The 57,671-nt window shown below is 36.4% G+C and carries 48 protein-coding genes (2 of these 48 running past the window's edge); 21 read left to right on the forward strand and 27 right to left on the reverse strand.

Annotated features, from left to right (window positions below; translation table 11 throughout):
- Nucleotides 1–344: the 3' portion of an endonuclease/exonuclease/phosphatase family protein gene (locus tag STA7437_RS17945; protein WP_015194810.1), read on the forward strand. Its footprint begins 616 nt before the window's first position; 344 of the gene's 960 nt are visible here — the last part of the coding sequence; the start codon falls outside the window, past its left edge; its stop codon occupies nt 342–344.
- A gap of 363 nt (nt 345–707) precedes the next feature.
- Nucleotides 708–1,145 carry a L,D-transpeptidase gene (locus tag STA7437_RS17950; protein WP_015194811.1) on the forward strand — a complete coding sequence of 146 codons (438 nt, stop codon included), beginning with the start codon at nt 708–710 and terminating at the stop codon, nt 1,143–1,145.
- Here the strand turns inward: STA7437_RS17950 and hpsL are convergent.
- On the reverse strand, nt 1,132–2,895 hold the full coding sequence (gene hpsL, locus STA7437_RS17955; protein WP_015194812.1) for a hormogonium polysaccharide biosynthesis protein HpsL: 1,764 nt from the start codon (nt 2,893–2,895) through the stop codon (nt 1,132–1,134). The two genes, STA7437_RS17950 and hpsL, sit on opposite strands and share 14 nt — an antisense overlap.
- A gap of 201 nt (nt 2,896–3,096) precedes the next feature.
- Here hpsL and STA7437_RS17960 point away from each other — a divergent pair, with 201 nt between their 5' ends.
- Together STA7437_RS17960 and gatA are read left to right on the forward strand one after the other, a co-directional pair.
- Nucleotides 3,097–4,146: a mevalonate kinase family protein gene (locus STA7437_RS17960; RefSeq protein WP_015194813.1), complete on the forward strand. Its 1,050-nt coding sequence runs from the start codon at nt 3,097–3,099 to the stop codon at nt 4,144–4,146.
- A gap of 155 nt (nt 4,147–4,301) precedes the next feature.
- Nucleotides 4,302–5,756 (forward strand): Asp-tRNA(Asn)/Glu-tRNA(Gln) amidotransferase subunit GatA, encoded by a 1,455-nt coding sequence (gatA, locus tag STA7437_RS17965; RefSeq protein WP_015194814.1) that lies wholly within the window; start codon nt 4,302–4,304, stop codon nt 5,754–5,756.
- A 143-nt stretch (nt 5,757–5,899) separates the two neighbouring features.
- Here the strand turns inward: gatA and STA7437_RS17970 are convergent, their stop codons facing one another.
- Entirely contained in the window at nt 5,900–6,100 is a 201-nt protein-coding gene (locus STA7437_RS17970) for a hypothetical protein (RefSeq protein ID WP_015194815.1), read from the reverse strand.
- A 506-nt stretch (nt 6,101–6,606) separates the two neighbouring features.
- On the opposite strand from STA7437_RS17970, the gene STA7437_RS17975 reads away from it, so the two are divergent.
- The 3 genes from STA7437_RS17975 (at nt 6,607) to STA7437_RS17990 (ending at nt 11,918) form a co-directional block, all read left to right on the forward strand.
- Nucleotides 6,607–7,278, forward strand: a complete 672-nt coding sequence (locus STA7437_RS17975; RefSeq protein ID WP_015194816.1) for a hypothetical protein — start codon at nt 6,607–6,609, stop codon at nt 7,276–7,278.
- Nucleotides 7,279–7,284: 6 nt separating this feature from the next.
- A complete protein-coding gene (locus STA7437_RS25910) occupies nt 7,285–9,486 on the forward strand; it encodes a glycosyltransferase (protein WP_015194817.1) in 2,202 nt (733 codons plus the stop codon).
- Between the two features lie 431 nt (nt 9,487–9,917).
- Nucleotides 9,918–11,918 (forward strand): WcbI family polysaccharide biosynthesis putative acetyltransferase, encoded by a 2,001-nt coding sequence (locus tag STA7437_RS17990; RefSeq protein ID WP_015194818.1) that lies wholly within the window; start codon nt 9,918–9,920, stop codon nt 11,916–11,918.
- A 238-nt stretch (nt 11,919–12,156) separates the two neighbouring features.
- On the opposite strand, the gene STA7437_RS17995 is transcribed toward STA7437_RS17990, so the two are convergent.
- Nucleotides 12,157–12,420: a WGxxGxxG family protein gene (locus STA7437_RS17995; protein ID WP_015194819.1), complete on the reverse strand. Its 264-nt coding sequence runs from the start codon at nt 12,418–12,420 to the stop codon at nt 12,157–12,159.
- 327 nt (nt 12,421–12,747) lie between these two features.
- Between STA7437_RS17995 and STA7437_RS27150 the strand changes: the two genes are divergently transcribed.
- The 4 genes from STA7437_RS27150 to STA7437_RS25920 all read left to right on the forward strand — a co-directional run bounded on the left by STA7437_RS27150 (nt 12,748) and on the right by STA7437_RS25920 (nt 18,822).
- Entirely contained in the window at nt 12,748–15,843 is a 3,096-nt protein-coding gene (locus tag STA7437_RS27150; protein WP_015194820.1) for a hypothetical protein, read from the forward strand.
- Nucleotides 15,844–16,257: 414 nt separating this feature from the next.
- Nucleotides 16,258–17,079, forward strand: coding sequence for a molybdate ABC transporter substrate-binding protein (modA, locus tag STA7437_RS18005; protein ID WP_015194821.1), 822 nt, complete (start codon nt 16,258–16,260; stop codon nt 17,077–17,079).
- Nucleotides 17,079–17,816, forward strand: a complete 738-nt coding sequence (modB, locus tag STA7437_RS25915) for a molybdate ABC transporter permease subunit (protein WP_083856870.1) — start codon at nt 17,079–17,081, stop codon at nt 17,814–17,816. Before modA ends, modB begins: the two co-directional genes overlap by 1 nt.
- Nucleotides 17,755–18,822, forward strand: a complete 1,068-nt coding sequence (locus tag STA7437_RS25920; protein WP_083856871.1) for a sulfate/molybdate ABC transporter ATP-binding protein — start codon at nt 17,755–17,757, stop codon at nt 18,820–18,822. Before modB ends, STA7437_RS25920 begins: the two co-directional genes overlap by 62 nt.
- 9 nt (nt 18,823–18,831) lie before the next feature.
- Here the strand turns inward: STA7437_RS25920 and STA7437_RS18015 are convergent, their stop codons facing one another.
- Complete coding sequence (locus STA7437_RS18015; protein WP_015194822.1) at nt 18,832–19,779, reverse strand: arsenic resistance protein; 948 nt, start codon at nt 19,777–19,779, stop codon at nt 18,832–18,834.
- Nucleotides 19,780–19,878: 99 nt separating this feature from the next.
- Here STA7437_RS18015 and STA7437_RS18020 point away from each other — a divergent pair, with 99 nt between their 5' ends.
- The gene (locus STA7437_RS18020; RefSeq protein ID WP_015194823.1) at nt 19,879–21,051 is read left to right on the forward strand and encodes an MFS transporter; all 1,173 of its coding nucleotides are present in this window, start codon (nt 19,879–19,881) and stop codon (nt 21,049–21,051) included.
- A gap of 228 nt (nt 21,052–21,279) precedes the next feature.
- The gene (locus tag STA7437_RS18025; RefSeq protein WP_015194824.1) at nt 21,280–22,434 is read left to right on the forward strand and encodes a substrate-binding domain-containing protein; all 1,155 of its coding nucleotides are present in this window, start codon (nt 21,280–21,282) and stop codon (nt 22,432–22,434) included.
- Nucleotides 22,435–22,473: 39 nt separating this feature from the next.
- Here STA7437_RS18025 and STA7437_RS18030 read toward each other — a convergent pair whose 3' ends face one another.
- Both STA7437_RS18030 and STA7437_RS18035 read right to left on the reverse strand, forming a co-directional pair.
- Nucleotides 22,474–23,598, reverse strand: a complete 1,125-nt coding sequence (locus STA7437_RS18030) for a tocopherol cyclase family protein (RefSeq protein WP_015194825.1) — start codon at nt 23,596–23,598, stop codon at nt 22,474–22,476.
- 27 nt (nt 23,599–23,625) lie between these two features.
- Nucleotides 23,626–24,525 carry a homogentisate phytyltransferase gene (locus tag STA7437_RS18035; RefSeq protein ID WP_015194826.1) on the reverse strand — a complete coding sequence of 300 codons (900 nt, stop codon included), beginning with the start codon at nt 24,523–24,525 and terminating at the stop codon, nt 23,626–23,628.
- A gap of 626 nt (nt 24,526–25,151) precedes the next feature.
- Between STA7437_RS18035 and sigC the strand changes: the two genes are divergently transcribed.
- Both sigC and STA7437_RS18045 read left to right on the forward strand, forming a co-directional pair.
- On the forward strand, nt 25,152–26,402 hold the full coding sequence (gene sigC, locus STA7437_RS18040; RefSeq protein ID WP_015194827.1) for an RNA polymerase sigma factor SigC: 1,251 nt from the start codon (nt 25,152–25,154) through the stop codon (nt 26,400–26,402).
- 231 nt (nt 26,403–26,633) lie between these two features.
- Nucleotides 26,634–27,488, forward strand: coding sequence for an amino acid ABC transporter substrate-binding protein (locus STA7437_RS18045; protein WP_015194828.1), 855 nt, complete (start codon nt 26,634–26,636; stop codon nt 27,486–27,488).
- Nucleotide 27,489: 1 nt separating this feature from the next.
- Here STA7437_RS18045 and STA7437_RS18050 read toward each other — a convergent pair whose 3' ends face one another.
- A complete protein-coding gene (locus tag STA7437_RS18050; RefSeq protein WP_015194829.1) occupies nt 27,490–28,032 on the reverse strand; it encodes an NADPH-dependent FMN reductase in 543 nt (180 codons plus the stop codon).
- A 631-nt stretch (nt 28,033–28,663) separates the two neighbouring features.
- Between STA7437_RS18050 and STA7437_RS18055 the strand changes: the two genes are divergently transcribed.
- Nucleotides 28,664–30,895, forward strand: a complete 2,232-nt coding sequence (locus STA7437_RS18055; protein WP_015194830.1) for an iron uptake porin — start codon at nt 28,664–28,666, stop codon at nt 30,893–30,895.
- A gap of 42 nt (nt 30,896–30,937) precedes the next feature.
- Here the strand turns inward: STA7437_RS18055 and STA7437_RS18060 are convergent, their stop codons facing one another.
- The 9 genes from STA7437_RS18060 to pilM form a co-directional block, all read right to left on the reverse strand.
- Nucleotides 30,938–31,732 (reverse strand): biotin--[acetyl-CoA-carboxylase] ligase, encoded by a 795-nt coding sequence (locus STA7437_RS18060; protein WP_015194831.1) that lies wholly within the window; start codon nt 31,730–31,732, stop codon nt 30,938–30,940.
- A 436-nt stretch (nt 31,733–32,168) separates the two neighbouring features.
- Nucleotides 32,169–32,813 carry a dTMP kinase gene (gene tmk / locus STA7437_RS18065; RefSeq protein WP_015194832.1) on the reverse strand — a complete coding sequence of 215 codons (645 nt, stop codon included), beginning with the start codon at nt 32,811–32,813 and terminating at the stop codon, nt 32,169–32,171.
- 16 nt (nt 32,814–32,829) lie between these two features.
- Nucleotides 32,830–34,290: an FAD-dependent oxidoreductase gene (locus STA7437_RS18070; RefSeq protein WP_015194833.1), complete on the reverse strand. Its 1,461-nt coding sequence runs from the start codon at nt 34,288–34,290 to the stop codon at nt 32,830–32,832.
- Between the two features lie 35 nt (nt 34,291–34,325).
- The gene (gene cobD, locus STA7437_RS18075) at nt 34,326–35,441 is read right to left on the reverse strand and encodes a threonine-phosphate decarboxylase CobD (protein WP_015194834.1); all 1,116 of its coding nucleotides are present in this window, start codon (nt 35,439–35,441) and stop codon (nt 34,326–34,328) included.
- A gap of 19 nt (nt 35,442–35,460) precedes the next feature.
- On the reverse strand, nt 35,461–35,739 hold the full coding sequence (locus STA7437_RS18080) for an HU family DNA-binding protein (RefSeq protein WP_015194835.1): 279 nt from the start codon (nt 35,737–35,739) through the stop codon (nt 35,461–35,463).
- A gap of 403 nt (nt 35,740–36,142) precedes the next feature.
- Complete coding sequence (locus tag STA7437_RS18085; protein WP_015194836.1) at nt 36,143–38,572, reverse strand: secretin N-terminal domain-containing protein; 2,430 nt, start codon at nt 38,570–38,572, stop codon at nt 36,143–36,145.
- A 148-nt stretch (nt 38,573–38,720) separates the two neighbouring features.
- Nucleotides 38,721–39,470 carry a hypothetical protein gene (locus STA7437_RS18090; RefSeq protein WP_015194837.1) on the reverse strand — a complete coding sequence of 250 codons (750 nt, stop codon included), beginning with the start codon at nt 39,468–39,470 and terminating at the stop codon, nt 38,721–38,723.
- Nucleotides 39,467–40,216 (reverse strand): PilN domain-containing protein, encoded by a 750-nt coding sequence (locus STA7437_RS18095; RefSeq protein ID WP_015194838.1) that lies wholly within the window; start codon nt 40,214–40,216, stop codon nt 39,467–39,469. Before STA7437_RS18095 ends, STA7437_RS18090 begins: the two co-directional genes overlap by 4 nt.
- Nucleotides 40,217–40,298: 82 nt before the next feature.
- Nucleotides 40,299–41,405: a type IV pilus assembly protein PilM gene (gene pilM, locus STA7437_RS18100; RefSeq protein WP_015194839.1), complete on the reverse strand. Its 1,107-nt coding sequence runs from the start codon at nt 41,403–41,405 to the stop codon at nt 40,299–40,301.
- 298 nt (nt 41,406–41,703) lie between these two features.
- Here pilM and STA7437_RS18105 point away from each other — a divergent pair, with 298 nt between their 5' ends.
- Nucleotides 41,704–43,011 (forward strand): ABC transporter substrate-binding protein, encoded by a 1,308-nt coding sequence (locus STA7437_RS18105; RefSeq protein WP_015194840.1) that lies wholly within the window; start codon nt 41,704–41,706, stop codon nt 43,009–43,011.
- A 92-nt stretch (nt 43,012–43,103) separates the two neighbouring features.
- Entirely contained in the window at nt 43,104–43,637 is a 534-nt protein-coding gene (locus STA7437_RS18110) for a TM2 domain-containing protein (RefSeq protein ID WP_015194841.1), read from the forward strand.
- A gap of 41 nt (nt 43,638–43,678) precedes the next feature.
- Here the strand turns inward: STA7437_RS18110 and STA7437_RS18115 are convergent, their stop codons facing one another.
- Both STA7437_RS18115 and STA7437_RS18120 read right to left on the reverse strand, forming a co-directional pair.
- The gene (locus STA7437_RS18115; protein ID WP_015194842.1) at nt 43,679–43,903 is read right to left on the reverse strand and encodes a hypothetical protein; all 225 of its coding nucleotides are present in this window, start codon (nt 43,901–43,903) and stop codon (nt 43,679–43,681) included.
- Complete coding sequence (locus tag STA7437_RS18120; protein WP_015194843.1) at nt 43,893–45,464, reverse strand: M48 family metallopeptidase; 1,572 nt, start codon at nt 45,462–45,464, stop codon at nt 43,893–43,895. Before STA7437_RS18120 ends, STA7437_RS18115 begins: the two co-directional genes overlap by 11 nt.
- A gap of 225 nt (nt 45,465–45,689) precedes the next feature.
- Here STA7437_RS18120 and STA7437_RS18125 point away from each other — a divergent pair, with 225 nt between their 5' ends.
- Genes STA7437_RS18125 through STA7437_RS18135 form a run of 3 tightly spaced genes read left to right on the forward strand, consistent with a single transcriptional unit; the run spans nt 45,690 to nt 47,546 of the window.
- Nucleotides 45,690–45,869, forward strand: coding sequence for a hypothetical protein (locus STA7437_RS18125; protein ID WP_041619539.1), 180 nt, complete (start codon nt 45,690–45,692; stop codon nt 45,867–45,869).
- Nucleotides 45,869–46,951, forward strand: a complete 1,083-nt coding sequence (locus STA7437_RS18130; protein ID WP_015194845.1) for a DUF3326 domain-containing protein — start codon at nt 45,869–45,871, stop codon at nt 46,949–46,951. Before STA7437_RS18125 ends, STA7437_RS18130 begins: the two co-directional genes overlap by 1 nt.
- A 4-nt stretch (nt 46,952–46,955) precedes the next feature.
- Nucleotides 46,956–47,546, forward strand: coding sequence for a CPBP family intramembrane glutamic endopeptidase (locus tag STA7437_RS18135; RefSeq protein WP_015194846.1), 591 nt, complete (start codon nt 46,956–46,958; stop codon nt 47,544–47,546).
- 22 nt (nt 47,547–47,568) lie between these two features.
- On the opposite strand, the gene STA7437_RS18140 is transcribed toward STA7437_RS18135, so the two are convergent.
- From STA7437_RS18140 to STA7437_RS18180, 9 genes are all read right to left on the reverse strand, one after another.
- The gene (locus STA7437_RS18140) at nt 47,569–48,918 is read right to left on the reverse strand and encodes a S1 family peptidase (RefSeq protein WP_015194847.1); all 1,350 of its coding nucleotides are present in this window, start codon (nt 48,916–48,918) and stop codon (nt 47,569–47,571) included.
- Nucleotides 48,919–49,065: 147 nt separating this feature from the next.
- Nucleotides 49,066–49,668: a metal-binding protein gene (locus STA7437_RS18145; RefSeq protein ID WP_015194848.1), complete on the reverse strand. Its 603-nt coding sequence runs from the start codon at nt 49,666–49,668 to the stop codon at nt 49,066–49,068.
- A 264-nt stretch (nt 49,669–49,932) separates the two neighbouring features.
- A complete protein-coding gene (locus STA7437_RS18150) occupies nt 49,933–50,127 on the reverse strand; it encodes a hypothetical protein (protein ID WP_015194849.1) in 195 nt (64 codons plus the stop codon).
- Between the two features lie 99 nt (nt 50,128–50,226).
- On the reverse strand, nt 50,227–50,823 hold the full coding sequence (locus STA7437_RS18155; RefSeq protein ID WP_015194850.1) for a low-complexity tail membrane protein: 597 nt from the start codon (nt 50,821–50,823) through the stop codon (nt 50,227–50,229).
- Between the two features lie 96 nt (nt 50,824–50,919).
- Nucleotides 50,920–53,877 (reverse strand): translation initiation factor IF-2, encoded by a 2,958-nt coding sequence (infB, locus tag STA7437_RS18160; protein ID WP_015194851.1) that lies wholly within the window; start codon nt 53,875–53,877, stop codon nt 50,920–50,922.
- Between the two features lie 364 nt (nt 53,878–54,241).
- Entirely contained in the window at nt 54,242–54,505 is a 264-nt protein-coding gene (locus STA7437_RS18165; RefSeq protein ID WP_015194852.1) for a YlxR family protein, read from the reverse strand.
- Nucleotides 54,506–54,596: 91 nt separating this feature from the next.
- Nucleotides 54,597–55,916, reverse strand: coding sequence for a transcription termination factor NusA (gene nusA, locus STA7437_RS18170; protein ID WP_015194853.1), 1,320 nt, complete (start codon nt 55,914–55,916; stop codon nt 54,597–54,599).
- 176 nt (nt 55,917–56,092) lie between these two features.
- The gene (rimP, locus tag STA7437_RS18175) at nt 56,093–56,554 is read right to left on the reverse strand and encodes a ribosome maturation factor RimP (RefSeq protein WP_015194854.1); all 462 of its coding nucleotides are present in this window, start codon (nt 56,552–56,554) and stop codon (nt 56,093–56,095) included.
- 366 nt (nt 56,555–56,920) lie between these two features.
- Nucleotides 56,921–57,671 carry the 3' end of a hypothetical protein gene (locus tag STA7437_RS18180; protein ID WP_015194855.1) on the reverse strand. 764 nt of this gene lie beyond the right edge of the window, so the window shows 751 of its 1,515 coding nt (coding positions 765–1,515); its start codon lies off the right edge, out of view — the gene reads right to left on this strand; the stop codon is at nt 56,921–56,923.

Here is a 57,671-nt window from a genome sequence, read left to right on the forward strand (position 1 = left end):
TTCATTCTCGTAACTTGCAACTTAGTAAAATAAGTCAATACATAAAAAATCTACATAATCCAGTTATCGTGCTTGGGGATTTAAATACTACTATGTGGTCGCCTTATTATAAAAAGTTTATTAGAGATACAAAATTAATTAATGCTCGTAAAGGTTTTGGTATCTTACCTTCATGGCCGACAAGGACTACTTATAAAAATATTATTCCCGATTGGATGCAGCTAATGTTATCTATACCTATAGACCATTGTTTGGTAAGTCCAAAAATTAAAGTGGTTGATATTTATACTGGTTCTGCTATCGGCTCAGACCATTTACCTTTGATAGTTAAACTAACTATCTAGCGATCGCGTCTCCAATAAAAAAACCCAGTTATAGTTGTTTCAAATAAGAATGAAACATTTTTTCGGCTGAAAGCCTTTCATAGCGAGAAGAGGTTGTCTCACTCTAAATTGAAATGACTATACTATTTGTAGCAACAAATAAATAACTCAATCTAATTGAACCAAGTCAAAAAAAGTCTTCACAATTGATTCAAATTCTTTTGCTAGTTTAAAGTTAAGAGAAATCATAGATGCCCCTGTCTCAAGGAGGTTTGGGTCACTCCCAGAAAGGTAGGTGTAAGAGTATGAAAAACAGCTTTTTTTAGTCGTGTAATCCCTTATGTAATTAGTACGCTTGCAGCTTTAACCATTGGGGAATATTGGTTGCTTTCTAGTAGAGTATGGGCTAATACTAATACAACTCTAGAAAATATGATTGTCCAAAAAATGGACAACCTCAAGCATTCGGATCAAAATTGGATAGAAATCGATCTTTCCGACCAGCATTTATTTGCTTGGAAAGGTACAAATCAAATCTTTACGGCTATTATTTCTTCAGGTAAAGCGACAACACCAACTCATCCAGGAATTTACACTATTCAAAGAAAATATCCTCACGATAGAATGCGTGGTGTCGACTACGATCTTGCTGACGTTCCCAACGTACTTTACTTTGATCGCGGTTATGCTCTTCATGGTTCATACTGGCACAACAATTTTGGTACGCCTGTTAGCCATGGTTGCATTAATCTTCCCGTTAATAATGCTCAATGGTTATTTGATTGGACGACAGTAGGTACAGTTGTAATTATTCATCAATAGATGTGCTTGGTGAAGGCTCACCTTCACTTTTTTTTCGCTTGATTTTGTGACCTTGTTTAGAGTTTGCCTCGTTATCAATTTTTAATAAGGCTTGTTCTTGTTGATCGATCACAGGTAATTTTAAAAGTATCCCTGCAAACAACCAATAATAAACTGAAACTGGATCAGTATCTAACGGATACCAATAAGGAAAATAACTAATAATTAACAAAAATACCCAAAACCCTGCTGCAAAACTCCGAACACTTGGTGTTTTAACAGAGCGATAACTTTTAAAAGTAACAATAATTAAATGAGTCACAAAAATCATAAAAGTTAATAAACCAACATAGCCTGTTTCATATAAAACTTTGGGATGGTAGGTTTCGATTAAAGAAACAGAACCAAAAGAACGAGCAGAATTAGTTGCTGAACCTAAACCTCTACCCAAAAAACTTTTTTGTTGCCTAACTGCATAGTCAAATTGTTGTTGAATAAAAAGATGAGGAGGAGAAGTATTCCAACGACTGACAAAACTATCAACCCTTTGTTGAACTATGTCTGGATTAGAAGTAGCTACAATTCCTAAAATTAAAGCAAGTCCTATCCCAATCGGAATAAATCTTTTGAAATTGACTATTTGTCCTGTCAAAATCGATAAAATCACCACAGCAACTGGAACAATAGCCAAAGCTATTCTTTGTCCAGAAATAACTGCGTTAATAAATACTAGTGCCAAACCTGCCAAACCAGTAGTTCGCCACAAAAAAGATGTATCAGTAAAAGCAACCGTAAAAGTGATAAAACTATTGCCAATCAAAAACCAAGCCCAGTGCCAAGGTGAAACAAATGTTCCAGGTAAACGAATTTGTCCTTGAGAAGGACTGTATAGCAAAGAGCCACCAACAAAACATTTAGCATCGATACTAGCTTTAAACAAATCCGAAGCTACAGCATTTCTAGTTCCAGCACAGATACCTGTAGCTAACATAGAATACTGAATTAAACCTAAAGTACAGCAGATAATAGCCAAGACAACTAATAATCTGCCCAGGAAAAAAAGTTGTTTTTTAGTGTCAATTAAATAATAGGCACAGAAAATTAAAGGAATGTAACCTAGAAAAACTTTTAACCCTAAAATACCTTGCAAAAAAGGAATTCCTTCTTTACAAGGAGTTCTAATCACAAGACCTGTTTTTGGATTGAGAAGTAAAGAACCATCTGGAGCGCGAAGCAGTTTCTCATATTCACTCAAATCACTACAATAGGGCAAGAATTGTTGACTTCCATTGACTAAAAATAAAGTCATTAAAGCAAAAGCCAACAGAATAGCTAAAGTAATAATTAATTGCTTTTTGACGATAATTGGTTTACGCCTACGTCTACACTCTTGAATTAGAGCAAGCAGAGCAGGAAAATAAAATAAGTCTTTACTCAACTGAAATAAAGCATTTCCACCACCAATCCAATATGTAACTGTGCCACTAAAAGGCATATAAATTAGAAAAAACCAAAGAGATTGTCGAGGATAGCAATAAGAAAGAATTAAACTGGGGATAATTAAAGTAACAATTAAACCAATTTTAAGATCAACTATAAATGCTAAAGGTAAACCAATTACACAGCCAATTAAAATACAAATAACAGATAAATTGATTAATTTTTGTCTTGCTTGTCTTGCTTTACGTTTCTGAATTAATCTTTCTTTAAGACTTAAGCTAGGTTTGATAGTCTGGGATTTTTGTTTTCCTCGACGTTTTGTTTTGACCATGACGGATTTAATTAATTCGGTTCTTGGCAATAAATAACAATAATTGACTTATTTTCTGAACTAGTCTTGCTCTGTTTATTTCAGACAAGGTATGTTTGAGCAAGACAATGAATTAGCTTTTCCTCCAAGCAATAATCTGTATCAATCTTGTCTCATGTTTTTCTTAATGCCAACCGCACTAATCATTTATGAAAAAATATTATGAAGTTGTTTGTTCCAGGTCGTCTTTGTTTATTTGGTGAGCATAGTGATTGGGCCGGTGAATATCGCTTGCAAAATCCTTATTTATTACCAGGAATTGCTTTAGTTGTTGGCACAAATCAAGGCATTTATGGTGAAATTAAACCTCATCCTCAGCAATTAATTGTACGCATACCTGCTGATTTAGAAGTTACTCAGAAGATGCTGCAATTACCAATGAAGCAAGACGTTTTGGAAGCAGAAGCTAGTCGCGGAGGCTGGTTTAGTTATGTGGCAGGAGTGGCTTGTAAAGCTTTAACTAAATATCAAGTTGGAGGGCTAGAAATTGACAATTATTTAATCGATTTGCCCATTAAAAAAGGACTATCTTCTAGTGCAGCTATTTGTGTATTGGTAGCAAGAGCTTTTAATCAATTATATAATCTTAACCTAACGGTTCAAGAGGAAATGGAATTAGCTTATCGAGGAGAAAGAAGTACCCCAAGTCAGTGCGGTAGAATGGATCAAGCTTGTGCCTATGGTCATCAACCAATTTTAATGACTTTTGATGGCAGCTTAGTTACGGTTAAGTCGATTAGTGTTGGTTGTGATTTGTATTTGGTTATAGTTGACTTAGCAGGTAGTAAAAATACTCAGCTAATTCTTCAACAACTTAATCAATGTTACCCAATCGCTCGTAATACTATTCAAGAAAATGTGCAACAATATTTAAGTCAGATCAATACTCAAATTACTCAAGCAGCAGCGATCGCATTAGAACAGGGTGATAGCGCAGAATTGGGTAATTTAATGATACAAGCACAAAAAGCTTTTGACCGCTATGTCATGCCTGCTTGTCCATCTCAATTAACTGCTCCAATTCTTCATCAACTTTTGAATGAGCAATCAATTCAACCTTATATTTTTGGCGGTAAAGGAGTAGGTTCTCAAGGTGATGGCACTGCACAATTTATTGCCAAAGATTACCAAACTCAACAGCAACTAATTGAGCTTATTACTAACAAATTTCCATCGATGAAATGTCTACCACTGACTCTTAAAGCGAGTTGAATAATTAAATTCTCATTCCTAAACCAATGTTTTTCAAAGCTTATCTCTGTGTTTAGGAAGAAAACTGTTCCACTGGTAGCAGCATTTTGTTAAATTGTCATAGGCAAGTCTATTAAAGATTAAGTATAAATTTAACTACATTTTAAGGTAAGCCTATGGCATCGATACGGGAATACCATCAACAATTGGTCAGTAAAGAACGTTCTGCTGTAGAAATTGCAACAGAATATATGCAACGCATTGAAACCTTAGAACCAAAAGTGCGAGCTTTTTTGTCTGTTACTGCCGATTTAGCTTTCTCCAAAGCTAAGCAAGTAGATGCCAAAATTGCAGCAGGGGAAGAAATTGGTTTGCTAGAAGGCATCCCGACAGCAATCAAAGATAATATGTGTACCAAAGGAATTAAAACAACCTGCGGTTCGCAGATTTTAGCTAATTTTGTGCCTCCTTATGAGTCTACTGTGACCCAAAAGTTACAACAAGCTGGAGTTGTGGTAGTAGGAAAAACTAACCTTGATGAGTTTGCGATGGGTAGTTCTACAGAGAACTCTGGGTTTCAAGTTACTGCTAATCCTTGGGATTTAGAACGAGTTCCTGGCGGTTCTTCTGGTGGTTCGGCAGCAGCAGTAGCAGCAGCAGAATGTGTAGTTGCTTTGGGTTCGGATACAGGAGGATCGATTCGTCAACCAGCTTCTCTGTGTGGTGTGGTAGGATTAAAACCAACTTACGGTTTAGTCTCTCGGTTTGGTTTGGTTGCTTACGCTTCTTCTTTGGATCAGATTGGTCCTTTTGCTCGTACCGTCGAAGATGCAGCAATTTTACTAAGTGCGATCGCAGGATACGATCCTTCGGATTCTACCAGTCTTAAAGTAGAAATTCCTGACTATACTCAATTTTTACAACCTACTCTCAAAAAGGGTTTAAAGGTAGGAATCATCACCGAAACCTTTGGTGAAGGTTTAGATGCCACTGTAGCAGCAACTGTCAGAAATGCGATCGCTAAATTGCAAGAACTTGGTGCAGAAATCAAAGAAATTTCTTGTCCTAGATTCCGTTATGGTTTACCTGCTTATTATATTATTGCTCCTTCAGAAGCATCCGCTAATCTAGCTCGTTATGATGCTGTTAAATATGGTTTACGTCAAGAAGCAGATAATTTGGTAGGGATGTATTCTACTACTCGTGCGACGGGTTTTGGTACAGAAGTCAAACGTAGAATCATGCTAGGTACTTATGCTCTTTCTGCTGGTTACTATGATGCTTATTATCTCAAAGCGCAAAAAGTTCGTACTCTGATTAAGCAAGATTTTGAACAGGCATTTGAGGAAGTAGATGTGTTGGTATGTCCGACTTCACCAACTACTGCGTTTAAAGCAGGGGAAAAAACAGCCGATCCTCTTAGTATGTATTTATCTGATTTAATGACTATTCCTGTTAACTTAGCTGGACTACCTGGAATGAGTATTCCTTGTGGTTTTGATGATCAAGGTTTACCAATTGGGATGCAGTTGATTGGAAATGTATTACGTGAAGATATTTTATTTCACGTTGCTCATGCTTACGAACAAGCGACTGAATGGCACAAACAGCAACCAAATATACTCAGCTAATTAATTAAATTTCAGGGGAAGCGATTTTATCTTAGTAATTTTCCCCTGACTTTTGTTTACTTATCTCAAGTCCGTTTAATTAATTAAACAAAAACTTTTGACTTCTTTTTCTTCAAAGTGTAAGTATTCAACCAAACTCGATTTTAAAATTCGTCGGGAATAACCCATTGAGGTGGTGCAGTAAGTTTTTTCATTCTAGCAATCTCTGCAATTTCAAGCATTTGATCTAACGAAGTTTCGTCAATAAATTTAGAAGCTTCTTCACGGTATTCTTGATTAGGACAGCGATCGCCTAAAAGACAACCGTTAAGACAATCTACTGCACAGTTAACATTAGTTTCCATTGTCTCTATTTTGAGCTATTTAACAGCTATTCAATCTGTAGGCATTGTAATATAGCAATTCTATTTGAGTCATGAAAATTGTTAAAGAGGAAAGGCAGGAGGCAGAAGTTATTTTCACAAATGATTTAGGACCGCTATATGTTTTCTTTTTTTCAGTAGAAAGCTACACAAACGATAGCGTTTTTCAAACAAGTGAAATACATCTAAAACAGTGATCAATCAACAATCAACAAAAATTAAGAACTTGACTGTACTTAATTAATCTGAAAATAACTATAAATGTATTTTTAAATACATATTTGGAGAAAATTTTTTTGATTAATATATGTTTGCAATTATGATAAAAAAGTTTAACTAAAAGTAAACAAAAGTTGCCTTATTTTTCAAGTAATTTTGTAATTTTTAATAAATCGATTCAATCTAAATTAAAAGCCTGAACTAGACTTATGAAGGAATTGCGCCAATCAGTTTTTAGTTAACTGAATAAATACTTAAGGAGTAGAAAATTGAATTTACTGCTAGGAATATCTAATTGGTTATCGGGTGGTGCTTTATATCGTTACCAAAAACAATACGAGTCAACTCAACTTAAACTGAGAAATACTCTATCAGAGTTAGAAGTTCTCAGCGAACATTTTTATCAAACTCAACAGGAATTAGAGCAAACGAAAACTAAGTTACAAACTGTCCAATCTGAATTAGAAATTGCTCAATTAGAATGGTATAAAAATTCTGCTCAAAAACAAACAAATAATGATTGGTTAACCCACGTTAATCAGTCTGCCAAAATTATGGCTGTAAACTATTTATCTTTAATAGATACTAACGCTTTATGGGGATTTAATCTAAGTTCACCACAAGTAGATCAGAAAATTAATGGTGGTGCAATTGTAGTCAAAGGTTGGATTTTAGGAAAAAAAGCTCAAGTTAAATGCTTAAAAATAAGTTGTAATCAACAAATTCTTGCAGAAATTCCTGTTAACCTCCCCAGTGGATGGCTAGCCAAAAAATTTCCTCGTCTTCCCGAAGCCCAAAATAGTTATTTTGAAACTGCTATTACAATTAGTGGCGCACCTGAGCAAGCTGAGTTATTAATAGAAGCGATTTTTGTAGATCGAAGTTATCTTCCCCTAGCAACTTTCCAATTTCAAAATTTAGCTTTAGTTGCTGTTGGTTAAAAAGTCATGAAAATTAATTGGTTTTGCCCCCTCCCACCTGAAAAAACTGATATCGCTCACTATACGGCTAGGATTCTCAAAGAATTAAGTCAAAGAGCAGAAATTACTCTCTGGACTGATAAGCAAGTTTGGTTACCAGAATTAGAAGAGTATGGGCGAGTCATTCATTATCATCCTGAGCATTTATCTGATTCAGATTTCAAGAATGCTGATGTCAATATTTATCACATTGGTAATAATCAAGAATTTCATGGTTCGATTTGGCAAGTAAGTCGTCGTTATCCAGGAATTGTGGTTATTCACGATGTCAATTTGCATTATTTATTTACTTGTTTGTATCCTCGGTATTTAGAAGAAGGTACTGCGGATCGCAATGCTTATGTAGAATTAATGCTCAATAGTCATGGTGTCCATTGCCAACAAGATTTAAATAAATTTTTTGCTGGTAAACTAGATTGGAGTACGATCGCAGAACGTTATCCTCTTACTTTTGCAGCCGTAGAAAATGCTTTGGGGGTAATTGTTCACACTCAAGACGCTTACAATATTTTTACCAAAGATCGTAGATGTAAATGTCCTGTACTTTATTCTCCCTTACCTTATCCAGCTACTCCAATTCAGTCTGTCAGTAGAGATGAAACTATTTCTCGTCCTCCCTATCGTCTGATTGTGTTTGGATATTTGGGAGGGTTGTACCGTCGCGTACAGTCGGTATTAGAAGCTTTGGGAGGAATGGCAGCAAAAAATGCCTTTCATCTAGATATTTATGGACAAATTTGGGATGAAGACTATATTCGGGGACTAATCCAAAAATTTGGTTTAGAAAATGAGGTTACTCTTCATGGTTATGTGGAAGAAACAGAATTAGATCAAGCAATGGCTAACGCAGATCTGGCTTTCAATTTGCGTTATCCTACTGGAGGGGAAGCTTCTGGAAGTCAAATGCGGATTTGGAGTCATGGACTTCCTAGTTTAGTAACTCGGATTGGTTGGTACGCAGAGTTACCAGAAGATGCGGTGGTTTTTGTGAGTCATGACCGCGAAATTGCTGATTTAAAAGAACAATTACGCAATTTTTTGAACAATCCTGCTAAATTTGCTCAAATCGGTCAAAAAGGTCAACAGGTTTTAGCCAAACAACACCATCCTGATTTTTATAGCCGTAAAGTGGTGGAATTTGCTAAGGTAGTTGGTTTTTCTTGGCAAGTTAACCAATCCAGACTCAGTTTAGCTGTTGCTTCATCTCCTCAAGTTAGTGTAATTATTCCTACTTACAATTGTAGTCGTTATTTGAAAAAAGCGATCGCAAGTGTTTTGGAGCAAACCTACACTGATTATGAGTTAATTGTAGTCGATGATGGTTCGACGGATAATACTCAAGCAGTTTTACAACCACTACGCGATCGCATACGTTATACTAGCTTCCAACATAATCAAGGAATCTCGGTAGCACGCAATCGAGGCATTGAAATTGCTAGAGGAAATTTAATTACTTTTCTTGATGCTGATAATTGGTTATTACCTCATGCTTTGGAAGTACAAGTCAATTATTTTGCCCACCGTGCCAATGTGGGGATAATTAATAGTGGATTTAATATGATTAATAATCAAGGTGAAATCTTGAGAGAAATTAAACCTTGGTTACAATATCCTGAATTAAATTTAGCAACTTGGCTAACTCTTAAACCTATGTTAGCTAATACCATTATGGTGAGACGCGAATGGTTAGAATGGGCTGGAGGTTTAGATACAAATTTCCCTTACGCGGATGATCTTAATTTGATTTTTCGTTTGGCTTTGATGAATTGTCAAGCAGCTTGGTTACCTGAAATAACTGTATGTTGTCGTCAACCGAATAAAGATTTTATTCATCATACTCCTAAGAAAGCTAAATACACTGAAATAGCACTTAAAAATGTATTTAACCAAGGAAATTTACCTCAACCAGTGAAATCTTGTAAAAAACAAATTTTGTATCAAAGTTTCGTTTGGTTAGCTTGGAACTTATATCAAACTGGAAACAGTCATGAAGAAGCCGAATATTTACAAAAATCTCTAGAGTTTACTGATGATAAACCTGAAGAAATCATCTTTAATTGGGTAGAACATTTTAATAATTTTGCCTTCGATTATGGCTATGATTTTGATGCTTATGAATTTAGTAGCCAACCCGAATGGAAACAACTTTTACGTTCTATCCTAATTTAATAATTTCTAGCGTCCTTAGTGAAAAAATAGAAACCTAAAATGTTAAATCTGAGCAGAAGTTTTAAAAATATTCAATAAATTCCGAAGCTTTCTTCTCTTTTTAGAATATCAAGTCCGTTAACCCGTCATAATAACTTTGCTTCCTTCTAACTTCGGCCTTACCTTACCGATAACATAACTATTAAACAGGATATGATATAAGCTTTTTCGCATCTGTACAAAACTAAAAAATTTTAGTAATTAAGCTCATAACTTTTTTGTCAGTTGTAGCAATTTTCTGTTGTTTGTTTAAAGTTTAAACTTTTGAAATAATAATTGAGTTAAATAGATATACAAATTAAATTACATATAAAAAAAATAATTAACTAACTTTTGCCCTCTGCCTTCTGACAATAACCTATGTTAACAAATCTTAGAGGATTGCTATAGTTATGCAAGAAAGCAAAAAAAAACTTTGTTTAATATATGCTAACTGTCAAAGAGATCTGATCAAATCTCATTTAGAACTCTCTGAAGAAGTGCTAGCTAATTATCAGTTTGTTAGTATTCCTTATCATTTTAAGGCGATTCAGAATAACTTTGTCATCCCAGAAGAAATATTAACTAAAACTGGTTTATTTATTTATCAACCGATCGCAGATACTTACGGACAACAAAGTACAGCAAGTATTATTAGTAGATTACCAGCTAATTGTCACAAAATTTCTTTTCCTTATATTTATTTTAAAGGTTATCATCCTCAGTTTACTAAACTAGATAGTCAGAACTTACAACAAAGGTTTATTAATGATGGTTCTAATTTAAATGATGCTAATATTATTCGTTTGGTTAAGCAAGGCTACACTAATGAAGAAATTATTCAATTAATTAGAGATAAAAATTTCTACACTTCAGAATTTTTACAACATAATGTAAATCAGACTCTTCAAGAATTATCTCAAAGAGAACAAGTTACCGACATCAAAATTGTTGATTTTATCCGCCGTCATTATCAACAACATTATTTATTTTATATTCCTGCTCATCCATCTAATCTGATCGGATTAAAAGTAACCAACCAAATTTTAGCTAAACTCAATTTTAATCTTTTAATTAACGCTCATCCCGAAGAACAATTAGCAACTTTTAAAATTCCAATTTATCCTAGTGTAATTAATCATTTGAATTTACATTTTATTAGTGATAGCACTAAATATAAACCATTAGCTTTACTCAATGATGAGTTAGATTTTAATACTTGTTCGCAACAATATATAGAATCTTATCGTCGAGTTTTAGCCGAAGAAAAGCAAGCTATTACTAATAACTTATCTTTATCAACTACCTCCATAAAATCCGTGAACAATTCTCCTTTTCGTATCTCTGTGATTGGTGGCTCTAATTCTCTGATGAGAAACGGTTACACTAAATATTTATCTGATCATCTTGCTCAAGCTATCGAACGTCCAGTTATCCTTAATTATTTTGCCTTGGGAGGAGTTACAAATCTTTTTGGAGCAATTCAAAATATCAGAAATAATGTTCCTCAAAAAAGTGATTTAATTTTGTTTGAATATTGTGTTAACGACCGTAAAGCAATTAATCAAGGTAAATATTCGATTAAATTGGCGGGTAGAGCTTTAGAAGGTTTTATTAGAAGAAGCAAAACAATTAATCCTAATTGTCGGATTATTATTTTAATTTTTGGTACTAATAGTTCTGATTACTATGATAATTGTTGCCAGGTATCAGCTTTATATGAAGCGATCGCAAAACGGTATGAGATTCCTGTAATTAATATCTCGGAAATTTTATTAAAAACTGAAGGAATAAAATTTATTAAATCTTTGTATGAACCTAAAGATAATGCTCATTACTCTAAAGAAAAAGGAGTACAAATAGTTTCACAAATTATTACCCAAGAAATTATCAACAGAAGTTTGTTATCTCAACCAATTCGTAAGTTAGAAGATTGCTATCGGATTTATGCTAATAACTTACAATACTTAAAATTTACCAGGAAGTTCCAACCACAATCTTTATGTGGTAATTACGAACAATCAGTGTTCAAAAATAGTTTGTTTAATGAATCAATTTACACCTTAAAACAAGGCTCAACTCTGAGGCTAAATCTTAAAGGACAACTTTTAGGATTAATTATTAAATCTGATTGGTATGATGGTTTTTTTCAAGTTAAATTTGGTGAACAAAGTCTTGTTACTAGTTCTTTTTCAGAATGGGTTCAATCACCAGAATCAGCCAATCTTAATTTAATTACTTTACCTTACCAAAAATTTTCTTTCTCCAAAGAACCTCAATCTTTATCTATTTCTGTGTGTCCAAACCCACCAGAGAAATTTGAGTTAGATTGGCATAAAGTACTACCTCAAGTATCACCTGCTAACTGGAAATTAAGTATAGCTGGAATTGCTTATTTAGGAGAAATAATTTAATTGTTTTTGTTTAAGGTAGAAAATAAAATTTAGTTTGTTTTAAGTTATAGCAATACGTTTTTGGGTTAAAACATGATATTTTTTGTCTGTATGATTCATGAATCTTATTTTTGTTTAGTCTTGCTATATTTAAAAGATTTATAATTAAACAATATTAAACTGGGATCAATTTTTCAAATTAATCCCAAAGCTCTTGCTAAGTTTGAATTTGTCAAAAATATTAAACTTGTAGACTTGGTTAGCGATAATCAGTAGTTGTTGTTCTAGTAGGGTCGTTATATACTGTATTATTGTGGCGTTTATTTTTACCAGCTAGACCAGCTAGTCCAATTAGACCTAGTAATCCAAGCCAACCCCAATCAAAATTATTATCTTCCTGTACGTATCCCTCTTGAGTAGGGGGAACTTGAGTTTGAGCTTGAACAGAAACCATCGGTACAACAGCTAAACTAGTTGCGATCGCGCTAGCTGCGAGCAATTTAGATAATTTAATATTCTTCATTCTTAAGACTCCTTTTCAGACTTGTTTTATTATTTATAAGGCTAAAGAAACCTCCAAAGAATTTAATCAGTCTTTAGCCAGAAACTAGTAAATATTTTTTCAGCAATATTTTGAGTAAAAACGAAACAGAATCAGTCTTTAATTCCTAAAAACATTTCTTTTCGTAAATCTTCACAAAAATCTTAAAACGATCCGACTAAAGATAGAGTTAGCCTCAAATTTTGCTAGCAACAATAAAGTTAGGTGCGATTATTTTCAGATCCACAAAATATTAAATAGTCGCGCCTTCACTAAGATACATTGCGTTAAAAATTAAAGAAGAAAATTATGTTTCACAACTTAGAAATGATGCTGGGATTATACAGCACTCACTTTTGGCTTGCTAAAGTTCGAGTTCCAACACCCCCAACAACACCTACACCAATCAATCCTCCACCAGTAACAACACTTCCTTTCCCAGTGCCTCAATTTTTCGTGGCATTGCTGGCAGGAGTAGTAATTGCTTTTGCTTTCCAGTTTCTGTTAACCAACTTTACTTTAGCAGCAGGAATTTCTGCGGGAGCTAACCCTCTAGAAGCCGAAGCTGAGGAAACTTGGGGAAGTAAGTTCCAAGAAGTCGAATCTAAAGTAGGATTTTGGGCTTTAATAACCGTTAATATTGCTCTGTTTATCGCTTGTTTCTTGGCGATTAAACTAACCTTCATTAACAACATTAGTTTTGCAGCAATTACGAGCATTGTAATCTGGTCAATCTTTTTCTTGCTGCTGCTGTGGCTTAGTTCCAAAGCAATTGGTTCCGTTGTGAGTTCTGTAGTTGATACAGCATCTTCAGGAATGCAAGGTATAGGAGCGATCGCAACAACTGCTCTGAGTGCTAATGCGGTTAATGCTCGTGTAGTTAATACAGTAGAAGAATCTATTGGTGCAGTTCGTCGTGAATTAACTTCGGCAATTGATCCAACCATCGTTAAGGATACAGTACAAGATTACTTAGGTAACTTGAAACCATCTCAACTAAATCTCTCGGAAATTCGGGAAAATTTCCAAGATTTACTCAAAAATTCCGATTTACAATCCATATCACCCGATAACTTAAAAAATATCGACCGCCAAACTTTTGTAAATTTAGTTAGTAGTCGTACAGATTTTTCCAAACAGGATCTTAATCAGATTGCAGATCAACTAGAAAAAGTCTGGCAAGAAGTAATTGGTGAGCAACAGCAGAACAGTTTATTGCCAGAATTACTGAACTTTTTGCAAAAAGCTTCTCCAAACGAGTTGAAATCCGAGCAATTAAATCAAAAACTCAATCAATTGCTGGAGGAAACCAATAACCAGTCGACTTTTACAACACAAGCTATGCAGCTTGGTTTGGCTAAACTAATTGACACAGTTCTCCAACGAGTAGATCTTTCCGATGTAGATGGACAAAAAATTATCGAGCAATTACAACAGCTTAAAGACCAAGGTACAGAACAAGTAAAACAACTTACCTCGTCATCCTCTAACCCAATTCGAGGGGATGTAGAAGAATACTTGCTCAATTCCCAACCTTGGCATCTCAACCGAGAAACCATTAAGCAAGAATTTAAAGAGGTAATTTACGATCCAGAAGCAGCACCGAGTTTAGTGCGAAGTCAATTAGAACAACTCAATCGTGATGATTTGGTAAACATCTTAAATCAAAGAGATGAGTTTAGTTCCGAGCAAATAAACGAACTGGTTGATTCCCTCGAAAGTATCCGTCAGGAAGTTTTGTCCCAGGTTGCCAATGCAGAATCAGAAGAAAAATCACAAGATCTTCATTCTCGCGTAGAAAATTATCTTCGTTCTACTAGTAAAGAAGAACTAAATCCTGAAGCAATTGAACGCAACTTTAAAACACTTCTCGAAGATACAGACGCAGGTGTAGAAGAATTAAGCAATCGCCTTTCTCAATTCGACCATGATAGTTTGAAACAACTGCTTTCCCAAACTAGAGAAGATCTAAATGAAGAAGAAATCGACCAAATCCTGAATCAGCTATTAAGTACACGCGATCGCGTTAATTCAGAAGCTCAGGAAATGCAAGAAAAAGCCCAATTTCAAGCTCAAGAACTAGGGCAAAAAGTAGAATCCTATTTGCGGGATACTAAAAAAGAAGAACTAAATCCAGAAGGTATTAAGGAAGACCTCAAAACTCTTCGAGATAAACCGCAAGCTGGAATCAAAGCCTTGCGAGAAAGACTCTCTCAATTTGACCGCGATACGGTAGTAAAATTACTTTCCGAACGAGGAGATTTAAACGAAGAGGAAATTAATCAATTTATTGATCGCTTTGAAGAAATTCGAGATAATCTCCTGCACGCACCGCAAATGTTAGCGGGTAAGGCTCAGGAGCAATACGAAGATGTTACTAGTAAGATTGCTGATTATTTCCGTGCTACTAATTTAGAGGAACTAGACCCCGACAGCATCAAACAAGATTTACAGCAGCTATTTGACGATCCGCAACAGGGAACTAAAGCTCTGAGAGAAAGATTTTCGCACCTGGATCGAGAAACTCTAACCAAGCTGTTGAGTCAACGAGAAGACCTCAGTGAAGAGCAGGTTAATCAGTATATCGACCGAGTTCAAGCGGCAATTCAAGGTATTGTTAAAACACCCCGACGCTTGGCAAGTCGTACTCAAAAACAAATTCAAGATTGGCAAAGTTCTTTTGAAAATTACTTACGTTCCACTAATAAAGAAGAACTAAATCCAGAAGGCATTAAACGCGATTTACAAACCTTACTCAAAGAGCCAGGAACGGGATTAAGCCAAATTAGCGATCGCCTTTCTGAAATTGACCGTGATACGGTAGTAGCTCTTCTTTCGCAACGGGAAGATATTTCCGAAGCAGAAGCCAACGAGATTGTCGAACGAATTGACTCTGTGCGCCATCAATTACTCGAACAATTTCAGGCAATTCAACAGCAAGCCCAATCGGCGATTGAAGGAACATTTGACAAGATTCGTAATTACCTCAACTCCTTAGAGCGTCCCGAACTCAACTACGATGGAATTAAGCAAGACTTAGAAAAACTGTTTTCAGATCCAGAAGCAGGAGTTGATGCCTTACGCGATCGCGCCTCTCAATTTGACCGCGACACTATAGTTGCCCTGTTGAGTTCCCGCGAAGATATTTCTGAGCAAGATGTCAATCGAATCATTGACCAAGTTGAATCAGTACGCGATCGTTTTCTTAATCGTCTCGAACGTATTCAGCAGAAAACACAAGCAAGAATCGATGAGATTAAGCATAATGCTCGCGAACAAGTCATTCAAGCCCGTAAAGCGACAGCAACTGCTGCTTGGTGGTTATTTGGTACAGCTTTGACTTCGGCTGGTGTGGCAGTGCTAGCTGGCGTTATGGCAATACGTGGTCTAGCTATATTTAGTTAGTTATCCTCAAATAAAACCGTTTCTCACTAATAGCTGATCGAAGGTTTGTATTAGTTCAACAACAAAGGTGACACATTATTTGTAGGGGCAACTTGTGAGTTGCCTCTATTTTAATATAAAAATCTCTGATAACTGTTGATGTAACCTATTGGGTATTTTTATAAAAAATCAGATCAAATACAATGACTCAAAAACGTATATAAAAAACTTCCTTTATCGCCACCTCATCGCAACGAATTCTTAAATCCTCACCTCCTTTGTATAGAAAAATCATGCTGGACTAACAGCGTTTTATCTATGCAAGTATTTTTGCGTAATGTATTATATACTTGCATAAAGCCAATTTTTGTATCGATAAATATAAACAGGCTATTTACAGCAGTATTTGAATTGTTTAGTTCCGAACGATACCTAATGAAAATCAAAAGACAATATTTTTTCTTGTCCGGCTTAGTGGGACTTTTGGTTGCATTCAGTGGATTATTTCTTAACCAATCATTTTCGTCTTCAGCATCACAGATACTATTAGCTCAAAGACCAGTCACACTGACCGTATCTGCAGCAGCCGACCTCAACTATGTGTTTAAAGAAATCGGTGCTTTATGGGAGAAAGAAACAGGAAACAAAGTCACCTTTAACTTTGGTTCTACAGGACAACTAGCGCAACAAATAGAACGTGGTGCGCCTGTAGATTTATTTGCTGCTGCTAACAAGTCATACATTGAAGACCTTGACAAAGAAGGATTAATCGTATCCGACACAAAAGCTGTGTATGGTAGAGGACGAATTACTGTCTGGACAAGAGAAGATAGTAAACTCAATCCCAAAGACATTCGAGAGTTAACCAAACCGGAATATAAAAGAGTAGCGATCGCTAATCCCGATCATGCTCCCTACGGTATCGCTGCTAGAGAAGCATTTCAGACAGTAGGTATCTGGGATGCAATCAAGCCGAAACTGGTACTCGGTGAAAACATCGCCCAAACTCAACAATATGCGGAAACTGGCAATGTTGATGTTGGTATCGTGGCTTTATCTTTAAGCGTCAATAGACCAGGAAAATGGGAGCTAATTCCCGAAAATCTACATCAACCCATTGACCAAATGTTAGCTGTAGTCAAAAAGAGTAAGTATCAGACACAAGCCCGAGAGTTTGCCCAATATATTAACGGGCCGACAGGCAGACCATTGATGAAGAAATATGGTTTTGTTTTACCCGAGGAGAAAGCAAATTAATGGATTGGTTTCCTTATATATTATCATTGCAAGTCACCGCACTAGCTACAGTATTGCTGTTAGTTTTTGGACTGGGAATAGCAATTTTTTTAGCTCGTGTCCGTTTCAGAGGTGAATTAATCATATCGACAGTGCTGAACTTGCCTTTGGTACTACCTCCTAGCGTGATTGGTTTTTACCTATTGCTAGCTTTAGGTCGAGGTAGCCCGATACTGGAATGGTTTGGGATCGATATTTTATTCACATGGCAAGCAGCAGCGATCGCTAGTGCCATAGTTGCGTTGCCCCTAATTGTCGAAGCAGCCAGAGCCGCCATTTTAGATGTCAATCCGGAATTAGAAGCAGCAGCCCGTACTCTGGGAGACTCGGAAATTAAGGTGTTATGGCGAGTCACACTACCTTTGGCTCGTTCGGGAATTTTGGCAGGCTTTATCTTAGCAGTCGCCAGAGCTTTAGGTGAATTCGGTGCAACCTTAATGGTGGCAGGAAATATCCCCGAACGCACCCAAACCTTACCCCTGGCTATTTATGATGCTGTGCAGAACCAAGAGTATGGTAAAGCCAACTTGATGGTACTGGTGATGACTTTTTGGGCATTTCTGTTGCTGTTATGGGCGCGTAGCCTGGAACAGCGTAGACAAAAGCGTTCTACTGAGAAAATAATCAAAACTAAGAATGCAGCTTTTAGTAGACATTCACAAACAACTAGCCAGTTATCCTCTAGAAGTGAAATTTAATCTAGAGGGGCGAGTGCTGGGAATATTGGGTAGTTCTGGTTCTGGCAAAAGCATGACTTTACGTTGTATTGCGGGGCTTGAAACTCCTAAGCGGGGTCGCATTGTCGTTAATGGAAGGGTTTTGTTTGATTCATCCCAACGAATTAACCTGCCAATTCGCTTACGCCGTGTGGGGATTGTCTTTCAAAACTACGCCCTATTTCCCCATTTGACAGTTGCCGAAAATATTACCTATGGGTTACAAAATTTGTCGAGTGCAGAACGTCAGCACCGCTTGGCAGAACAAATAGCCAAATTACAACTGTCTGGCCTAGAGAATCGCTATCCACAGCAGCTATCTGGCGGACAACAGCAGCGCGTAGCTTTAGCAAGGGCTTTAGCAGTAGAACCAGAAGTATTACTGTTAGATGAACCCTTCTCGGCTCTCGATACTCACCTGCGACACCAACTGCAAGAACAACTGATTGAGACATTGAGTAGCTATCAAGGGGTGACGCTATTTGTTACCCATAATTTAGAAGAAGCCTATGAGATTTGTGAACATCTGTTAGTTATTTCCCAAGGGCAGGCGATCGCTTACGAGCAAAAACAATCTATTTTCGAGCGTCCAGCTACTTACACAGTTGCCCAACTAACTGGCTGTAAAAACTTCTCTCTAGCCAAAGCAATTTCCCCCACCCAAGTAGAAGCCAAGGACTGGGGCTGTACTCTCAAAGTCATCGAACCAATTCCTCAATCATTGGCATATGTAGGAATTCGCGCCCATCATCTTACCTTTCCCAATGAACCCAACACTGAAAATACCTTCCTCTGTTGGTTGGCTCACACCAGAGAAACACCCCATAGAATGACGCTTTATCTCAAGCTACACACTCTACCAACTCAACCAAACGATTACCACATCCAAGCCGAAGTATTTAAAGAAAAATGGTCAACTATCAAAGACCGTCCTTTTCCTTGGTATGTCAAGTTAGATCCACTCAAGCTGTGTTTAATGCAATCATAAACACTTAGTTTACTGCTGCCATTGCCCTCGCCGTCGCATCAGCAGTAGTAGCTGAGAAATTAAAACCATAACTGGTAACTCAATCAAGGGGCCAATGACTAAGACAAGCGCAATTAAAGGACGATGGGGAAATGCAGAAGCAGCAATTGCTATGGACAGTGGGGAATTACGAGCCAAAGTGGTGCAGCTAAGACAAGCAACCTCTGGGTAGGAAAACTTTAAGTAACGTCCTATCACTTGACCTAAGACAAAATTAACCACGAAGAACAGAACAACAGGGATAAACAGTTGAAATATGAATTCTGGATGCTGTATGACTACCTTTCCTTGTGAAGCGAAGATAGTAGCGATCGCTAAATTAAGGCAGATTACTTGAAATATTGCCATCTTTGCAACCACACCTTGCCATCTGAGGATGAATTGTCGGGAAATGGTTGCTACCAACAAAGGTAAAAATAATACCCAAAACAAACTCTCAAAAAGTTCCATTAGGTTGATTTCTACCAATGTCCCGGCAAAAATCAATAGATACACTGGTAGCAAAATAACTTGCAACACTAAATTTAGTGGCAGTAAAGCAGTTGCTAAAGCCACATCTCCACGGGCAACACCTGTAAACACAAGATACCAATCAGTACAAGGTGTAACCATCAACATAATTAGCCCCACCCTCAAATCGGGGCTATCTGACAAAAATAGATAACCATTAATCCAAGTGAAGATGGGAGTCCAGAAAAAGTTAATGATCAGGCTTGTTGATGTCACTTTAAAATTTCGTAACCCTCGTCCCAAGCCCTTTAAAGGTATTGGTAAGAAAGTTGCATACAGCATCAAAGCCAATAACGGCACAATTATCTTTGGGGCTATATTCGCAACCCATCCTATCTGAGCTAATGCCAATCCTACAAAAACTGAAAGCAGTACTAAAAATGGCTGTACCTTCTCAAATAATGGCATTACTTTACTATGGAGCTAATTACAGCTAATAGTAAAAACATATCACTCAATCACAGCTACAACCTCTTAAAAATAAGCACACTGAACAACGTAGTAACTATGGCACAGGGTACATCTAATAAATCTGCTCTCAAATTTGTAGTGATCTTAGGTATAGTTAGCCTCTGTGCTGATGCTACCTATGAGGGTGCAAGAAGCATTACAGGTGCGTATTTAGGAGTTTTAGGGGCTAGTGGTTTTGTCGTCGGGCTAGTAGCAGGTTTAGGAGAATTAATCGGCTATTGTTTTCGTCTTTTTATTGGCTATCTCAGCGACCAAACCCGTAAATATTGGCGAATTACCACAATTGGTTATGCGCTCAATACGGCAGTTGTACCACTCTTAGCCTTAGCAGGAAGTTGGCAAGTCGCTGCGGCATTGATGATTGGTGAACGCACTGGTAAAGCAATTCGCACTCCACCTAGAGATGTGCTACTGTCCCACGCGGCTTTGAGACTGGGAGGCGGTTTTGGTTTTGGCTTGCACGAAGCACTTGACCAAATTGGTGCAGTGATGGGGCCACTGGCTGTGGCGACGGTGGTTTATCTTCAGGGTGAATATCGGGGCGGTTTTGCAATTCTTATCGTACCTGCTGTAGTTGGGATGATTGTGCTTTTGGTAGGGCAGAGAATTTACCCGAATCCCCGTGATTTTGAACACCAAATTCCTACATTAGCGGACAAAGGACTACCTCAAAGATTCTGGATTTATTTAGGGGCTGTAGCATTCCTGGCCGCAGGCTTTGCTGATTTTCCATTAATTGCTTATCACTTTCAAACTCAAGCGATCGCCACAGGCAATACAATTCCCCTACTATATGCTTTGGCAATGGGGGTTGATGGGATTGCCGCACTGATATTTGGACGTTTATTTGACCGCTTTGGCATATCTATCCTAATTTTTGCGGCTGTTTTGTCTTCAATGTTTGCACCCTTAGTCTTTTTCGGCAACATCAATTTAGCAATATTGGGAATGGTCTTGTGGGGGATAGGGATGGGAGCGCAAGAATCAATTTTGAAAGCAGCAGTGGCAGCAATGGTGCCAATTGAAAAACGTGGCTCTGCTTTTGGCATATTTAACACAGGCTATGGTGTGTCTTGGTTTTTAGGTAGTGCTTTGATGGGAATTTTATACGATAGGTCAGTGAGTACTCTAATTCTTTTTTCAGTCATCATTCAGCTTGCTGCCATTCCGATTCTGCTGCTTGTTAATAGGAGTGGATCGAGAAATTAAAAGCATGGCTAGAATTTGCGTATAAAAGTTAACCATTATCTTGCTTTTTCAGCATTGCCTTTAGTACTGGTATCGCTAGTACAAATTGGGAATCAGAATCAGCGATCGCGTAGTGACTCCCCTAGAGTATTGCTTTCGTTAACTCGATTAAAAATCGAAATTTTACCTAAAATACTAGTTTGATTTACCCTGATTATATAATTTCAAAAACACAATAACCAAGATGTGGTGAAACAAGAAGTTCTTCGTAATAACTTAAAACAAATCAGAACCCGCTTGGGCATGAACCAGCAAGATTTGGCTAACTTAGCTGGGGTGACTCGTCAAACTATTAGCGGTGTAGAGTCAGGACAGTATGCTCCCTCGACTACAATATCCTTACGTTTGGCGAAAGCTCTTGGTTACCAAGTAGAAGACTTGTTTTGGCTAGAGGAAGATTTACCAGAAATTGAGGCTGTGCCTGCTCAAAACTTACCAGTGGGGCAGGACTTGCGAGTAATTTTGGCACGGGTAGGCGGACAATGGGTGGCGCATCCTCTAATTGGCAAAGATGCCTTTCGGACTGAGATGATTCCTGCTGATGGTGCAGCAAATCACTTGTCTTTAATGGATACCGTTCTGGTCAAACTTTTAGATGACCCCAAAAAGTTGTACAACACCGTAGTTTTGGCTGGTTGTTCCCCTGCACTCTCTCTATGGGCAAGAGCCGCCGAACGTTGGCATCCAGAATTACGGGTACACTTCACTTTCGCTAACAGTATGATTGCCTTAGAACGCTTATACCGAGGCGAAATTCACATCGCTGGGATGCATTTATACTGTCCGCAGACAGGGGAGCATAATACGCCCTTTGTGCATCGTGTATTAAAAGATAAAGCAGCAGTTCTAATTAACCTTGGTGTTTGGGAAGAAGGACTTTTGGTACAACAGGGGAATCCCAAGCAATTAAAAACCATTGCTGACTTAGCACAGCCTGGGGTGACGATAGTTAACCGCGAACAGGGTTCTGGTAGCAGGGAGTTACTAGACAGGAAACTTAAAGAGCAAAAAATATCTTTTACTGCCGTACAAGGATTTGATCAAATCGTCAGTAATCATCAAGATGTAGCATTAGCTGTAGCTACGGGAAAAGCAGATGCAGGAGTAAGTTCAGCATCTATCGCTACTGCTTTTGGGCTAGAATTTATTCCCTTACATCAGTCACGGTACGACTTGGTAATTCTCAAGCAATATTTGGAAGAAGCACCTGTACAACAACTACTCGGTACTTTGGGACATCGACAGGTGATTTCACAACTGCAAGCACTCGGTGGTTATGATACCAACTTAACTGGCGAGGTTGTAGCCACAGTAGAAGCTGTTAGTAACGGTAAGCACAATTAGCAAAATATATTAACTTTAACTATCGAATTCAGTCTATACTTACTCGGTAACAACTTTCCAGGCTTGATTCCAAGGAAAACCTCCTACTTCTAAACCTGCAACTTCAGTGCTTGCTTTAACAATAGTCTTTCCCTGACGCTGACGTAAATTTACATTCAATTCTCCCCTAGTTGTATCTCGACAATTAAAAACTAAACCTTTAGCGGTTGGTGTTCGGACATAAGTACCAGGCAAATCTGTTTTACCGACAAGAGTAACTTCAAAATCTTGATTGACAGCTTGCATCTGCCATGTTCCCCAAGGTTCAATCTGCCAACTAATCTGAGCATTCCAGGGGACAAATTCATAAAATTCGCCTTGATAATGAATTCCAATCATGGCAACTTCTTCTTGCCACCCTAATACCTTCCTAACTCCTCCTCCTGCTGTCAAAGCTAAACCGCTTTGGTTATTAAAACTATTACAATTAATCCAAAACCACTTCTGGGGAAAAGAGCGTCCCCAATTTTTTTCACTATAAGCTGGTGCATCGGTAAATTGATATACTTTTCCTTGCCATTCAATCCAACCAGTCGCCAAACCATGAGCCATTAAAATTTGCCATCCAGGTTCAAAAATAGGCAAATAAGATAACCATCCTGCGGTTGCTTGAGGATTAAAAGGATTTCCCCAACTATAAATCGGTTTAGTTTGATATAACCAACGACAAGACTTATTACTACCTGGATCACAAATATAGCCTTGATTTAAAGTAGTTGTTACTTGATAACCTTGTTTAATACAAGCTTCAAATTGATCAGCAGATATTAATTGAGGCGTTATCGCTTTTGTTGTTTTACCCCAATGTCCTAAACCTAAATAATCTTTAACTGCCCAAAATTTTTTCAGATTGGGAAAAGTACGACAAATGTATTCTTCATCAATACCTAGAATTTGTGCAGCACCACCACTATTAGCTTGCTCGCCACTAGGGTCTTCAATAGAATACATAAAAGCAAAAGTTTGAGCAATCTCGGGTATAGTAACGCGAAAATACCAACCTTCAAAAAAACCCTGAGATTTAAAAAGACAGTTATTAGCTTTCTGCCAATGATAACCACTATGAGGAGTTGGTAAGGGTGAACCGTAGTTTGTTCCTAATTGAGGTTGGAAAAATTGAAACATTTAGCAATTGGTTAACAATAATTCAACTTAAACAAAATAAGAAATAGGAAAAAGTATATATTCTAAAAAAAATAGTTTCCAAATAAATTGATAAAATTGCGCGATCGCAGTTTTTTCTTCTAAATCAACTTTTTGACTACGCCACCACAATAGTCCTAAAAGAATGAGATGATAACCAATAAAAAAGCTACAGCTAAAATCAGTTAGCCAAAATATCCTTGCTAAAATCATTCCTAAATAACAAAAAGTAATTACTCCGAGGGAAAGATTTAGTACGGCTGGCTTACCTAGAATTAAAGTAAAAGTAGTGATATTGTATTGTTTATCTCCTTCGAGATCGGGGACATCTTTAAAAATCGCGATCGCTATCGTAAAAAAGAGAACAAATAAAGTTAATACCCAAACATAGGAATTTAACAACTCTTGACCAGTTAATTTTTGACTGTAGTGTAAAAATAAGCCAAGATTTACGACAATACCGCGAACTGTAAAAATACAGAATGCAGCTAAAAAAGGAAATTGTTTTAAGCGAATTGGTGGTAGAGAATAAGCTGTGCCAATAATTAAACTAATACCTACCGTAGCTAATAACCAAATTCCCGAGCAAGCTGCAATTACTAAGGCTAAAATTCCTGTAATGGCAACAATCAATTTGCCTTTTTGAAGCGAAAATTCACCAGCAGCAAGCGGTAATGATGGTTTATTGATGCGATCAATTGCTACATCCGATAATTGGTTTAACCCCACAATATAAATATTGCCACATAAGCAAGCAATCCAAGCAGCCAGAAGTTGTTCTAAATTTAGCCAAGTAATTGAGCTATTAGTAGTTGCCAAGGCTAAAAAATAGATCGCAAAGACACTCAGACTAGTACCAATAATGGTATGGGGACGAGAAAATTTCCAAAAACTAAAGAAAAAACTCATCAATCAAGATTGTTATCTTACCAAAGTCAAATATAACGCGATCTTGGCTAACCTTAAAAATGATTATTTAAAAAAGCTAACTAATCACTAATTTTTTGAGTGAATTAGCAAATTACTGCATGGTAATAGTTATTACATTATTGTTACAAAAATTAGATTAATAAAACTACTCGGTTGTTGAGACTAATTTTTTTTTATTTGGATTCAAAACACCAACAAGTTAAGTATACGTAGGAAATTTTACGAGCTAAAAAACACTCAAGTAATTAATTGTTCAGTATAAACAAAAAATATTGAGCAAATCACAGAAATACTTTTGATTTTTGTTAAGTTATCTGTTTCTTTGCAAGAAATTATTAAAAAAAACCAAAAACAAACTTAACTCGGGAACAATCAAGAACAAAAGAAATTCGTCTGTTGCATAAAGAAAATCAGACCCTTCCTCAGAAAAAAAGTAGTTTAATTAACAACAAAATACGTATTTATACGGAGACTAAGTTAAACTACGGAACATTTCAAAAAAAAACTGGCAGTGATGTTCTTTTTTCCTTTTAAGTTGGGCAATCTAATGAGTGAGGAGTGATCCAACCCTGATTTTCAAGCTAAGTCGTCATTGAGAAAGCAATATGTTAGCTAGTTCTTTATATGTTGAGACCGAAGAAGACTATTCTATTTCTGCTTACGATCTAGAGTTAGAAGAAAGTAACTATAGCTCTGGAAAGTTAACAGATGACCTGGTAGAACTAGATTTAGAAAATATCGATCTAGACAATGGGGTTAAAAGAGGAAATAGAACTACTACTGACTTAGTCAGGCTGTATTTACAAGAGATCGGTCGCGTTCCTTTGCTAGAACGAGATGAAGAGGTTTCAGAAGCCCAAAAAGTTCAGCGTCATATTAATATCATAGAGCAGCGAGCTAAAGCTGCCAAGAAGGGAGATCAAATTTTGCAAGAGTTTGTTGAGCTAATTGATGCTCACGACCGTTTAGTCTCCCAACTAAGCCATCGTCCTTCTTTGAGAAGATGGGCTCAAACTGTGGGCATGGAAATTCCCCTACTCAAAGAACGCTTATCAGTAGGTAAACATCGTTGGGCAGAAGTTGTTAACTGTAGTGTTAAAGAACTAGAAAGAATTCAACGAGATGGTATTCGCGCTAAAGAACACATGATCAAAGCTAATTTACGCTTGGTTGTGTCTGTAGCCAAAAAATATCAAAATCGAGGCTTAGAATTACTCGATCTAATTCAGGAAGGAACTCTTGGTTTAGAACGGGCAGTAGAAAAATTCGATCCCACTAAAGGCTATCGCTTTAGTACTTATGCTTATTGGTGGATTCGTCAAGGAATCACAAGAGCGATCGCAACTCAAAGTCGTACTATTCGTCTTCCAGTCCACATCACTGAAAAACTCAACAAAATCAAAAAAGCTCAACGAAAGATCTCTCAAGAAAAAGGACATACTCCTCGGATTGAAGATCTTGCTCAAGAATTAGATATGACCGCAGGACAAATTAGAGAAGTATTACTGCGTGTACCCCGTTCCGTCTCCTTAGAGATTAAAGTCGGAAAAGAAAAAGATACAGAGTTAGGAGATCTACTAGAAACAGAAAGTGCTTCTCCAGAAGAAACTTTGATGCGAGAATCTTTGCAAAAAGATTTGCAATATCTTTTGTCAGAACTAACTAGCCGTGAACGAGAAGTAATTCAGATGCGTTTTGGTTTTGGTGGCGAAAAACCTTTTTCTTTGGCAGAAATCGGTCGTTGTTTAGAACTGTCTCGCGAAAGAGTCCGCCAAATCGAAGCTAAAGCTTTACAAAAACTTAGACAGCCTAGACGCAGAAACATGATTCGCGATTATCTAGAGTCTCTTAGTTGAATTATGAAGGAAGAAGGTGCAAAATTAACGCTTTCTTCCTTTTTTTATTTAATTAATTCTAATTATTGTTGATTATCTAGAGCTATAGCAACCTAATTATAATTTAGGACTCTTGATAATAATCTCAAGCAACTTAAATCTGTGCCTCAAGTTGATGCTGCTAAAAGCAACAAAAGCATAATAATATTTAAAATACTTGTTAGGTGAGCAGCATTTATAACTAAAGCAATAATGATTAAATATCAAATAAAAATTGGAGTTTTATTAGGGCTAATCTTATCTATACCTTTATCAGCAACCGCAGCAACTGTATTAGAAAATATTCAAAAAACTGGAGTAGTTAAAGTAGCAATCAGGGAAGATGCTGCACCTTTTGGTTACACAGATACCACAGGCAATCTTCAAGGATATTGTCTAGATTTTTTTAGTTTGCTCGAAAAAAAATTAATTAATCAACTTAAAAGAAATACACTTATTTTTAGGGTTTTAAAATCTCGAGTTGATAATCGTTTTGATTTAGTCACAGAAGGGTTTGTTCAGCTAGAATGTGGCCCTAATACTATTCGATCGCAACTTCAAGAACAAGTTGTATTTTCTCAACCTTTTTTTATGACGGGTACTCAATTTTTAATTCGTCAATCAAATAATAATTTATTTAATTTGGATACCAATTTAAATCAATTGAGGCTCGGAGTAATAGAAGCAACGAGTACAGAAAAATATCTACGCGATCGCTATCCCCAGGCACAATTAACCTTATTTCGAGGTGTTACTGCTAGAAGCAGAGGTGTACAAGCCCTAGCGCAAGGAAAAATTGATGCAATGGTCAGTGATGGTATTCTCTTAAGAGCAGAAGCTCAACAACAAAATTTATCTCTTGCTAATTATTCTTTAATTCCAGAGCAGCCTTTAACTTGCGACTCTTATGGTATGCTACTTCCTCAAGGCGATCGCTCATGGCAAGATTTTGTCAATTCTGTGATCACTTCTCCAGAATCGAAAGAACTTTTAAATAAGTGGTTTGGAGACATTATTCCCTACACTCAGATTACTGAAGCTAATTGTCAGAATAATTCTGAATTTTGAATTACACTCCTCTGAGTTTACGAGTGTGATCGACTAAACTTTGAGCGAATTGATCGAATCTTTGGGATAATTTTTCATCTAATAATTTACCTTCTCGATCAAATGCCTGCCAAGCTTGCCCAACAGCAATTTGTTCTGGAATTACCCAAGCGTGAACCCATCTCATGATAATTCTTAGATCGTTAAGAGCATTGCTATTGGATTGTCCGCCTAAAATACTGATTACTCCTGTGACTTTATCAGATAAATGCTCAAAACTCATTAAATCAAGGGCGTTTTTGATGACACCACTAACACTGCCATGATACTCAGGTGTAGCTAAAATTAACCCATCAGCTTCTTTGACACTATCTCTAAGTTTGATGACATCAGGATAGTCAGGATAGTCGTCTCCACCATTACAAAAAGGTAAATTTAGGTTTCGTAAATCAAGCAGTTCTACTTCTGCACCTAATGCTTCTACTCTAGTAATCGCTTGTTGCAGTGCCAAAGCCGTATAAGAACCATCTCGAAGACTGCCGTTAATGCCAACAATCTTAACCATAAAATTTAACTCCTATTATTTATCTTTTGATTAATCCGTACTCGTTATGAATACGCTTTTAATCTAACAAAAAAAATTGTTTGCTGTCAAATCAACTTAAAAGTAAAACCGAGAATATGATTACATTACACAAACTTAAATCCTGGCAAAGGTCTGGTGTATACATTCTAGACAAATAATTTACAGCAGTGACCAGTTTTTTACTTTGATCCTTCGCACTCACTCAGGACGCTTTTTACTGTTTACTTAATTCTGAGCATTTATTAGATGCGATCTCGGCAAAGCCGAGGCGCGGAGCGATCGCGTTTGTAGGAATTAATCCCTTGCAGACAGAATTAGAAAGCAAAACACACTTTGTCTAAAAATTTGACACAGTACTTAATGATTAACTTTTATAACAAAAACATGAAGCCTGCATAAATTCTTTAGTCATTTGCGAAGTAACTAGTGTAAATAAATTAAGCAAGTATTTATTAAACTAACTATTTAGATTTATTGACGATCTAAACAGTTAGTCTTTTTTTGGTTTTAAATAACTATTAACTGCATTAAAAAATTAAATCAGAAAGAAAAAAAATAATTTCTGTTTTATTAGGCATGGCTGAAATAATTGGGTGGATGAGGAACAAATATGAGCAACAAACTGCCTTTTATTATTGGATTATTTGTACTACTTTTAGACCCGACAGTTGTACAAGCACAAACTAAAAATCAGCAATTTACAAGCAATAACAGTAGTTCGAGTCTTAATTATAATTCTAATTTTACTAAGTTTAAAATACCAAAGCAAAGCAATTTTGATGAGGCAAAAGACTTTTCTGTAACTAATCAATTTAATTTGAATAGTATACTTCTTTCTAAATCACCAAATCAACCAGCATCCTCTCAAAATTTTTTAACAATTGCTCAATTACCAACTAAAAAAGCAACTACAACGCCAAAAGAAAATACAGCAAAACCGATCACTTTAGCAGAAGCAGACTTTGTTAAATATCAAACTACCAGTGAATCTCTTGATAGCGTTATCACTCCTGATAATTCCCTCACTCAAGTAACAGATGTTTCCCAATTACGAGATGTTCAAGCAGGAGATTGGGCTTATGAAGCATTGCGTGGGCTGGTAGAAAGATATGGTTGTATTGCTGGTTATCCCAATCAAACCTATCGAGGAACACAGGCTTTATCTCGTTATGAATTTGCAGCAGGATTAAATTCTTGTCTACAACAAATTGAAAGATTGATTGCTTCTTCTGAAGCAGTTGCACAAGAAGATTTAGCGACTATTAAAAGATTAACTCAAGAATTTGAAGCAGAATTAGCTGCGATTGGTGGAAGAGTTGATGATTTAGAAAGTCGGACTGCTTTTTTAGAAGACCATCAATTTTCGACTACTACTATTCTCAATGGGGAAGTTATTTTTGCAGTAGCTGATGCTTTTGGTGGCGATCCTCCAGGAGGATGTAGTTTACCCGCAGATACAGCTACACCAGATGGTCGCAATATAGGTGCTGACTGTGTAAATAGAGGAGAACCAGAAACGAATACCGTCTTTACTCATTTAACTAGATTAGGATTACAAACCTCTTTTACAGGACAAGACCGTTTACGGATGTATTTAACCACAGGAAATTTTAGCGACGGTGGTTTTACCAATGTAGAATCTCTTAATACCTATATGGCACGTTTAGGTTATCAAGCAGATTATGACAATGATATTTATTTGGATATTGTAGAATACCGTTTGCCTGCTTTTGATGACAAAGTTGTTTTCTATGCTTCTACTTTTGGCTTTGCTTTAAGTAATGTTTTAACTGCTAATTCGCCTTATTTTGATATTGGTAGAGGTGCAGTTTCTCGTTTTGGACAACTCAATCCCATTTTAAGAATTGGTGGGGCGATGGATGCAGGAGTTGGGTTTGATTGGGCGATCGCAGAGCCGCTTCGTTTTCAAGTTGCTTATGGAACAAGAGATAGTGGCGATCCTGAAGCAGGTTTTTTTGGCTCAGATTATAGTGCTTTGGGTGCGCAGTTTTTGGTACAACCTACAGACAATATTGTGGCGGGGATTAATTATGTCAATGCCTATTCTAGTGATGGTAGTTTAGGAACATTTACAGGTTCTGTTAATGCAGAAACAGGCGGTTTATGGTCTGGTGCTTCTGTTCCTGCACCCGAAGAAGCTACCAATTCTCCTTTTGCTGCTTGTTGTCGATTTTTATTAGGAGATCAACCTGCCCAAATCAATGCTGTGGGAGGTAGTTTTCAGTGGAATGTGACAGAAAAACTGAATTTTGCTGCTTGGGGTGGTTACACTTTTGCTAATTTCCTCAACGAATTGCCTGATTTTCCTGAGACTGAGGTTGATGGTACACCACCTGAAGATGGAATTGGAGCTTCTGCTAACAAAAAACCTTTTGCTAATACAGCTACTTTTACACTTTCACTCGGTCTAAGCGATCCTTTTGGTCGAGAAGGAGATTTGTTTGGTTTTATTTTTGGAATGCCACCTAAGCTAGTTGATGCTGGACCAGAAACAGCAGGTACTCCTGTACCATTCTTTGAACAGGTTATTAATAATGAAGGAGAAACTGTAGTTACGGATAATAATCCTAATCTAGATACTGTTGGAGAAGTAATTGCAGCAGGAGGAGATGCACCAGGATTAGTTAATTCAGGTCAATTACCAAGAAGAGTAGGACAAAAAGACGAAGCTACTTCTTTGCACTTTGAATTCTTTTACCGTTTTAAAGTCAATGACAGCATTTCGATTACGCCAGGATTCTACTTTGTGACTAATCCAGGGCATATTGAAAATAATGACACAATTTATGTTGGTACAATTCGTACTACTTATCGTTTTTAATTAAATTGCTTTCTCAGTAAGGGTGGATACTGTTCACCCTGATTAGGTTTTTTCTTCGTAACCTAAACTAATTTGACCTGGTGACAAACAAACTTCTGTGGTTGCGCCAGGTGATTTTATGCGAACACGCAATTCTCCTGTGGTTGTTACTCCTGTAATAATTCCTGTACCGCCATTCAGGGTAACTTGTTGTCCTAAATTTGCAAATATTGCGAAATAATCTTTTAAAAGCTGTTCTCGATCTACTGTTAAATAATGTTGATAACCTGAAATAATTCCACTAATAGTAATGGCAGTTAATTGTTCTAAAGAAGTAATTGCTAACTGATTTTGACAGTAAGATTGTAAATTAATTCCAATGTCAGGAACAGAATTAGTCCAGTTAATTCCTACTCCAATAACTACTTGAGTAATCCGATCTTTATGACTACGAGTTTCTAGTTTAATTCCTCCTAATTTTTTGCTCATTAATATTAGATCGTTTGGCCATTTCAGTAAAATAGGTAGATTATAATTTCTTAATGTGGTAACGATTCCCCAACCAATTATTAAAGTAAGCAAAAAACTGTCTTTTAAATTTAAATTACAGGCAATTCCTAAAGAAAGATACAATCCTCCTTGAGTAGAGAGCCATTGCCTTCCCCATTGTCCTCTTCCTGCGGTTTGTTCAAGAGCTAATGACGCAAGAGGTAATTTTTCTCCTTGTTCGATTAATTCCCATAATTTTTGATTAGTTGAAGGGATGGTTTCCCATATTTGTAAGGGAATTTGTTTTAACTGTTCAAAGTTTGGTAGTTCAAGAATAGCTGCTTGATATTTTTGTAGATCAAAGTTCACTTTATCTCTGGATTTTTTTTCTTTTACTTTCAAATGTAATCGATAATGGTAGGCTACTTGCTAATTTTTCTAAACTTACTTGTTTAATTGATTACAGAAGATTAACTAAAATTTATAATAACAAGTAATCTGACCACTTCAAATGCTTTTTTAGATGTGTTTGGTATAATTCAGGTAACATTTTTTTTGATAGGTTTGACTATAGCACTACGTCATAGGGTTAGGACACAAAAATTACGCTCGATAATAATGTCCTGATGTTTTTTTGTACTGCTATAGCTCTAACTCAACCTATCTTTTTTTGTCCATTATCTCAAGTTTTTGTTTGATCAACTTTAAATTATTTATTTTTCTCTTACCTATTTTCTATCTTAACTATCTAATTAATTTTGCACGAGTAATTAATACTAACCCTATGATTAAGCAATTTTATATTTCAGTTTAATGTATTTTTAAAACTAAAGTTTAATCTAATAAATTCAATAATTTGTTGATGAATTGTTTCTATACTTTTAGTTCCTTCAATCACCAATAACTTATCTTGGTAATCAGCAAAAATCTTTTGATAATTAGTTTTAACTTGAGTTAGTTTATTTTCGGTTTCATAGATTTCTTGTAAAGAACGTTCTTGTAATCTTTTTAACGAAACTTCAATAGGTAAATCAATATAAATAACTAAATCAGGATTAGGAAATTTATAATTTAATCTACTAACGAATTCAAATTGTTCTGGAGTTTGACAATTATAAACAAGAGAAGAAAAATAATATCTAGTACTAATAACGTGAAATCCTTGTTCGATTAGTTTGAAAACACCATCGACTTCATTGTATAAATGATCGTGACGATCAGCAGCAAACAAATATGCCATTTGTTCATCAAATAATCTGCGATCGCTTGTAAAAAAAATTCGTTTTTTTAAAGTATCTCTAATTAAATTACCAATTGGACCAGCAGAAGGTTCGGGACTAATTACTGCTTTGTCTCCTTGACTCTGAAAATACTTTTTTAATAGTTCTGCTTGAGTTGAAGTACCAGAACCATCTATTCCTTCCAAAACAATAAAGAGTTGATTATTCATAAATAGATTAATTTAATTATCTCCGTCGCCAATTAAACCATGTTTCTAAAAGATTTAAACTTTTTTTACTGCGAGCTAATTTTTGTTGATAAAAAGCATTGGCAGCTTGGTCAAGGATTTCAGCAAAACTAGGATAGACATAAGGTATATTAATCTGTAACAAACCACAAATACTATTATGATTTAGTTTAATTTTGTTTTTAATCATTAAAGCGATCGCATTAATTAATTCTACTGCTTGATGACCAATAATCGCACAGCCAATAATTTCTCCTTGGGGACCAACTATTAATTTTAAAAATCCAGTGGTTTCTCCTAAAAGTTGAGCTTGAGCGACACTTTTAAAGTATTGTTTAATTACATATAGATCGTGACCATAAACTTGACGAGCTTGAATTTCTGTCATTCCAACTCTGGCTAAATTTGGTTCAGTAAAAATAGCCCAAGGCAGAGGATGATAGTTAACTTGAAACCAAGGAAAAAATAAAGCATTTTTTAAAATAATATTTGCTTCATACTGAGCGAGATTTGGTAAACTATAACCACCAATTAGATCACCACAAGCATAAATTTGATGATTAGTTGTTTGGAGATAGTTATTAACAAGAATACGGTGTGATTGATACTTAACTCCAACTCCCGCTAAGTTTAAACCGTCAATATTAGGAATTCTTTTCCCTGCCCAGATAATTTCATCAGCTTCAATCGCATAACTACCAGCTTGCAACCATTTTTTCTGCCCAATTTTTTTTATTTGAGTAACAGGAGAATTCGTAATAATTTTTACTTGGGCTGCTTCTAAATGAGCCTGGATTAATAAAGCTACATCTAAATCTTCTTGAGGTAAAAGACGCTCTTTTTCAATAATTAAAGTAATATTTTTGCCCAGCTTTGCTAAACTTTGAACAACTTCTAAAGTACGAAAGGAATCACCGATTACTACTAAGTCTTTGGCTAAGAAAGCTAAATCTTTTTGATTTAAAAGTTCATTAATAGTCAAGAAATTAACTTCTTCTTTTCCTTCAATTGATTTTACTTCCCAATCAGAACCAGTTGTAATTAAATAAGCACGAGATTCTAATTTTCTTTTACCAACAATTAAAGCTTGGTTTGGTAATCGACAAAACTCTCCTTGCTCAAAAATTACATCTACTCCTAAACTTGCCAACGTAGTCAAAGATTGTTCTGCAATTAAATTTTCCTCAACTTCTTCGCCCCACAGTTTAGCTGCTAAAAGACTATTTTTAGGAACAGATAAAATATCATCGGCAATACCAAAACGATTTTCTTGACGTTGTTGTACTAAATAACTTATTTGAGTCAAACTATGACGAATAAATCTTTCTGAATCTTGACAAGATCCTGTTTTATTTTGAGTTACTAAAGCAACACGGGCTTTAAGTTTAGCAGCAGTAGCAGCAGCATAAATTCCTTCCCAACTACTACCAATTACCACCAGATCATAATCTACTGCCATTATCTTTCAGGAATTAAAGGTACTAAATAAATATCCTAATTAAAATTGGCAATTACCTGCTTTAAAGCTTGAATTAGATTTTGATTTTCTGGTGACGAACGAACTGCAATACGAAAATAGCGATCGCGAAGTTCGGGAAAACTCAAACAGTCTCTAATTAAAATTTGATAATTTTTTAATAATTTTTCTTGCAATTGAGAACTAGGAATGTTTGTTTCTACTAGTAAAAAATTAACTGCGCTTGGTAAGGGTTGTAATTGAGGAATCTTGTTTAACCCTTCAAATAATTCTGCCCTAGCTGCAGGTAACCAACGCCAAGTTTGTTGTTGAAAATCGACATCTTGAATAATTGCTTTGGCTGCACATTCAGCTAAAATATTGACTGACCAAGGATCGCGCCAAGTTTGCCAGCGTTGTAATCTTTGAGGATGAGCGATCGCATAACCAATTCTTAAACCAGGTAAACTGTAAAACTTAGTTAAGGAACGTAAAATCACTAAATTGGGATAATCCTTAACCAAACTAATTAAACTCTGATCTTTCTCTGGCGGTAAAAAATCCATAAATGCCTCATCAATTACCACCAAAGCAAATCGGTCTAATAAAGGCACAATTTCTTCCCTGCGCCACAGTTTTCCCGTTGGATTATGCGGATTGTTTAACAATAATCCTGATGGTTGATTGGTAGGGGCAAATTGCCCATTTGTAGGGGCGATTCGCGAATCGCCCCTACAGGGTAATGCGTTCGATAAATCCCCATCCCAAGAATCAAATAAACAACAAGAGAATACCTTAGTATCAAAAGCCAAAAGCGATCGCTTGTAATCCCCAAACGCAGGAGTAATTAAATAAGTAACAGATAAATCAGCTAATTCTCGACTAGCCCAAGTAAGCAACTCTGCCGAACCATTACCAGGAAGCACATAATCTGGCTCAATTTGATGATAATCAGCCAAAATTGCTCTTAATTCAGCATAATCTGGATTGGGATAGCTTTTTAATAAATTAAGACCTTGTTGAATTGCTGCCAGCGCACTCTGAGGAGGGCCCAGAGGATTAATACTGGCAGAAAAATCTACAATGGAAAAAGCCGGACAGCCCGCGATCGCTGCTGCCCAAGCTAAATTTCCACCATGTCGAGGTCTTGCCAAAATTTAAATAACTTTACAGTTATTTAGGGGAAACCATATCTTTGAACAATTTGCCAGGAGAGAAAGCAGGGACGTTAGTTTCAGGGATTGACATTTTTTCGCCAGTTTTAGGATTACGTCCTTCTCTTTCTTTACGGTGACGACGTTCAAAAGAACCAAAACCAACCAAAGTGACTTTATCGCCCTCAGAAACAGCTTCCATAATTGTTTCAATCGCAGCAGTTAAAACTGCATCAGCTTGTTTTTTAGTAACGGTTGCTTTTTGAGAGATGCGATCGACTAATTCACCTTTATTCATACAAAATCTCCTTTTGATGTGTTTTTGTAGGTAATTAATTTGTGCCTGAGTTTTAATAATTCAGACTTTGACAAGAAATGAACATCTTGTATCCAAGGTCATTCTGAATTTTTGGCAGTTCCTTCGCTAAGGGCGGAAGTTAGACTTCATGAAGAATTTAAAGAATCTCTTCATTAGTTTCAGATGACAGATACAAGAACCGAGTAAAATTAACCAGCCCAAATAGTAGTATTTAAGGATACAAAACCCTACAATACCGATAGGCTGTAATTTTCACTGCCTTATTCTACGCCTTACTTGTCCAATATGGATCGCTGAAACTGTTAATTTATATAGATTTCAACAATTTTTCCAATTTCAGTAACAAAATACTTACAATTGACAAGCAATTTCTCAAGAGAATTTAAGGGCTATTAGGCAGTGTAAACCCTCTCTGTTGAAGCATTTCACGCGCTTCTTGTCCTGGTCTGTAATTGTAACCAAAGCCAGCCTGTTCATCAACCACTTGGGGAGTTAGTAAAACAATTACTTCTGCCCGTTCATTAGTTTTGTTTGTACTTCTAAACAAAGAACCAAGCAAAGGGATATCTCCTAAAATAGGGACTTTAGAAACAGTAGTTCGTTCCTGGTCTTGAATGATACCCGATAAAATCAGGGTTTGACCATCTCTGAGACGAATTAATCCAGAACTGACTTCGCGTTTACTCAATAAATTCAGTACATTAGTCGCACCACCACCGCTATCAAATTCCTGAGTTTGCCCAACAGAAGTGACGCTAGGGCTAACCGAAAGACCAACAAAGCCATTATCATCAATTCTTTCCACATTAACAGTAAGAACTAAACCAGCTTCAGCTATTACTGGCGTAATAGTTCTTGTCCCACTCTCGGCATCTATTTCTGTTTCGACACTTTCAACCACATTTTGAGCGAGTTTAACGGTTGCTTGCTGTCCCTCTTGTACCATCAAGGTAGGATCGGTTAGTACCTTAGCATTACCACTGGTAATTTGGGCTTCTAAAGAAGCTAGGAATTTTTTGGGAAATTGGAAGAGACTAGGAAGAGAATATTCATACTCAACTGTTCCGTCTTCTATATTAGGGGTGATATCTGAAACTCCAGGTTGAAAAGGATTATTTCTAGTACCAAAATTAGGACGAGCATAAGGGGATACACTATTAACAAAGTCATTTAAACCTGTAGTGATATTACTAAAAGGAGCATTTTGAATATCCAAGAAAGAATCTAATTCTGCTCCTGGTACTTGCAAAGGTATTACACTAGGGAAGAATTGGCTATTAGTAACCTGCGCGGTATTTGGTGGTTTAGTATCGCCAAAATTCATAATAGCTGACCCTTGATCCTGCACGAAAAAGGTGTCATTAATTCCAAAGGAAAAACTGCTATTAAATAAATCTTCGTTCAGTAAATTAACATCAATTACTTTGACATTAACTGCTACCTGACGACGACGAGCATCTAATTGAGTTAAAAAAGCTGTAGCGGTTTCTACTTTACGAGGTTCCCCGACTATAGTGATTGAGTTAAGACGGTCATCAGTAGCAACTTGTAATCCTTTAAGTAATTGAGGAGAAGTATTATCAACTTCTGCTTCTCTACCTCCAGCTGCACCTTGTAGACTTTGTAATTGGGCTGGTTTTTCTTTTCTTTGGACGACTCTGCCTGTATCTTGGTCGATTACTTCTTCTATTTCCGTAGTTAATCTTTGTCCTTCTGCTCCTTGACTCGCTAAAAATAAAGCTGCATTTTCAGCACGAACTTGGTTTAACCTAATCGTACGACTGACAAGATTTCGTGCTTGGGCTGGCAATTTTTCACCGACATAGATAATATTGCCTTGACGATTAGCATTTAACCCAGAAATTAAGAGGACAGAATTAAATACTTCTTGAACAGGTTGATTTTCTAAATCTAGAGAAACAGTTTGTTCTTTAGTTTCTCCTTCTCCAGCAGCTTGAGCTTGTGTACCTTGAGCAAAAACTACATTTAAACCCGCCGAACGAGCGAGCAAAGATAATACTTCCCTAACAGGTGCATCTCGTAAAACTAAACGAGGAACTAGAGCCGATGAACCTAAATCGATTAGATCGGGATTAGTATTGATATTAGACACAGCCATATCCCCGACAGGAGGAGCAACTGCTCTTGGTAAATAAGCTGGTTCTGAGGGCGAAGTAGTTTCATTTTGTTGGTTATTCTTCTCACCTTCACCGATGATAATTTCTGGATTGGGAACTAATACATTAGGATTAGAATTAGAAGTATTAGGTGGAGGAGTATAAGTTTTTTCTTCTACATTTGTAGGTATCTGTGCAGTAATAAATTCCCTAGCATAATTAAATTTTTCTGTGACAAGTTGAGTAAGAGAATTTGATTTACTTTCTGCTTTCTTTCCTTGAGCTTCTGCTAATAGACTAAGAATAATTTCTTGTCCTTGTTGTTGTAGTAATTGTTCTACAGGAAAATTAGGTTTTGTTGCTATAGAAATTTGGGTATGTTCCCCATCTATTTGTTTAATTTCTAAAGAGGATACTCCAGGAAATGGATTCTTTTTACTAAAACTTTTACCTTGAAGTAAGTTTAAATCAGTATTAAGGAGGTTGGCTTCTAATTTATTTTTCTGATTAACAGTAAAAAAAGATAAGTTTTTAGTTTGTTTACCGTCAGTATGAAGTCTTAATTCGATGCCATGCTCAAGAGAATTTACTTCTACTTTAGCAATCTGATTATTAGCAGCTTGCGACGATTGTGCTGCCAAAATAGTTAAGGCTGTACCAGTTAAAAATAGAATTTGATTGTAATAATTACTCACGATTTACTCCTCACCCAATTTTGCTATTTGACATTATATTTATAAAAAATATGTCTACTGTTAATGCAAGAAAATACAAAGTTATCAGAAAAAATATCTTGATTGTTTATTTAGAGAAACAAATGAAATTGCTAATCACTTTATTTGATTAATTAGCTTCTTCAGTTTTTCCTTCTTCTGCTGGAGGTTGCATTTGTGCTAATTCTTCAGAGCTTAAAGGTAAAATTGCATCAAGTTTAATTTCAGTTGATAAAATTGGCTGTTTTTTCTGAACTGATTCTGATTGATTAATAGAAATAAATACACCAGGAGCTTCTTTGATTTTTGAGCTATAACTTTGCACTACTAATAAGGGTTGTAATCGTTCTAAATCTCTAAGAATTGATTTGGTTTGGTTGTAAGTTCCTTCGAGGCTTAAAGCAATACCTTGACGTTTTAATTTACCATTTACTTCATTACCTAAAGAACCATCTTGAATGGGAACAGGATCACCTTCGGGTTGATAATTAAGTAATTTGCCTTGATTAGCAGCAATAAAACTATTAATATCTAACAACAAAGTATCCAAATCTTTTTGGTTAGTAAATAGAGAAGTAACTTGTAATTTAACCGCTTGTTTACTCGCTAAATCTGCTTGAAGTTGGGCAATTTGCTGTTGAATATCTCCATTTTTAATTTGATCTAATTGACCTTGTTTTTCTTGATGTTGAGTTTTAACTTGTTCGTAGCCTTCTTTAAAAGGTACAACTTTATTCATATAAATATAACCACCTCCAACAATCCCTAAAACGGCTAAAGCAACACCACTAACTACTGGAGTAAAAGTAATTCCAAAAGCTGTCGGGTAATCTTCTTTGCCTTTTCCTTCTTCTAAAAGAAAATCATCGGTAAATGTCATTTTAAAATAGCTCCTTTATTCTCAAGAGTTTTTAGACGAGTTACTAAACCAACAGCACCTTTATTATTAAACTCGCGGATCATTTGAGAAGCTGGTGTATTGCTTAATTGCGTAGTAATTGAATATTTAACTCCTTGAGGAAATTGAACGATCAAGTCTTCGGGAATTTCTGCTTGATTTTCAATACTGACCTCTAAATCAGCTAAATTAGCTCCTGTAAGTTTAATGTTTTTACTATTAAAAAAAGGAGAACGTTGAAGAAACAAAACGAAATCATTAACGTCGTTATAAGAACGAGCAATACCACTAACAACTAATTGAGTATTATCAATTGAACCACTTTGTTGAATGGTATCAACTTGTACCCCTGGAGGAATGCGATCGCTTACTTCTTGTAAAATCGCTGACCAAGGTCGAATCTTTTCAAACACACTAATTAATGCTTGGGTTTCTTGTTCTACACCAGTGATTTGTTGTTGGATTTGATCTAGTTGTTGATTTTGATTTTGAAGACTACTAATTTCTCCATCAATACTTTGAATTTGTTGCTCTAATTCCGCTTTTTGAGTCTCTAAATTTTTCAGATAACCAAAAGCTGCACCAGGGAAAGCCACTAGAGCAATTAATCCAAAAACTAAAGGTAGTTGTTTAACAAAAGATGGTTTTGCTTTTGGGGATTTAACTTCAGCTTCCGAAGTCTTATTTAAACCTCGGTCTTTCAGAAAATTAACATCTAAACTATACATAAATGATTCAACAAAATTAAATTAATTGATAAATAGAGACAATAGATAATAGTGAGTTGGTAACTGGTAACTGGTTAACTGATTACGCTTCCCTCATACCCAAACCCAAAACCACTCCTAAACCAGGACGTTTAATTAATGGAATCTCCTGATTTACTTCTAAAGCTAAAGCTGCAATTGGATCGATTTGCATAGTAGGTAAATTTAATCGCTGGGTAAAAAACTCATCAATTTCACCAATTCCAGCACCTGGTCCTGCTAAAAGAATTTGAGCAACTTCTAGTTCTTCGCTTTGATTTAAATAAAAATTGATCGAACGACCAATTTCATCAATTAATTCGCCTAAAACTTTCAGTAAAGCTGCCATTCCTGGATTCATTTGTAACATTCCCGTATCACCTCCTGTATCCATTGGCGTAGTGATCAAACTCATATCTTGCAAAACATCCATATCTCGGGTAACAGGCAAACCCATTGCTTGAGAAAGCGCAGTTCGCATCTGGTACATCCCAAGGGGTACAGTCCGAGAAAATTGTGGTATTCCCTCTACAATAATGGCGATTTCTGTACTATCAAATTCGATATCTACCAAAACAACTGCTTCTTTAGAACCAAATTGCCTTAGTTGTTCACGAATCGTTCTAATTAACGCAAAACTATTAATTTCTAAAATATCTATTTGTAAATCTGCTTGCTGAAAAATATCAAGATAAAGATCGGTAACTTCTTTTCTCGTTGCTACCAACAAAACATTAACTTTTTCAATGCCATCTTCATCCATAAAATAGCCTAGCTTTTGATAATCTAGATCTACTTCTTCCCTTGGATAAGGTAAATACATCCCAGCTTCATGAACCAATACCATTTCTTTTAATTCTTGTTCGTCTAGTTCAGCAGGAATAGGAATAATTCTAATAATTGCCTCGCGCATTGGTACTGCTGTGGCTATTTGTTTGGTATTGATTTTGTGTTGTTTAAAGGTTTCTTTGATCACCTCCGACAAACTCAATGAATCAACAATTACACCATCTTCAAATATTCCTTCTGGCATCTCTGTGGAAATATTTTTAAGCAGTTTGTAGCGTTGTTTGTGTTTGGTAATTTGTGCAATATTAATTTGTTGAGGATTAATTTCTAATCCAATACCGAGAGATTTTTTGGCAAATATACTAGTTAAATTATTTAACATAATTTTTGTCCAATAATTTTATTGGGATAAATTGCAAAATAACAAAATTTAAATATCATAACTACACTCTCAATTTAGTTTAAAAAATAATTAATTTTGAATAAATTACATATTTTTTTTACTTATTAGCCTTTGATTTAATGCATTTTACTTTTATGTTCGTCATTGTAGCTGCTAAAATAACTTTTACAGATAAGTGGTTTTACTGAAAAATTATTGAGTAAATTAAGTTAACCTAGTTATAATTACGCAAGTACTACTTTGGCTCAAGCAAAAATTATATTTTTACCGAAAATTAATGTCGATGTTCAGTAATTTATCTACAAAAAAATTTAGTTTATGGTTAATAATCGGCTTGTTATTAAGCTGGTTGTTAAGTTGTAGTCCTAAGCCTTCAAATTCTAATGAACTAGAATTTTGGACAATGCAATTACAACCGCAGTTTACCGAGTATTTTACTCAGCTAAATAATAAATTTGAGACTAATAATCAAACTGTAAAAGTTAATTGGGTAGATATTCCTTGGTCAGCAATGGAAAGTAAGATTTTAACTGCTATTTCTAGTAAAACTGCCCCCGATCTAGTTAATTTAAATCCTAATTTTGCTTCGCAATTAGCAACACGTAATGCTTGGTTAAACTTAGATGAAGTAGTTCCACCGAACGTTAAGAAAAGTTACTTACCTAAAATCTGGCAAGCAAGTACAATTGAAACTTGTCAAGAAAATAATTGTAGTGAAACTTCCTTTGGTATTCCTTGGTATTTAACGACACGAATTACTATTTATAATCAAGATTTGTTAAGTAAAGCGGGACGAAAACAACCACCGACAACCTATGAAGAATTAGCTCAAGTTGCACGACAAATCAAAGATAAAACAGGAAAATATGCTTTGTTTATGACTTTTGTGCCTGAAGATTCAGGTGAAGTTTTAGAATCTTTAGTACAGATGGGAGTAAATTTAGTAGACGAGCAAGGTAAGGCTGCTTTTAATACGCCTGCTGGGGTAGCTGCTTTTCGTTATTGGGTAGATTTGTATCAACAAGGATTATTACCGCCAGAAGTTTTAACTCAGGGACATCGGCACGGTATTGAACTTTATCAAGCAGGAGAAACTGCCTTATTATCTTCTGGTGCTGAATTTTTAAATGCGATCGCAACTAATGCCCCAACAATTGCCCAAGTATCTGCTGCTGCACCCCAAATTACAGGAAAAACAGGCAAAAAAAATGTTGCGGTGATGAATCTGGTTATTCCTCGCGATACTGATAAACCAGAAGAAGCTTTAAAATATGCTTTGTATGTTACCAATACAGAAAATCAATTAGCTTTTGCCAAACAAGCCAATGTTCTTCCTTCGACAGAAGAAGCTGTGAAACAATATATTCAGGAGTTATCCTCGCAACAAACTAATAATTCCGTAGAACAAGCTAAAAAAGTTAGTGCGATGCAATTGAAAGATGCTGAAGTTCTCATTCCTGCGATGAAAAATATTAAATTATTGCAACAATCTATTTATGAAAATTTACAAGCAGCAATGTTGAAAGAAAAAACTGTTGAACAAGCGGTTGAGGATGCAGCAGCCCAATGGAATCAACAACAGTAAATTAGTTGAGAAAAATCAGAAAAAATTGTTGATAACCTAGGACTTTGCTTACAATGAAAAGGACAAGATAATTTCATTTGTTTGCCGTGCCAATGAACGATCAGAAACAGGATGTCAATTTGGGTGTAGCTTACCTTTTGTGGGGTTTATGCGTTTTTGGTGTTTGTGGAATCCATCGTTTTTACTTAGGTAGAATTGGCACAGGTCTACTTTATCTTTTTACTTTTGGTTTGTTTGGTTTTGGTCAAGTAATCGACTTATTTCTAATTCCTGACATGGCACAGGAAAGAAACCGTTTTTTATTAGAAAAATTGAGGACAGAAAGGCTATTAAAATTTGCAGACCGCGGTGAAGAAATTATCAGAAGAAAAACCGCTCAATTATTAAATCAAGTTCAAAAAAACTTAGAAACAGCCCCAAAACCTCAACCATCCGATCCAATGTTGATCTTATTAAAGGCCGCTGCTGCTCATAATAATGTTTTGTCGATGGGTCAAGCTATGATCGCTACAGAATTATCAGCCGATACAGTAGAAAGATTATTAAAACAAGCATTAAAACAAGGAATTGCTCATATTGATAACGACCCAGAAACAGGGGCTGTTCGATATCATTTCGATCTTTAAAACTTGACTTAAACTTGATTAGTTACTGGAGGAAAAATTGCTCAATTTTCCTTTTTTTGGTTTCTAGCAATTAATTTAGAACCGATTAAATAAATCGCGATCGCGCTTAATTGAACTCCCATTAATAAGGAGTAAATAATCAAAATTGCACTGAGACTATGAGCAGATTTTAGAGAAATTAATAATGCTCCAAAAGTAGTATAAGGTAACAAACGAATCCAAGTACGATGGAGGGGTCTTCCTGTGTTTGATAATTTAATATTCATCCTCACGTTGCCTTTCTTTATATTCTTCAGTTTGTTGATATTGGTGCCATAATTGAGCAACTTTTTGACTAATTTTTTGGTGTTTGGCTACTCCTTCATAAGCATAACGATTTAAATTATTTTTGATAATCAAATTTTCCAAATCACTAATTCTATCTTTACTTTGAGGATGGGTAGATAACCAAGCAGGAGGTTCGGGTTGTTTTTCTTTAGCAACCTCTTGATCTAACTTAACCATTAAATTCCGAACTCCGTCAGCAGCGTAACCAGCATTGACTAACATTTTTGTGCCAAAAGTATCTGCTTGTCTTTCCATATCTCGACTGTAATTAAGTACAATCAGGTTTCCTGTTAAACCACCAACATAAGGAATGTATTGAACGACATTAGAAGTGAAACTACCGCGAGAAACTAATTGAAAACCGTGAGAAAGAACAGCATGGGCAATTTCGTGGGCAAGTAAACCAGCTAATTCAGCTTCTGATTCAGTTTTCATGATTGTCCCTGCATTAATAAAAATTTTTCCTCCAGGCAAAGCAAAAGCATTAATTTGATCGTCCATTACGACATAAAATTCATAATCAAATTCATTTCTTCCCGAAACAGCAGCAACTTTTTGACCAACATTTCTGACATAATTTAATACTTCTTGGTCTTGAACCATTGGTAGATATTTTTGAGCTTGTTTAGCTGTACTCTCGCCAACAGCACTTTCACCTCTTAGTAACATAATAGTCGTTTCTAAAGCAGAAATTGGTCCAAATAAATTACCTGTTAAAGCATAACCAACTGCCCCAGTAATCAAGCTACCAATCGCATTTTCTCTCAGTTGTCCACGTAGATGACTTTGAAAATTTTCTAGATATTGATCTGCTAATTGAGTAAATTCTGCTGCTTCTGGGTGTTGTGGATTAAATAAAGCAAATTGACGGGCAGTAATTGAAGCATCTAACCAATTTTTATCAGCTAAATCTGCTGCAATTTTAACTCTTAATAATTGAGGTTCATTAGGATATTGACTAATTGCTGCTTCTAAAACTTTTAAAGCTTCTTCTGTTTTAGCTTGTTTTTGCAAAGCTGTTGCGTAATGAATATGACCTGGAATAAATTCTGGTTGTTTTTCTACCAGTAGTTGTAAAGGCACAACAATTTTACTAACTAAATTTTGTTTTAATCCTGATTGATAAGTTCGCCAATAAACTGCACCTGCGGGACTTAATTTTTCAGTTTCATAAAATGGTTTGGCGATTTTGGTTTGACGAGTCAGATTTTTTTCGATTTCCCAAGGTTGTTTGACTTCGCGATATAATTTTTCGGCAGCAGTTTTTTTACCATCTAAATAAAGTTGATCGGCTGTAGCTAATTTTAGATAACGGATAATTTGTTCAGAAGTAGGTTGTTTTGTTTCTGATTCTGATTGGTTTGGAGTCTTGTTAGTCTCTGATTCTGTTTCCGAAGGTTTTTTAGTAATTTCTGGAGAGTTTATTATTTGAGCAAAACTAGTCTGACTAGTAGATAAAACAATTAAGCTAATTGTCAATAAACTTGTTAACAATTTCATAAAAATAAAAAAATATTCAATAAAATATTGGAGGAAATTGACTTTACAAAAATTATGAAATAAACCATTAAAACTTGTCTGTGACTTCTTGCAGTTAAATAGGTGTAAATAAAAGTAATCAATAACGAGTAGTGCAACTTACTTTTATTGTACAATTTGGTTTTTAGAACTATCAAAAACTTAGATTATTAATTCATAGCAAATCGCTTGACTTTATTTTTAACCATGACTACTCACTTTATTACTGCTGAAATTAACCTAGAAGAAAACCCCGTTACCTTACCACAACAAATAGAAGCCGAATTAAGTAAACATGGTGAGCCTCTACGCTGGGCAATTACTCAAGTAGACCAACAACAACAAATAGCGCAGATTGAAGCAATTGTAACTACTGAGGAAGTCTAGTGAGTCATCCCTATACAGCGGTGCTAATTGTTCCTACGGGAGTAGGGGCTGCGATTGGAGGTTATGCAGGAGATGCTTTACCTGTAGCAAGAGCTATGGCTCAAGTTTGTGATCGCGTTCTGACTCATCCTAATGTCCTGAATGGCGCACAATTGTATTGGTCGATGGACAATACTTATTATGTCGAAGGTTATGGCTTGGATCGGTTTGCTGCTTCTAATTGGGGATTGCAACCTGTCCACCAAAATCGCATAGGATTGTTGCTAGATCGAGGAATTGAGACAGAATTACGCCTGCGTCATCTTCAGGCAGCCGATGCAACTAGAGCAACTTTGGGACTAAATCTAACTGATTACGTAGTCACTGATGCGCCTCTAGAAGTTCAATTACGCACCGCTGCTTCGGGAGCAAGTTGGGGAACGATTGGCAATCCAGCCAGTTTGTTACGAGGAGCAGAAAAACTAATTCGTCAGGCAGGAGCAAATGCGATCGCAGTTGTAGCTCGATTTCCTGATGAGCAAGAAAGTTTAGCTTTAAATAATTATCGTCATGGCGCAGGAGTAGACCCCTTAGCAGGAGCAGAAGCCGTTATTTCTCATTTATTAGTACGTCAGTTTCAAATTCCCGCAGCCCACGCACCTGCTTTAAATCCTTTACCTTTAGAACCTAATTTATCCCCCCGTGCAGCAGCCGAAGAATTGGGTTATACTTTTCTGCCTTGTGTTTTAGTAGGATTATCACGCGCACCTCAATTTGTCACTCCTCAAAAGTCAACTTCAGCACGAACATCACCAGCCCTAGAAGTTTCTGCAACAATCTGGGCAAATCAAGTAGATACGGTAATCGTACCTGCTAGTGCTTGTGGTGGTAGTGCTATACTCAGTTTTAGTGGCACGTCAACTCAAATTATTGCTGTAGAAGAAAATACTACTCAAATGCAAGTTCCTCCTGAACCATTGGGAATCAAAGCAATTAGAGTAAACTCTTATTTAGAGGCTTTAGGGATTGTAGTAGCCCATCGTGCTGGTATTAATGCCGATGCCCTCCGTCCTTCGTTATCATCTCTTCGTTGTTTAGCTTAAATCAGTGGCAAATTATAATAATTCAGAAATCGAACCTCTCAGCCGTACCCAGATTTTAGTAGTGATGGGTGTTACTGCGGTGATTTTGTTAGGCGTAGCTAAAATATGGCAAAGGTTGGGTTCTGTAAAACTTTTACCTGTAATCTTCGACCTCAATGCCTTAATTTGGGGTATCGGTATGGCAGCAGGTATTACTGTTGCTAGTAGTATGATTTATTGGCTTTGGCCTGCTTATCGTCAAAGTGCCGATATTTATTTGGAATTAGTCATTAAACCGTTAGTTTTACCTGATTTAATTTGGTTAGGTCTTCTTCCTGGTTTAAGTGAAGAATTATTATTTCGAGGCGTAATGTTACCTGCCTTGGGGTTAAATTTAGCTGCTGTAATTATCTCTAGTTTATTATTTGGAGTTCTTCATCTAAGTGGTGCTGGACAGTGGCCTTATGTAGTATGGGCAACAATAGTAGGTTTTGCTTTAGGCTACAGTGCCTTATTTACAGGTAATTTATTAATCCCAATTATTGCCCATATTACTACTAACTTAGTTTCCAGTGTTTTGTGGAAAATAACTCATCCTCAAACAAGCCAAGAATAGACAACACCTTACGTCTCTACTATTATTTTTGGCAAGATTCTCCTAACAGAAGAAAACGACAGCCCGCCGAAGGTTCGTCTCTAATCATATTTTTGATCGAAAAACCTTCGTAAATATCTTCAACTACATCTTGTTTGTCATTAAGATCGTAACTGCCAGCTAAATCTTGATTGGGGTCAAAATCTAATGTGCCACTAGCATTATTATTCGTTTTGACTGGAGTTAAAGCAGCTTTAATTGTTGCAGAAGAAGGTGGTTGATAGTTAAAAGGTAATTCTATCTCTAAAGGATTCCATAAATTTAAAAAGTTATTTAAATTCTGTCCACTACTAAACCTAGTGTGTAGAGTTGGTGGATCGTATTTAACTGCATCTGAAACGGTTTTTGCTAAGTCTTCTGACTCAAAACTAGCCGATTCAAAATTTGAAATCGAACAGTATTGTTGAACTATTTTACCTTTATCTGCCGAACCGCGTCCGTGAACTCCGATGACATAACCATTGCTATCAAACACAGGTCCTCCACTCATGCCAGGACGAGTTTGATCGAAATAAAAAAGACTGTAACCATTTTCTCCTTGTTGAGGTTGAATTTTTCTGGTAATTGGAGTCCAAGCTAAACGTCTTTGTCGACGAGCAACTTTTCCTCGACATTCTCCTGTAACTGGATCTTGTTCTTTTTCTGGATCTGGCCAACCAGAAATATAAATTCGTTCTTCAATTTGAACATTATCTACATTACCTAGTGAGGCAACAGGATAATTGCGATCGCTTCTAAAACTAACTACGGCTAAATCAGGCCCTGCTACTCTAGTAGGAATTGCTAGAGAATAGCAACCAAAACGCAGCAACCTACTAACAGGATTGGGTTGATCGTCCAACGGACAATCTCTGCGATCGCTAATATTATCAACCTGATGTACTAGTCCATCATTCGTCCGAATGCCGTAGACATAATTTGCGTCTAAGTCGTTTTGTTTAAAGTTGTGGGTAACGGTTAAAACGTAATAAGTATTGTCGTTTTTGGCAATAATTACTCCAGAACCAGGATTCCAAACTCCATCAGGATTACTTTCTCTGGCTATAGGATTGTTGCGATTAGCTTCTAATTCTTTGACTAATTCAGGTGTTAATCCAGGTGCAATTAAAACTGTAGTTTGTCTAGCGATTGAGTTGATTTCTTCGAGAGATAATTCTGCTGAGGCTGGAGCAATGATTAAACTGTTTAAAAACAGTATGCCTAAAATTTGATAAATAAGATTAATTTTTTTTAATTTTACTGAAGATGAATTAAGAAATCTAAAACAAGATTTGCCTAAATTGTTTTGTGGTTTTTTGTGGTTAATCGCTTTAGATTTATTGTTGGAAAACATAGGAAAAATTTAGTTTTTTTATATTCTTTTTTGATTGATCATAACTTAAATCGTATTTTGAATTTAATATTTTTTTACAAAAACTTGAGTTTAACCAAAATTGAGAATATTTTTAAATAATAGTAATTCTCGCCACAGATAAAGAACCTAATTTCTGTCTTTTACCTTCTGCCTTCTGCTTCTTGCTTTCTCTTTCCTTTGAGGTTTCTTTAGCCCAGGTGGCACACTTTTAATTTTTAATTGGTTCTTTTGACGGTTTTTCCAATGGGAATGACACCAATCACTCAAAGAATGACTCATTGCTCCTAATTCCAAACCGATCACACCAGCAATGATTTCTGCTAAATATTTGTGCAAACTTAATTGAATTGCTTGTCTAGCTACTTGTTGCCAGTTCCACTCAAAACCCCAAATTAATTGAAGAATTGCTACTACAAAAATAGCAAGCAATAAACAAAATATTAATAAATAAATTAATCTAACAACTGTACCAATAATGAAGCCATGAGAAAAAAAACTTCGATGACGGAATAAATAGCGATAAGGTAACCAAAGCGAACGAAATAACCCCCAACGTTTAAACTGGATCGAATATATATCTAAATCTGGACCAAACATCAATCCGCTAAACAGGAATGATCCAGCAAGAATAAGCGTTAATTCACCATTGCGAGTTAAACAAAAAGAAATACCAGCAAGCCAAGGTAAACTCCAAAGAGTGATGCGATCGTGGGTCTGACCAGAAGGCATAGTATGATTAAATTAATTTTTTAATGTAGCAACCCATCGTACTAAATTTTGTTAAAACACACCATTTATAGCAGTTCTTATTTTTTTGAAATCACCCTAAGATACTGGTTGATGGTTATTAGTAAAGTAAAAAGTAAAAAACTGGTAACTGGTCACTGGTAACTGATAACTGAAAAAATTGTTTTAGTTGCCTAAAAACACTAAATGCCCTCTTGACAGGGCAAAATCTAGTTATGGGGATTTTTGGTTTGCGTTTCAAAATAACTAATAAGCTAAGGTAGCTAAAGTTTCTTTCAAATAACGACGTACTTGTAAATCTAAACTTTCTTGAGTTTCTACTGATTGTTCTGTTAACCAACGTTGGAAACCAGAACTTCTAGCGATCGCTTGCTTTAAACTCAACCAAATTTCTTGGTCTTGCTCAAATTGGTTTGGCGAGGCAATTATTGAATTTCCCATTAATACCTTTTGTATTTAATTGATCTTTATATCTTTAAGATAGCTTAACTCTCCAAGTCATGAATGATACTTATTACACCAATTAAGATTTTTTTCCTACTATCCTAATTGTTCTTTCGCTAAAATTGAATCAATCCAAAAACCAGGAATAGTAAATTCTCTGGCAATTTGATCGGAGGGTAATGGCTCTGTAGCAGCTAAAGAAGCTTGATTACTCAACAAAATTCTTAAAACACTAACTGGCACTTGTAAAAACAAATTACTAGCTAGTAAACTAACTGCAGCAATAATTAATCCAATTAAATGCCACCCTTGAGACCAGGGATTAATTGGGATGAGTAAAGGAGCAAAGCTGTCTAAAAACCACAATATCAAAATCATCATTATTGCAGTAATTATACTAACAATACGATGCGATCGAGTTTTAAATTGAGCTAAAATTTGTCTTTGTTCTGAGCTTAATTGCTCTGGTTTGACAGAAAACAATAAAATACTAAAAATATCAAAGGGACGAACTAGCTGCATCCATAGTATAGGTAAAATTCCTACCACAGCTAGCAATAATAATTCTAACCAAAACCACAATAGGGGAGTGCCAATCGATAAGCCTAGCCAGACTATTTCAAGCCATAATGGCACAAGAACAATACCTGTGAGATGAATCCACAAAAAAGGTTCTGAACGAAAAGAAGACATTTTTTTAATTAATTAAACACACTTGAGATTAATTGCAGTTGTTCAAAAAATAGAGGGCGAAACTTAGTTCGCCCCAAAAAGTTTTGTCGATTTTAATTAATTAACAGAAAGAGTACGACGCTTAAAGACCATTTCGTAAGCTTCGATAATATCTCCTTCTTGCCAATCATTAAACTTAGATGAGCCAATACCACATTCATAACCAGCATTGACTTCTTTAGCATCCTCTTTGACTCGTTTGAGAGAGTCCATGACACCTGTGTAAATCACCGCATTGCCACGTCTTACTCTCATTTGAGCATTACGAACCATCTTACCCGATTGGACGTAACAACCAGCAACTGTTCCGCGACCGACAGGGAAGACGGCTCTAACTTGTGCCTGACCAAGAGGTTCTTCCACTTCTTCAGGATCGAGCAGACCTTCCATTGCGCCCTGAATATCATCAAGTAGTTTGTAAATGATATTGTACTGACGAATATCTACTCCTTCACGGTCAGCAGCTTGGCGCGAACCACTGGCTAAAGTAGTGTTAAAACCAATAATTACTGCACCACTAGCAGCAGCTAAGTCAACATCTGTTTCGGTTACTTCTCCTGGCGCAGCTAAGAGAATCCGAAGTTGTACTTCATTTTGAGGCAACTGTTGCAGAGAACCAAGAATTGCTTCAACAGAACCATGAACGTCTGCTTTGAGAATTAAATTAAGCTCTTTAAGTTCTCCTTCTTGAGCTTGAGCCGATAAACTACTAAGAGTAATTCTTCGAGAAGACATAGCCTGCTGAAGACGAGAATCTCTTTGTTGTTCTGCCCTTGCTTCTGCTACTACCCGAGCTTCTTTTTCAGTAGGATAGACATCAAATTCGTCTCCTGCTTCTGGAACATCGTTAAGTCCTAAAACTTCTACGGCAAAAGAAGGAGTAGCTGCTTCAACTTTATTTCCGCGATCGCCGACCATTGCCCGAATTTTGCCAAAGACAGAACCAGCGACGATATTATCTCCAACTCGGAGAGTTCCATTTTGAACTAATAAAGTAGCTACAGGACCTCTAGCACGATCAAGATTAGATTCAATCACCGTTCCTTTGGCAAGACGGTCAGGATTAGCGGATAATTCTTCGATTTCTGCAACTAACAGAATCATTTCCAAAAGATTATCCAGATTTTCGCCTTTTAGCGCGCTAACTGGTACCATAATCGTGTCGCCACCCCAATCTTCTGCAACTAATCCTAGTTCAGTTAACTCTTGTTTAATTCGCTCAGGATTAGATTCTGGTTTATCAATTTTGTTGATTGCGACAATAATAGGTACTTCTGCTGCTTTAGCGTGACTAATTGCCTCTCTAGTTTGAGGCTGTACCCCATCATCTGCTGCCACGACTAAAATAGCAATGTCAGTTACTCGTGTACCTCTTGCTCTCATGGCTGTGAAAGCTTCGTGTCCTGGAGTATCAAGGAAAACAATTTGCTGTTGGTTGCCGTTGTGTTCGATATCAACGTGATAGGCACCAATATGTTGGGTAATACCGCCAGCTTCTCCCTGAGCAACTTTACTTTGTCTAATCGAATCAAGTAAAGTCGTTTTACCGTGGTCAACGTGTCCCATGATGGTAACTACAGGAGGACGAGTTTGAAGATTATCGAGGTCAGCAGCGTCTAACATTTCGGTTTCTTTGGCTGCTGCTGATTTAATCTCTGGAGTTTCTACTTTGACTCCTAATTCTTCTGCTACAGCACGAGCAGTTTCTAATTCCAAAGATTGGGTAATATTAACTGCAATTCCCTTAAAGAAAAGACTTTTAATAATATCTGTTTCTGGGGTATTGAGTAGGTCAGCTAATTCACGAACAGTAAGGTTATGAGAAAGTACGACAGATTCTGGTGGCCCTGTTACAACAGCGCGATCGCGCTTGTCTACTTTAGCAGCTTTTTCCGTTTTTTGGGTTGGTTTTTTAACTTTATTAGCTGTAGCAGCAACTGGCTGTTTTTCTAAAGATTTGGGTCTAGCAGGACGAGCCGTAGCCAAACTTACGGCTGTAGATATCAATGAGCTATCTAATTCTGTATCAAAATCATCATCATCATCATCAACTAAAGGCTTAGGACGACGCTTGGCTTTATTGGCTGTTTTTGCTTTGCCAGCCTTAGCTGAATCAAGACTTTCTTCCTCTTCTTCTTCTTCCCAATCGGCTGTTTTTCCTTTGCGAGGTAAATCTGGTCGTTTTAATTTGAGTTTTTTCTCTTTTTTAACACCTGAATCCAAATCAAATTCTTCAGTTTCTTCAGCTACTTCTTCATCAACTGCTGTTACCGCAACTTCTTCTTTGATCTCATCAACTGGTTTAGGCGGTTGAGGTCGTTGTAATTTAGGTAGTGAAGGTTGCGATTTGATTTTGGCTTTAGCTTTGTTAACAGTTTTTTCTGGTGTAGCTACTTTCAACTCTGGCGAAGCTATTTCTTCTTCTGGAGCAACAGGTTTGCTAGAGGCTTGTTTTTGGGCATCTCTAGCTGGAGCTTTAACTAACTGAGGTCTTGATGGAGGACTAACTAGTTTGGGTTTAGCTGCTGTTGGTCTTTCTACCACGGTCTTTTCTACTGATTCTGCTGGAGAGTTTGTTTCTAAAGTTGGTTTAGGAGGTTGTTTCAGTTGAGATTGAGTAGGGTTAGATGATGATAAAGATGTTGGTGGATTAGAAGATTTAGCTTGTGGTTTAGCTAGTAATTTTGGTGGCTCTGCTAAAACAGAATTAGATTCTTTTCTAGAGGATTGAGAGGCAGAATAAGGCAGGTTTTGCTTGTGATGAATTGCCAGAATTTGTTGTTTAAGTTTATCTTTGGCTCGTTCGTCTCCTTCATGAGCGACAGACTCATTGACTGTCTTCTCAGGAACATATTTTGTTGCAGCAGTCCTAACTCGTTCAGCTTGAGATTCCGTAATTGTACTACTATGGCTCTTAACAGCTATATTTAGCTTTTCGCAGAGGTCTTTGATATCTTTGTTATCCAAATTCAATTCTTTTGATAGTTCGTATATTCTGACTTTTCCGTTGTTCATCCACTACGCCCCTTAATACCTTAATATCGATTAACTGGGTTATTCCCTAATAATTTGTCTGTGTATGTGGTCTTTCATGTTGCCGTTTGGTTATTGATAAATGTTTTATAACTACGACGGTTGGTGAGGTACTTACCCCGCCAGAGACTGATTAAGCGTTCAAGTCTACCCTTTAATTCCTGTGTTGTCTTCAGGAGTTCAGGATTTAGGCTTATCTGCTTTGTTTAATGTTATGTTGTAATTTAGTTGAAGGCTAACAATACCCCCTATCGATCTATTTTAAGGAAAAATACAGAAGTGTTTTTTAGCTTTTTAGTTTAAGTTAGAAAAATTAGTTGTCAAGGTTAGCGAGCGAACAACTCACTCACTTATTTTGACATTTTGTTTTCAAGCATTGAGCTAAACTTCGATAAATTTCTTCTGGAATATTAGCTCGTAAAGAACGCCCTAAACGATTTTTGTGACGAGCTTTTAATAAACAATCCTCCTCAGGACACAAATATGCTGAACGTCCCATTCCTTCTTCTAGTTTAATTTGGTGAGAGGGATATATTCTAACAATCCGCAGAAATGAATTTTTTGGAGCTATTTTTCGACAACTAAGACAACGTCGATAGTTTGGTTGCATGAAAAAAATGAACTAATTGATTGAGATGGAAATGGGATTGAGCTTAATTAGCAGGCAATTGATAGATTTGCCCGCCTACAAACTAAAGCTTTTATTCCGAATAAGATTGTGAGGAGCGGTCCCCGCCCTCGAAGGGCAAGGGGTCGTCTGGCGAATTTAGTTCGCCAGCTTGTGAACCCCGCGGAGCTTGTACGCTCCGTAATTCTTCTAATTCGGTTTCTGTTTCGGGATCGACAATTGGTTCAGATGTCATCACAACACCATCATTTTCTTCTTTATATTTAGCAAGATCTTTGATATCAATTTTCCATCCAGTTAAACGAGCAGCTAGACGAACATTTTGACCTTCTTTGCCAATTGCTAAACTAAGTTGGTCTTCGGCTACTAAGACTAAAGATTGTTTTTCCTCAGCATCAATAAGTAAAACTTTGTCAACTCTGGCAGGACTAAGAGAATTAGCAATATAAGTTGCAGGATCTGGAGACCAGCGAATTACGTCAATTTTTTCTCCTCGTAATTCATTAACTACGGCTTGGATACGAGAACCTCTAGCACCGATACAAGCTCCTACTGGGTCTACATCTCTTTCTAGGGTATCTACCGCTATTTTGGTGCGAACACCTACATGACGAGAAGGGGGATGAGCTTCACGAGCAACTGCTACAATTCTGACGATTTCTTCTTCGATTTCTGGTACTTCGTTGCTAAATAATTCTACTACTAAGCCAGCAGCAGATCTAGAAACAATTAACTGAGGTCCTCGATGGGGAGTTTCTCGAACTTTTTTCAAATAAACTTTGAAAGTAGTATTAGAACGATAAGTATCGTTAACTAATTGTTCTCGTTTTGGTAATTCGGCTTCAACTTCAGGTTGTCCGACTCCACTGCTGACTGCCATAATAACGGACTGTCTTTCAAACCGTAGTACTCGTGCTTGCAAAAGAGTGTTTTCTAAGTCTTTAAACTCTTCCTGAACTAACTTTCGTTGTTGGTCTCTTAGTTTTTGTAGCAGTACTTGTTTTGTTTGAATTGCTGCCATGCGACCAAAGTCTTTTTGTTCAGGAGTAACATCAACTAAAACGGTATCTCCTACCTGAAATTCTGAATCTCCTAATTGTTCTTTAACTTCTTTTAAAGGAATTTCGTGGTCGTTGCTCGAAACCTCTTCGACAATGGTTTTGGTTGTGAGAATTCTAAAACCTTCTTCTTCAATATCTAGCTGGACGTTGAAATTATCAAAGTATTCCTCGCTAAACTGATGACGGTCTAAACTTTGAGCGCGACGAAACCTTTCATAGCCTTTAAGGAGAGCTTCTCTCAATGCTTCTTGGACTGAGGTTTGGGGTAGATTGTGTCGTTGGCTGATTTGTTCAATCATATCCCTCAGACCAGGTAAATTTACTATGGTCATAGGCATCACTCCTAAAATTTTGCTTAACTATATGATTAATAGAGATTGAGAACTGTTTTTTGTATTGATGAAGTTTGGCAATTACCATCAAAGGTAATGCTCACTACTCAGGAATTGTCACCTAGAATTTGATTTAGTGAATTCTGTACCGTCCTTAGAGGCAAAATACCGATGATTTAATCAGTGTCATCGAGTTGAACTTTGGCAATTAAGTGGCGAGGGATAGCTAAAGCTTTTCCTTTTTGATTGATATAAACTGCTTGCTCGTCACGTCCTTGAAGTTTACCTTGCCACTCCTTACGTTCTTTATAAGGAGTAAAGGTTTTCACAATAACCGAAAATCCCTTAAAAGAGATAAACTCTCTGTCTGTGGTTAATGTACGAGAAATACCAGGGCTAGATATTTCCAATACATAAGAACCAGGAATAATTTCTGTTGTATCGAGTGTTGCTTCTAATGCCAAACTCATGCGTTCGCAGTCATCAAGGCTAGTATCCGCACTCAGATTGCGAACATCTATTCTCAGTACTGGTGGTTTTTTATTGGTTTGAAAAACTATGTCTACCAATTCTAAGTTTAACTCTTGGGCAAGGGGTGTTGCCAATTCTGCTATTTGAGAAACAAGAGGATGGGTCATTGTCTGCAAACAATCGTCAGTAGTTTTAATGCTTTAGCTAAGAGATTGAAAATTTTTCCAATAAAAAAAGCGGGGTAAACCCACTCTCAATCTACTTAGATGCTAAGGTAGGTGGAAAGAAGTTTTTTAGGACAATTCTTCCCAAAATTTATCTTATCAACAATTGAGGTTAATTGCCTAGGAAAGATTGGTGGGTTAATTCGCTTCGCTCGAACTGAGTCCTGAGCGAAGCGAAGGAACTGAAGGATCAAAGTAAAAAAGCACAAGGCAAGAGGTTTTAAACCTATTACCTAATTACTTCCTAACAACTGATGTAGAGATATGTCGGCGACACGTCTCTACTGGTAACTGATAGCTGGTAACTGGTCACTGTTGATGGTGATGGGCGATTTGGCGAATTGAGCGAGTTTGTTCGAGAATCGCCTCAATATCTTCATGCGAAAGACGCTCAACATAATTAATTTTAATTTCTTCTAATAAATCAATCAGCAGCAGTTCTATTTTGACGATGCTTTGTTTGGCTTTGATTTCTGAGGAGAAGGATTGAGTTAGATTGGTTAAGAGACTTTCGAGTAATTGATTAAATTTTTCATCTTCTTCTAAGATGGCTTGAAAGGCATCAGAGAAAATTTGATAAGTTTGTTGTACTAATTGTTGAGTTAAATTAACGATTGTGCGATCGCTTCCTGGTAAAAAACGAATTCCTTGATAAGCTGGAGTTTGTTTGAGAACTTTTTCGATACTGTATTGAAGTAAGGCTTCGGCTTCTGGTCTAATTTTGGGTAAAACTTGATAAACAAGCAGTTGAGAGAGTATTTTGACTATTTCTGCGGTTTCGTTCGTGTTGTTGATATCTATATAGGGATTATTTTGGTGTTGAGATAATAATTTGGTAATTTCTCCTTGACGAATCGAGGTTTGAATTTGATTAATTATCCGAATCACTACTATTTCCGTTACATCTTCAGCAATAGAAGCAACTACACCTTGACTTATTTGTCTTTGAACAGTGTGAAGATCAATTAGTTGAGCTTGATTGAGACGAATTGTTACAGGAATAATGCGTAACCATCGCCAAAAAGGAAGCAGAAACAGGACATCGTACCAACGCCACAGC

This window comes from Stanieria cyanosphaera PCC 7437 (assembly GCF_000317575.1).
Lineage (GTDB): Bacteria > Cyanobacteriota > Cyanobacteriia > Cyanobacteriales > Xenococcaceae > Stanieria > Stanieria cyanosphaera.

What these genes read in the sequence shown, in the direction of transcription:
- hpsL (WP_015194812.1), bottom strand. Translation starts at nt 2,895, where the DNA reads ATGGTCAAAACAAAACGTCGAGGAAAACAAAAATCCCAGACTATCAAA.
- STA7437_RS17960 (WP_015194813.1), top strand. Translation starts at nt 3,097, where the DNA reads ATGAAGTTGTTTGTTCCAGGTCGTCTTTGTTTATTTGGTGAGCATAGT.
- gatA (WP_015194814.1), top strand. Translation starts at nt 4,302, where the DNA reads ATGGCATCGATACGGGAATACCATCAACAATTGGTCAGTAAAGAACGT.
- STA7437_RS17970 (WP_015194815.1), bottom strand. Translation starts at nt 6,100, where the DNA reads ATGGAAACTAATGTTAACTGTGCAGTAGATTGTCTTAACGGTTGTCTT.
- STA7437_RS25910 (WP_015194817.1), top strand. Translation starts at nt 7,285, where the DNA reads ATGAAAATTAATTGGTTTTGCCCCCTCCCACCTGAAAAAACTGATATC.
- STA7437_RS17990 (WP_015194818.1), top strand. Translation starts at nt 9,918, where the DNA reads ATGCAAGAAAGCAAAAAAAAACTTTGTTTAATATATGCTAACTGTCAA.
- STA7437_RS17995 (WP_015194819.1), bottom strand. Translation starts at nt 12,420, where the DNA reads ATGAAGAATATTAAATTATCTAAATTGCTCGCAGCTAGCGCGATCGCA.
- STA7437_RS27150 (WP_015194820.1), top strand. Translation starts at nt 12,748, where the DNA reads ATGTTTCACAACTTAGAAATGATGCTGGGATTATACAGCACTCACTTT.
- modA (WP_015194821.1), top strand. Translation starts at nt 16,258, where the DNA reads ATGAAAATCAAAAGACAATATTTTTTCTTGTCCGGCTTAGTGGGACTT.
- modB (WP_083856870.1), top strand. Translation starts at nt 17,079, where the DNA reads ATGGATTGGTTTCCTTATATATTATCATTGCAAGTCACCGCACTAGCT.
- STA7437_RS25920 (WP_083856871.1), top strand. Translation starts at nt 17,755, where the DNA reads ATGCAGCTTTTAGTAGACATTCACAAACAACTAGCCAGTTATCCTCTA.
- STA7437_RS18015 (WP_015194822.1), bottom strand. Translation starts at nt 19,779, where the DNA reads ATGCCATTATTTGAGAAGGTACAGCCATTTTTAGTACTGCTTTCAGTT.
- STA7437_RS18020 (WP_015194823.1), top strand. Translation starts at nt 19,879, where the DNA reads ATGGCACAGGGTACATCTAATAAATCTGCTCTCAAATTTGTAGTGATC.
- STA7437_RS18030 (WP_015194825.1), bottom strand. Translation starts at nt 23,598, where the DNA reads ATGTTTCAATTTTTCCAACCTCAATTAGGAACAAACTACGGTTCACCC.
- STA7437_RS18035 (WP_015194826.1), bottom strand. Translation starts at nt 24,525, where the DNA reads ATGAGTTTTTTCTTTAGTTTTTGGAAATTTTCTCGTCCCCATACCATT.
- sigC (WP_015194827.1), top strand. Translation starts at nt 25,152, where the DNA reads ATGTTAGCTAGTTCTTTATATGTTGAGACCGAAGAAGACTATTCTATT.
- STA7437_RS18045 (WP_015194828.1), top strand. Translation starts at nt 26,634, where the DNA reads ATGATTAAATATCAAATAAAAATTGGAGTTTTATTAGGGCTAATCTTA.
- STA7437_RS18050 (WP_015194829.1), bottom strand. Translation starts at nt 28,032, where the DNA reads ATGGTTAAGATTGTTGGCATTAACGGCAGTCTTCGAGATGGTTCTTAT.
- STA7437_RS18055 (WP_015194830.1), top strand. Translation starts at nt 28,664, where the DNA reads ATGAGCAACAAACTGCCTTTTATTATTGGATTATTTGTACTACTTTTA.
- tmk (WP_015194832.1), bottom strand. Translation starts at nt 32,813, where the DNA reads ATGAATAATCAACTCTTTATTGTTTTGGAAGGAATAGATGGTTCTGGT.
- STA7437_RS18070 (WP_015194833.1), bottom strand. Translation starts at nt 34,290, where the DNA reads ATGGCAGTAGATTATGATCTGGTGGTAATTGGTAGTAGTTGGGAAGGA.
- STA7437_RS18080 (WP_015194835.1), bottom strand. Translation starts at nt 35,739, where the DNA reads ATGAATAAAGGTGAATTAGTCGATCGCATCTCTCAAAAAGCAACCGTT.
- STA7437_RS18090 (WP_015194837.1), bottom strand. Translation starts at nt 39,470, where the DNA reads ATGACATTTACCGATGATTTTCTTTTAGAAGAAGGAAAAGGCAAAGAA.
- STA7437_RS18095 (WP_015194838.1), bottom strand. Translation starts at nt 40,216, where the DNA reads ATGTATAGTTTAGATGTTAATTTTCTGAAAGACCGAGGTTTAAATAAG.
- pilM (WP_015194839.1), bottom strand. Translation starts at nt 41,405, where the DNA reads ATGTTAAATAATTTAACTAGTATATTTGCCAAAAAATCTCTCGGTATT.
- STA7437_RS18105 (WP_015194840.1), top strand. Translation starts at nt 41,704, where the DNA reads ATGTCGATGTTCAGTAATTTATCTACAAAAAAATTTAGTTTATGGTTA.
- STA7437_RS18110 (WP_015194841.1), top strand. Translation starts at nt 43,104, where the DNA reads ATGAACGATCAGAAACAGGATGTCAATTTGGGTGTAGCTTACCTTTTG.
- STA7437_RS18115 (WP_015194842.1), bottom strand. Translation starts at nt 43,903, where the DNA reads ATGAATATTAAATTATCAAACACAGGAAGACCCCTCCATCGTACTTGG.
- STA7437_RS18120 (WP_015194843.1), bottom strand. Translation starts at nt 45,464, where the DNA reads ATGAAATTGTTAACAAGTTTATTGACAATTAGCTTAATTGTTTTATCT.
- STA7437_RS18125 (WP_041619539.1), top strand. Translation starts at nt 45,690, where the DNA reads ATGACTACTCACTTTATTACTGCTGAAATTAACCTAGAAGAAAACCCC.
- STA7437_RS18140 (WP_015194847.1), bottom strand. Translation starts at nt 48,918, where the DNA reads ATGTTTTCCAACAATAAATCTAAAGCGATTAACCACAAAAAACCACAA.
- STA7437_RS18145 (WP_015194848.1), bottom strand. Translation starts at nt 49,668, where the DNA reads ATGCCTTCTGGTCAGACCCACGATCGCATCACTCTTTGGAGTTTACCT.
- STA7437_RS18150 (WP_015194849.1), bottom strand. Translation starts at nt 50,127, where the DNA reads ATGGGAAATTCAATAATTGCCTCGCCAAACCAATTTGAGCAAGACCAA.
- STA7437_RS18155 (WP_015194850.1), bottom strand. Translation starts at nt 50,823, where the DNA reads ATGTCTTCTTTTCGTTCAGAACCTTTTTTGTGGATTCATCTCACAGGT.
- infB (WP_015194851.1), bottom strand. Translation starts at nt 53,877, where the DNA reads ATGAACAACGGAAAAGTCAGAATATACGAACTATCAAAAGAATTGAAT.
- STA7437_RS18165 (WP_015194852.1), bottom strand. Translation starts at nt 54,505, where the DNA reads ATGCAACCAAACTATCGACGTTGTCTTAGTTGTCGAAAAATAGCTCCA.
- nusA (WP_015194853.1), bottom strand. Translation starts at nt 55,916, where the DNA reads ATGACCATAGTAAATTTACCTGGTCTGAGGGATATGATTGAACAAATC.
- rimP (WP_015194854.1), bottom strand. Translation starts at nt 56,554, where the DNA reads ATGACCCATCCTCTTGTTTCTCAAATAGCAGAATTGGCAACACCCCTT.